Consider the following 57671-nt stretch of genomic DNA (forward strand, 5'->3'; position numbering starts at 1 on the left):
CCTGCTAAAAGAAAACCGCCTTCCTGAGTAGCTATTGTTGTCGCGAGAAAATCATGATTTTGTCCTGAAAGGTATTTTCCCCAAACCTCTTCGCCTTGTTGGTTGAGTTTTACCAAATGGAAATCATAACCGTTGTTTTGTGTGGGAGGGTTAGAGGGTTGAGAGCCTAATGTGGAACTTCCTGCTCCCATCTTCTGACTTCCAGCCTGAATGGAACTTCCCGTAACAAGATACTGATGATCAATCGTAGTAGTAACCTGGCTTAAAAAATCCTGGGTACCGGATCTGATGTCTTTCTGCCAGAAAATTTCCTGAGCAGATACATTCAGAAATACGTACATGAAAAGTACACTGAAGTAATTTTTTTTCATCATTTTATTTTTAGAATTTTAATCAAAAAGAGGCTGTTTTAATTACTCTCATAAATCAGCTTCAAATCTATGCTAAACTTAAAACCTGATGAAATGAAATACATTACAAATTTATAAATTTGTAATATATGTTATAAATTTAAAAGATCTATATATTTTAAAACCAATATGTTAACCCAAACATAAACAGAGACCTAAAAAAGTCTCTGCTATCCAATCAAATATAAACGGAATTAGTTTTTAATAATTTTTTTGGATACAATTTGTCCGTTCTTTAATACTATAGTTACAATATATACTCCGTTCGGAAGTTCTTGCATATCAATCCTGTTACCGGAAAAACCGGTTTTCACTTCCTGCCCTGCTATATTGTTCACCTGTATGGCCTCGATCGCCTCATTGGTTTTAAAGTAAAGTATTCCGTTTGTAGGGTTAGGATAAATTCCCGGCTCATTAAGCTTTATATCGGTAGTACCCAAAGCTGCAAGATCCTTAATACATCTTACCGACGCTCCCTGTCCTCGTGGGGCTCCGGAAGACGGATTTGCCGTGGTCGTTCCTACATACAGGTATTTTCCACCTGTAGTAGCAACATCTGAACTCCAGTAATACCCTCTTTGTCCAACAAATGTAAATGAGCCTGTTGACCCACTCCTATATCCTCCGGCAGGTAATTTGAGATGACTCCCATAAGCAGAAACCGGGTTATTAATTCCTTCTGATCCCACCAGAACATTCCAGTCCGATTGTGAAGGCATTCTCCATCCCTGGCCTATTGCTTTGCACGGATCTGCTCCGTTGACAGAAGTGACCACTCCTGCATTTTCTGCTGTCCATTGATCTCCTGATCCATTGGATGACCACCATGAATCCGGGCTGCTTCCGGTTATAAATGAATTGATCCCGGCCAATCCGTCCGGTGTATTTGATGACGGGACTGCCGATGTAGAGGAATTCCTCAGCTGATGCCCGTCATCCCACCTTCCCCACTGAAACAGATCTCCGTAAGAGTCTGCATCCGTCATCGAAACCGATACCTGAGAGCTTCCCAGATTCTGTTGTAACCAGACTTTGTTATCTGCACCCCTTACTGTAGTATAGGCAACTGTCTGGCCTCTGTAACTGAATGTCACACATCCTACATCTCCCGGATTATTTCCCGGATCTGTATTACTACAAGTCTGCTGGGCAGATATATTTATTACAGATAATAATGCTGTCAGCATTCCTATTTTCTTCATCATAGTATATAAATTTTTGAACATTTTTAATATTATTTTTATTTATTCTAAATTTAATTTAATTTTGCGCGAAATTAGCTGACTTTATTAATCAGGAGTTATCATTTCCAAACTTTTTGTTATCAAAGTCAGGTTGCATTTCAAATAGTACCAACCGCAATACAACAGGCTGCATGAAGAATCAATACGATAAAGACACTTTATTCCGTTCCGAAGATATCAGCATCATATTGCAGGAAAACCTATTGCCTGAGGAGGATTCAAAAGCTTATATTGCAGAGGACAGGACAAGTTTTAACATCCTTTTTCTATTGAGCCACGATATTCATTTAGTAGCTAAGGATTGTGATACAGAATTTATTTTCAAAAAAAACCAATATATTCTCCATTATTCCTCCGAAGGTAATACGGCGGAATTAAGAACCAAAAGCCGGGACGCTTTACAATATCTTCAAATCCGGATTACCTATCAGTATATATACAGTCTTATTAATCCGGGACTCAGCCATGAAAGCAAAGAGATTCTGGAAAATATGGTCAGAAATAATTTTATTTTTCTTCATAGGGAAGCCCCGCCTTATATGACTGCTGAAATGCACCTGATCGTAAAGGAAATCATAAATTCTTCTAAAAAAGGACTGCTTCAGAGGCTATTCATTGAAGCCAAAGTAATCAAACTTATCATCCTGATCATTGAACAGTTTAATGAAAAAAAAATTCCCGAAATTTCTTCAAAAACTTCTTCAGCTATTAAAAAAATTGTGGATGAAAATTATCACAGGAATATAAGGATTGAAGAAATAGCCCAAATAATCGGTATCAATCCCAACAAGGTAAGAAAGGAATTCAAATCCCGGTATAAAATAACTCTGAGTGATTATATTTCGGAAGTAAGAATGCTTAAGGCCAAAAAGCTGGTGGTCAACAAGAATATGATGATCAAGGAAATTGCCATTGAATGCGGCTATGAGTATGTACAGAACTTCACGAGGGCATTTAAGAAGAAATTCGGGGTTTCTCCGGAGCAACTAAGGAATAGATAAAAACAAAAAACCACTTATTACTAAGTGGTTCATATATGTTGTTTTGCTTTGATATTGCTTTTTCAGAATTCAGGTGAAAAAGCAATGACAATCAATTAATGATGATGTCCGTGATCGTGAATGAAAGGCCCGTTACCTTTAGGCTCGTTATAAATAACTTCAGCTCCTTTCTGCTCATAAATATATTTTCTTCTGATATCTTCCGGGTCAAAAGGTTTTACTTTTCCGAAATATTCTTTTAAGCCTTCCGTCAGCCATAATGGAATAACAAATCCGAAAAACATAAAAATACACCAGAAGCCTACCAGGAACATTGTAATGAAATAGATGGTCCAAAGGAACTGATAAAACGGCCAAAATGCTGATAACATCATTTTTCTTAAAGATTTTAGGCAAAAATAGAACTTTTTTCTTTTTTACACAAAAGATCAAAGCCCTATTTTTATAATTTATTTTAATTTTAAACTAATAATCAGAAGCCAGATTTTAGACTTACCGTTATTATGTGAATATCATAAATATTAATGGGCCAGGTCTGCAAAGAAGTCATTTCCTTTGTCATCCGTAATAATGAACGCCGGAAAATCCTTTACTTCGATCTTTCTCACCGCTTCCATTCCTAATTCCGGGAAGTCCACAACCTCTACGGACAGGATATTTTCTTTTGCCAGAATAGCAGCCGGGCCTCCGATGGATCCTAAATAAAAACCTCCATATTTATGACAAGCATCAGCCACGTCTTTGCTTCTGTTTCCTTTGGCCAGCATGATCATACTTCCACCGTGGCTTTGAAACTCGTCTACATAAACATCCATTCTTCCGGCCGTTGTAGGACCAAAGCTTCCTGAAGCCATCCCTTCCGGGGTTTTCGCAGGGCCTGCATAATAAACAGGGTGATTTTTGAAATATTCAGGCATTGGTTTTCCGCTGTCGATCAGCTCTTTGATCTTAGCGTGGGCAATATCTCTTGCAACGATCAGGGTTCCGTTTAATTTTAGCCTGGTTTTGATCGGATATTTTGAAAGCTCAGCTAAAATTTCAGGCATAGGCCTGTTCAGATTAACCTCAATGGCTTCTTCAAGATGCGGCGGTGTATCCGGTAAGAATCTTTTCGGGTTTTCTTCCAATTGCTCAAGGAAAATACCTTCTTTCGTTATTTTTCCTTTGATATTTCTGTCTGCTGAACAGGAAACACCCATTCCTACAGGACAGGAAGCTGCGTGACGGGGCAATCTGATCACCCTTACATCATGCGTCAGGTATTTGCCTCCAAACTGTGCTCCGATGGCACTTTCCTGGCAGATCTTCTGGACTTTTGCTTCCCATTCCAGGTCTCTGAAAGCCTGTCCCGCTTCATTTCCTTCCGTTGGAAGATTATCGTAGTATTTTGCCGATGCCTTTTTTACGGCCGCCAGATTCGCTTCTGCTGAAGTTCCTCCGATCACCAAAGCTAAGTGATATGGCGGGCAGGCTGAAGTCCCTAAATCTGAAATTTTCTCTTTGATAAATTCTTCAAGAGATTTTTCGTTCAGTAAAGACTTGGTCTTCTGGTATAAGAAGGTTTTGTTGGCAGAGCCGCCTCCTTTTGTCAGGAATAAAAATTCGTAATAGTCTCCTTTTTTGGCATAGATATCGATCTGTGCCGGAAGATTGGATCCGGAATTCTTCTCATCAAACATCGTCAAGGGAACTACCTGAGAATATCTTAAGTTTCTTTTCTGATAGGTATTGTAAATTCCTCGGCTTAAATATTCCCCATCGTCTGCACCTGTATATACATTCTCTCCTTTCTTACCCATTACGATCGCAGTTCCGGTGTCCTGGCAGGAAGGTAAGGCCCCTTCCGCAGCCACTGCAGCATTCTGCAATAGGTTATAGGCAACGAATCTATCATTATCGGTAGCTTCAGGATCATCAATAATTCTTCTGAGACTTTCCAGGTGAGAAGAACGTAGCATAAAGGACACATCCGCCATAGCTTCTTCGGCTAAAAGCTCCAGCCCCTTCGGGTCTATGGTTAAGATTTCCCTGTCCCCCAGTTTTTCAACTTTTACGTACTCCGAAGTAAGCTTCTTATAAGCCGTATCGTCTTTCCGGATCGGATACGGATCCTGATATCTAAATTCCATTCAATTTTTCTTTGTGCAAAAATAAAACATACGCAAAAAACATGAGTAAAATCAGTCCGTTTCATTGATATTTATAATGATTATAAATTGCGGGGTTCTGAGTTTATAAGTAATTTTATAGAAACTAAATTAATTAACCACAAAAGTCCCAAAAGCTTTTGATAATAAATTTGAAAAATACTTTATACACTTAAGTTTTTGAAGTTTAATAGTTTGAAAATAAGAAGTTTATATAAAAAAAGAATTTAAAGCTGAAGAATTTAAATAAAACTTTTGCGCCTTTTGTGGTTTAAGAATAAACTGAAATAAAAATTTCAATCACAATGAATTACAGAATAGAAAAAGACACGATGGGAGAAGTTAAGGTTCCTGCAGACAAATTCTGGGGAGCTCAGACCGAACGTTCCAGAAATAATTTTAAAATAGGACCGGAAGGCTCTATGCCGCATGAGATCATTGAGGCTTTTGCTTATTTAAAAAAGGCAGCAGCCTATACCAATACAGATCTGGGTGTCCTTTCTGCTGAAAAGAGGGATATGATCGCTAAAGTATGTGATGAGATCCTGGAAGGAAAACTGAATGACCAGTTCCCGCTGGTGATCTGGCAGACCGGCTCAGGAACGCAAACTAATATGAATATGAATGAAGTGATCTCTAATAAAGCGCATGTCAATAATGGCGGAGTCTTAGGAGACTCATCTGAAATTCATCCGAATGATGATGTGAATAAGTCCCAGTCTTCCAATGACACCTATCCTACGGCAATGCATATTGCAGCTTATAAAAAAATAGTGGAAATCACTATTCCAGCCGTGGAAAAGCTTAAAAACACATTAGCAGAAAAGGCAAATACCTTTAAAGATATTGTAAAGATCGGAAGAACGCATTTGATGGATGCGACTCCTCTAACTTTGGGACAGGAATTTTCCGGTTATGTTGCCCAATTGGAATTCGGATTGAGAGCATTAAAGAATACGCTGCCTCATTTAGCTGAACTGGCTTTGGGAGGTACCGCAGTAGGAACAGGGTTAAATACGCCATTAGGCTATGATGTGAAAGTGGCAGAGTATATTGCGAAATTCACCAGTCATCCTTTTGTAACAGCTGAAAATAAATTTGAAGCACTTGCAGCACACGATGCGATTGTGGAATCTCACGGGGCTTTAAAACAGTTGGCGGTTTCTTTATTTAAAATTGCACAGGATATCAGGTTGCTGGCTTCCGGCCCGCGTTCCGGGATCGGGGAAATTTATATTCCTGAAAATGAGCCGGGATCTTCCATCATGCCGGGAAAAGTGAATCCTACTCAAAACGAAGCATTAACAATGGTCTGTGCCCAGGTTTTAGGGAATGATACCACGATCTCTTTCGCAGGAACCCAGGGAAATTATGAGCTGAATGTCTTCAAACCCGTGATGGCTTACAATTTCTTACAGTCTGCCCAATTAATTGCTGATGCATGCGTTTCATTCAATGATCATTGTGCCATAGGAATTGAGCCTAATCATGAAAGAATTAAAGAGCTGGTAGACAAATCCCTGATGCTGGTGACGGCTCTGAACACTCATATCGGATACGAAAATGCTGCTAAAATTGCCAAAACCGCCCACAAAAACGGAACTACACTGAAAGAAGAGGCTGCTAATTTAGGACTGGTAACTCCTGAACAGTTCGATGAATGGGTGAAACCTGAGGATATGGTAGGAAGTTTGAAATGATTTTGGTGAAAAATTTTTAACCACAAAAGTTACAAAGTTTTTTATAAAACACTTTAGGATACTTAAGTTTAAAGAAAATAATTGGAAAATAATAAGTTCACATAAGAAAAGATCTTCAAAACAAATATTCATTTTACGTGTTTGTGACCTTATTTATTGATAATCATTCATAGGTTTATAGATGAGATGTTATAAAAAATCCCTGAAATTTCTTTCAGGGATTTTTTTATTTGCTAATTATTAATTACCGGAGTATTTACCTGGTCTGCAAAATACTGCTCCAGCTCTCTCAATGTTTCAGGATTGGTTTTAATATCTTTTACAAGCAGTCCTTTGTTTACTACCACTATTCTGTTGCAGACTTCTGTAGTATGTGACAGATCATGGCTGGAAATAAGGAATGTTACTCCATCCTGTTTGGATAATTCTTTAATTAAATTTTTCAGTTTAATTTGTGTGGAAGGATCCAGATTGGCAAAAGGCTCATCCAGGATAATAATCTCAGGATTTCCGATGATCGCTCCTACAATTCCCACTTTTTTCTGATTCCCTTTTGACAGATCACGGACATATTTCCCGGAATTTAAGATCTCCCCGTTAAACAGATCATGAAAAGGCTTTAGAAATTCGTCTACGGAAGCTTTGTTCTGTCCTCTCAGCTCCCCGATGAAATAGAAATATTCTTCCGGTGTGAGATATCCTATCAGAAAGGTATCATCCACAAAAGCGGAAACTTTATTTTTCCAGGCTTCGGATTCATGTACTTTTATTCCGTCAATGCTTACAGACCCGGTTGTCGCCTGAATTAAATCCAGCATCAGGCTGAAAAGGGTGGTTTTCCCGGCGCCATTGTTCCCGACAAGGCCAAAGGTTTCCCCATTTGGGATCTCCAGGTGCTCAATATTAAGAACGGTTGCGTTTCCGTAGGTTTTGGATAAATTATGGATGGTAATCATATCAGTCTTTATTTTTAAAAGCATCTAATGTGCTGTATTTTTCTACTTTATAATGTCTTACAATAATATCAAAGATCTTTTCCCTCAGTAAAAACCCTGTTAATCCCAGGATAGCGATACTGATCACCCCGCCGGTCATCCCGAAAAAGTATTTTGAAGCTCCGAAAACAGCCATTGGCAAGAGCATTTTCGGAATGATCAGCAGCATGGCTTTCATATTGAAGCTTCCTTTCTGGCCAATTCTTTTTTCTTTGGAATTCAGGTCAATCTGGGTTTTATTGAAAGCCCCTGACCAGAGGGTAAACTGGGAATTCACCCCGATATTGTATAATCCCGCTGCAAAAAAGGTAACATACATTTCCCAGCCGAAATAGGCATAGAATATGGCAACCACCATTGAAAGCGCCGTTACAATATTGATCAGCCACCATTTGGCCTTCAAATATTCTTTATAAGGGACATTAAGGGTCATCATCAGGGGATAATAAGAGCTGTCGAAGGCCGGAACCCTCTGACCGAACAAAAACTGGAATCCTCCGGTCACAAATAATCCCATAAACATCATCATATAAGGTGTTTTATAAACCGGCGAGGTAAACATAAGCAATCCATAGAAGATAAAAAAGAAACTTCCGATCAGAACATTTTTCGTCACCTTATTCCGTCTCAGCATTTTGATATCATTGTTAATGAAGGTTCCCAAAGCTCCATATTTATTCAGGAAGGTAATATTTTCTGTTTTACCGACTGCTTTTTTCACTTCCAATCCCTGATCCAGATAAAATTCCTTATGTACCTGCTTAAAGCAAAGCCACCATAATCCTGAAAACAATACTACAGGCAATAAGACCCAATAAGGTTTCCCGTAAAAGCTGTAGAAGAATGATTCGGACCAGGATAATAAAGGAATAAAATTATAATAGGAAAGAAGGCCTGTGATGGTAAAAATACTTCCTATGATAATAGCAATGATTTCTTTATCATTAAAAAGTATATTAATAAAATTATTGAGGTAGAACAGCAAAGAAATACCTATAAACCATGACAAAGTTCCCAGAAATCCATATCCGTTGTAAAGGGCTATGCAGGAAAAAGTGATGAAAAAGAACGAGTTCAGCCAGCTGAAAGGCGATAAAAAGGTCTTGATCAACATATAGTTGATGATCGTTTTCTTTGGGACACTTAAAGTCAGAAAGGGCTTGATGTTCTGTGTAGGCATCTCCTGCCAGATATATTTAAAGATAAGATCTGCTGCCCAAAGAATGATCAGGTATTTGGATACCACCTTCAAAGGATCGGCATGCATTTTATTCTGTATCAGATAAAAAGCAGCAAATGCACCTCCTATGAGACACGCCACAAAATAAAGGATCCCCATGAAACGCAATATCTTCATGGCAAGATTGACCCCTACTGAGGTACCCCGGAAAAAACTTTTTATTTCGAGTCTCAGGAATTTTAAGAACATATTTTCGTTTTCTACATTAGTAAGCAGAATACAAAAGATGTTACAGGTTTTATTTAAAAGGAAAAAGAGATCTTAAAAACTAATATCTTCTATAACTATAATCTACAAACAAATATTGGGTTTTGTTTTTTTCTTCCGGATTTGGAATAAGATATACAAAAGAGAGTTTTTTTACAGAAAAATCATCTTTGATCGTCAATATGTTACTGATCTGCCTACCATAATCATTCTCATTTTCGGGCGATTCTGTCATGATATTTGAAGCATAGCCTTCAAATTTTGTATAAAGTCTGGTATATTCCTCAATCAAATCATCATAGTTTTGAAAAGCCAGCCTTAAAAATACGCTGTGTCTTCCCAGTTCCACCTCATAATTCTTCTGTTCGATCCTGACCTCTCCATTTAAAAGCTTTGAACTGATTCTGTCATCTTTTTGAAAATCTGCAATATAAATGGTAATGGGTTCCCCGGTTTGTTCCTGTTTTCTTAAAAATTTTTCAAATTTAAGAGGCAATCCTATAATCATCTTTTCAGGTTTGCTCTCTACATTCAATCCTAAGAATAAACTATTCAGGTCACTTTTAACATCATCCTGCGCGAATAGAACAATGCTTAAAAAAGTAAAAACAAGAGTAAATGAAAATCTCCTCATAGTATTTAAATGATTAAATGCCGATAAGCTCTCTTGCCTGTGCCAGTGCCGCTTCGGTAATTTTACTTCCTGAAAGCAGTTGGGCAATTTCAATAAGCTTTTCTTCCTCACTTAGCGGAACAATGGTAGATTGTGTCTTTCCGGAAACATCCTGCTTCATCACCTTATAATTATTATTTCCTTTTGCCGCTACCTGGGCAAGATGGGAAATCACTATAAGCTGCATATCTTCAGACATTTCACGCATCAGGTTTCCAATTTCCTCGGCCACTTTTCCTGAAACCCCGGTGTCTATTTCATCTAAAATAAGGGTTGGAAGCTCATCACTTTCGGCAATGATCTTTTTTACAGCCAGCATTACTCTTGACCTTTCTCCTCCTGAAATAGCCGTTTGAATAGGCTTTAAAGGAAATCCTGAATTGGCCTGGAATAATAGCTGAATATTTTCCTTACCAAACGGACTAAATTCCGGAATATCCTGAAGCTCAATATCTACTTTGGCTTTTTCCAGTCCTAATTTTTTGAGCAGTGCTTCCATCTTTTTAATGAAAACAGGAATATTCTTTTTCCTGTTTTTCGACAGCTTTTCTGCCAATGATTGAAGTGATTTTTCTTTTTTAGAAATATTTTCCTGTATTTCCGCAATATGGGATTCTAGCTCGGAAGCCCCTTTTTGGTCTCCCGACAGCTGATCCCGGATCTCTTTCAGCTCATTAATATCGGAAACGTTGTGCTTAAGGAATAAGGCATTGATCTTATTATTAAATTCCGAAAGTATCGCCAGGTTTTCAGGATTAATTTCAATTTTTTCCGCTTCATTTTCAAGCTCAGAAATAATATCTTTAAGTTCTACAAAAGATTCTTCCAGCCTGCGATCCAGTTCCGAGAAACCATTGGAAACCTCAGAAATTTTTGAAAGTTTATTTTTAGCCTCGTTAAAGAATGATAAAATCCCGATCTCCTCCTGATGAAACCTTGACAAGATCTGTCCCAGGTTTTCAGAGATCATTTCGGCGTTCTCCTGAATGGATAACTGGTTTTGCAGATCTTCAAAATCTAAATCATCCAGTTTCAGCTCTTCAAGTTCGTTCAGCAAAAACTGCTTATAATCGCTTTCCTTAGTATTTTCAGTAAGCTGTGCCTGAAATTTTTTAAGCTGGGTTTTTAAGCTCTGAAACTCAGAAAATTCATGCTGGTATTCTTCAATGATCTGTCTGTTTTCAGAAAGGCCGTCAATAATTTTGAACTGGTATTCGGAAGTGAAGAGGTTTGAAGTTTCAAACTGGGAATGGATATCAATAAGCTGAGAGGAAAGTTCTTTCAGTATATCCAAGGTTACGGGAACATCATTGATAAAAGCCCTTGACTTTCCCGAAGGCAGGATCTCTCTCCGGATAATGGTCTGATGCTCATAATCCAGGTCGTTTTCCACAAAGAATTTCTTGAACTGGTTATTTAAGGCAAATTCTGTCTCGACAATACTTTTTTCTTCCGTATTTGAAATGGATTTTACATCTGCTCTTTCTCCTAAAATAAGCCTTAACGCACCCAAAATAATGGATTTTCCCGCACCGGTTTCCCCGGTAATGACCTGCAGCCCGTTTTGCAGGGACACTTCAAGGGTATCAATTAAGGCGAAATTTTTAATGTAAATTCTCGAAAGCATGAATCAGTTGGCAGATTACGTTAGGTCCTGCAAATATAGAACTTTAGAATTCAGGATTCAAGGTCTTATTTCCACTTGTTCCACTTGGTATCTGTATTCTTGGGAGAAAACATGATCATAAGCTGCTTCAGGTCATTCAATATGATTCCTCCATTGTTCCCTGAATTGAAAACGTTAAAGATCTCATCACTTTTATTATCCATGAAAAGATTGAAGAAATAATTCTGCTGGAATGAATTTTCATACATTTTCAGCTGCATAAGGGTATTAAAAATAACCTTTTTACCGGAAGTCTGATCCTGATTGTATAAATTATCCAAACCGGATCTGTGATAAGTATAGATGGTAGAACGCAACTGGCTCATGTTAGGATTTAATATTTCACCTATCAATATGGCCCTGCTCCGGGGTTCATTGATTTGGCCCCATCCTTCATAGTTCCTGTTCTGGGAATTTTGGGCGATCTGCTGGGCTTTGGAGAACCATTGCGAACCTCCCATAGACTGGAAGCTGTCTGCATCATATCCTAATATCAGATAGACATAAAAGCTGATCACATCAATCAGGTTTTTCCCGGAAAATTGTCTTTCATTGAATATAAGGTTTTCATTTTCAATATATTCAAACGCAAATTTGGTATCCTGAAGATTGATCAGCGGGGATTCATAGGTCGTATTGAATACCGGACGAACTGCCTGAACCACAATATTCCCCTTAAATCTATTTCCGTCTCTTTCATTAATAACGAGCGCAAAGTTAGATTTGATCTTTTCAAAGTTCTGGAGCTTTTTCCCCGTCCAGCTTGTGTTATTGATAAAATCTCTAAGACTCTTTTCCAAAGCCTTGTAAGCCTGCAGGTTACTCCCTCCTATCAATTGGGAATTGACCTGAACGGTTGCCAGTATTTCCTGGGAAAGACTGATATTATATAAGAAAAGCAGTAAAAATAAGCTTATGATCTTTTTCATTATCTGATTAAAAATTGAGAACGGAAATTTATTAAAATTATTCTTAGTATGCGACAAAAATATCTGGAATTAAGCTAAATCTGAATTAAATGAAAGCAAAAGGGTTATAATAAATCTAAAGGACTTTTGAATTTATTCTTTACCACATCCGTAATATGAGTATATATTGTAGTAGTTTTTAAATGATTATGTCCTTCGCTATATTACCATATTTTCAGCTTATGCACAAAGCTATCAATGAGTTAGCCTTATTAATTTGGCTATGTTTATATTACTGTCAAAAATAAAAATATTTACCAATAAAAAATATTTAATATATTAGTTCACAAAAAATTCTTAACAAAAGAACACTCTTATCAAAAATATTTTTATTTAGACAAAGATGATTGACGTAATGCGTAAATTAGAATGTTAGCGATTGTTTGATACCAAATTGAAACATTCCAAATGATTGAACTTAACGAAAACGAATTACAAGCTGAAAGCTGGAACGACTTGCAAAATTATTTATTTGATGTTTACGAATCGGATAAAGATAGATACAGGTCTAAATATGCTTATCGAGGAATTTCTGATAAGAATTATGGATTAGAAACAAGTATTCAAAGAATAGGTAGAATACCGTCTGAAGTGGAAAACCATCTAATCCGAAATTTTCAAAAATATTCCCCAATTAATACACTTGTTGACGACTACAACAACATTTGGAATTGGATTTCACTAGGACAACATCACGGACTACCAACAAGGTTTTTAGACTGGACTTTTTCTCCAAATGTTGCCCTTCACTTCATGACAGATGACATTAATACCTTCAAAAAAGATGGAGCTATTTGGATTGTTGATTTTGTAGAGATAAAGAACCATTTACCCAAAGATTTGCAAAACAAACTTAGAGATCAAAAGACACTATCATTTACATCCGCTGAATTAAAAAAATACATCGGAAATACAATTCGTGAAATTGAAGCCTATGAAAAAACTCATGGCGATGCATTACTTTTTTTTGAACCACCTTCTATAGATGACAGAATAGTAAATCAGTTTGCTATGTTCTCTTTTATGCTAAATCCTGATGTCGACAAAAAGGGTTGGCTAGAGACACACAAACATCTGTATAAGAGAATAATAATTCCAGCAGACCTCAAATGGGAAATACGAGATAAACTTGACCAATCCAACATCACGGAAAGAATTATTTATCCAGGACTTGATGGAATTTCCAAGTGGCTAGGTCGGTGGTATAGAGAGAAAGACGACTCAAAAAAATGGAAAATAAAATAATAGCTCATCAGCTAACACAGTATTGCCAAAACTTTTCAACCTATTTTAAAAGCTGGCCTTCCACAAAATCAAGAATATCTTTAGCCACATCATCCTTGGATTTCAGCTCAAATTCTTTTCTTTCTGTTTTGGTAAATATCTTTATTTTATTGGTATTGTTTTTGAACCCTGCTCCTTCATCACGAAGAGAATTCAGTACGATCATATCCAGATTTTTCTTTTCAAGCTTTCCTTTGGCGTTCTCTTCTTCATTCTGAGTTTCCAAAGCAAATCCTACCAGAAATTGGCGGGATTTCTTTTCTCCCATTGTCCTGAGGATATCCGGGTTTTTAACCAGTTCAATGGTTAAACTATCATCATTTTTTTTGATCTTTTCTTTAGCTACTTCTTTAGGTGCATAATCCGCAACGGCAGCACTGGCAATAGCAATATCCACATTGTCATAGAATTGGAATACCTTTTCCAGCATTTCTTTTGCAGAAGTCACTCTATACAGCTCCACCCTTTTATCATCCATGACCTGATTGCTTGGCCCCGAGATCAAAATGACTTTTGCTCCCCTTCTTGAAGCTTCTTCCGCCAGAGAAAACCCCATTTTTCCTGATGAGTGATTCCCTATAAACCTTACCGGGTCGATCGCCTCATAAGTAGGGCCCGCAGTAATTAAAATGGTCTTCCCTTCAAGAGTTTTGGTTTTACGATTAGAATTAAAAAAGTCTTCAATGGTTTTGGAGATGGTTTCAGGCTCTGCCATTCTTCCCTGCCCGATCAGTCCGCTTGCCAGCTCTCCGCTTTCAGCAGGAATAATGATGTGTCCATAATTTTCGGCTTTTTCCAGATTCTGCTTTGTAGAAGGATGCTGATACATATCGAGATCCATAGCCGGAGCTATAAAAACCGGGCATTTTGCTGACATATAGGTAGCGATCACCAGATTATCACACATTCCGTGGATCATTTTTGCCAGTGTATTGGCCGTGCAGGGAGCTACGATCATTACATCCGCCCATAAAGCAAGTTCCACATGGCTGTTCCATGTTCCGTTATCGCTGTAAAAGTCGGTATAAACAGGTTTCTTAGATAAGGTTGATAAGCTGAGCTTCGTAACGAAATGCTCTGCATCAGGAGTCATGATCACCTGAACCTCGGCCCCTTTTTTCACAAAATCCCTGATCAGAAAATGTATTTTATATGCTGCAATTCCTCCAGAAACGGCTATAAGGATCTTTTTCCCGGAAATACCCATGTGTAGTTTAGTTTTAAAAATACTAAATTAATTATTTTTTCTCATTAAACAGGTTTAGAAACAGCGAAGGCCATAAAAGAACTGACTCTTTTACGACCTTCGTTTATTTTACCGCAGAAAAAAGATTATTTTCTTTCTTCTGTTTTTCTGAAATAGATATCTTCATTCATCCACTCTTCTATCGCAATAGAAGTCGGCTTCGGAAGTTTTTCATAATGTTTAGAAATCTCGATCTGCTCTCTGTTTTCGAAAACTTCTTCCAATGTGGAATTGTGCACGGCAAATTCATCTAATTTATTATGCAATTCCGTACGGATTTCAGCATTGATCTGCTCTGCTCTCTTTCCCATGATAACAATAGCTTCATAGATGGAGCCTACTTTCTCCTCAATTTTGTCTCTATCGTAAGTAATCGTATTTACTTCTGCTTTTGTATCTTTTACACTCATTTTGAGAAATTTATTTTATTTTAAGTCCGCAAATTTACGAATTATCTTTGAATTTTGAAAGTGGCTGCCGGCGGAGGGGTCTGAAGTGCCGCACTGTCCCTCTGGATCTGCATTGCTTTCTTCTCTGCCTCTACCTGATCTCTCATCTGCTGTTCCGTTTTATTCTTCTCAGCCAGTTTATCCGCTTCTTTCTTCTGCTTTGCCGTTAAAGTCGCAATTCTTGATTCCGTTTGTTTTTTTACAACCACAAAGTCCTTCTTTTCTTTTTCAAGTTTACTTCTAAGGTCCGATGCTGTTTTAGCGTAATCTGTGCCCGGCAATTCTTTTTCAACCTGTTTTGTAAACGCTATGGCATTATCTAAACGCTCATCCTTAAGGTCATAAATGGAGTTCGTGGCAAGTTCATACTTTGATTTCAGCATAAAATCATAGATTTTCGGACGCAACTTTGTACTTGGGAAGTCTTCCAATACATTTTCCAACGCTACGTTAGCTGCTTTATAATCGCCCATTTTAAAGTACTGCTTAGCATTTTCGTATGCCTTGAATTCTAACTTATAAGAAAGCTCATCAATAAGCTGACCAATATTTTTAGATCTTTCGGAGTTCGGGTAACTATTTAAAAAGTCCTGCAATTCATTAATAGCCAGCTCTGTACTGGATTGATCAAGGTTATAATCCATCGATCCTTCGTAGTAACATAATGCCGACATGTAAGCAGCCTCTTCTTTTCTGTTGTCCTGGGGAAAACTTATCGAAAAGTTTTTAAACTGGTGCCCTGCAAGCTTATAATTCTTGTCATAATAGTTAGCGTACGCAGAATTAAAAACCACATTCGGGGCATCATCAGTGCCTGCCACAAGGTTCGGGAGCCTGTCATAGAGTGCCAGTGCGTTTTTCCACTTCTTTTTAGCAAAGTTTTCGTTAGCAACTTTTAAGATGTAGTTTTTGTCCGCACTTTTCATGGCCTTATCCTGCTGGCTTACGCATGATGAAACCACAGCAACTGCAAAAAGACCTAAAATATATTTTTTCATAAAGAATTCAACAGTTTCCGGATTTTTCCGATCTATTAATTTGCAAAAATATAACTTTTTTGTCAATAGATTTTTTTTTATGAATATTTAACGTAATTTTAGTCTGCAGCGTATCCCAGAATGGCAAAAACACTGAGCAGGAGATTCATTCTTACTTTCTTCTCTGCTTCTTTGGTATAGGTTTCCTCGTTCTTGCTTGGTACATACAATTCATAAAAGTTTTTATTGCGGATCACAAACAATGTAGATCCGATAATTGTAGTAAGAATATCTTCCGGCTTAGGGGTAAATGTAAAAACCCCGGAGGCAACCCCTTTTTTGATGACCTCATCCAATTTCTTAACAAATAGCTGGTAGAAATCAAGCAGCTCATCTTTCAGATTCTCCGTATGACGAAGTTCCTGGGTGACAAATCCGTGGAAGTAATTGTATTTAAAAAGTTGTGAAACTATATATTTAATGATCTCTTTCATCTGCATTTCGGGTTTGCCGTCTTTTATGGTGTCTGCAAATTCCGAAAAATTCTCCCTGGTCTTCAATACCCGGTATTGATACAAATAAGACATCATTTTTTCTTTGGAACCGAAATAATAAGAGATCATAGCGACATTAATGTTGGCCTTGGAACAGATATCCCTTACTGACGTTCCTTCGTAACCTTTTTTTGCGATAAGTTCTTCAGCAATATCCAGAATATGGATCTGCTTTTCCGTAAATTTTTTTCTCATGAAGTGTACTTTGAGTAAAGTTAAGAAATTTTTAACAAAATTGTAAACGTTTGTTTAAGGATTTTATATAAATGCTAAATAATAAGTACTTTTGAGGATGGAATTTTTTGATTTTCACCATCATAAGAAACACATAAGATACGGTATCTACAATTTGGAAATCGGAAGAATTCCACCTGATTTCCCTTATTCCATCGGCATTCATCCCAAGGATATTCATACCGATGATATAGAGCATCAATTCAAATGGTTAAGGTCAATGATGTTCCAGACCTGTTTTGCGATTGGTGAATGCGGACTGGACTCGTTTGTCCCTGTTGAGCAGAACATCCAGGAAGAAGTTTTTTTGCGGCAGATCAAATTATCAAATGAAATAAAAAAACCTATTATTATCCACTGTGTAAGAAGGTTTTATGAAGTTATTTCTTTCAGGAAAAAGGCTGATCAGGCAATGATCATTCATGGCTTCAATAAAAAACATAGCATCGCCGAAGACCTGCTTAAAAATAATTTTCACCTGAGTTTTGGAAAAGCTGTTTTGTATAATTTATCTTTGCAGCATACTTTAAAAACGGTTCCTTTAGATAGGGTCTTTTTGGAAACTGATAATGATGATTTTAAGATTGAAGAATTATATCATAAGGTTTCAGAAATAAAAGGCATTTCTCCGGAACGCCTTAATGAACAGATTTTAGAAAATTTAGAGACGATAAAAAATGGATAAGTACTGGCTGGAAAGAACGGAACTTCTGATCAAGGAAGATGGGATTGATCAATTAAATAAAGCCAATATTCTGGTTGTAGGTTTAGGTGGAGTGGGATCTTTTGCGGCCGAGTTCCTGGCAAGAGCCGGTGTGGGAAGTATGACGATCGTAGATGGCGATACGGTTGACATCACCAATATCAACCGACAGCTTCCAGCACTTCATTCTACAGTTGGGAAACATAAAGTGGAGGTGGTTGCCGAGAGACTTTTAGATATCAATCCTGAGCTTAATCTAATTAAAATCAACGAATTTCTTAATCCCGAAAGAATGGATGAGATCCTGGATTCCGGAAAATTTGATTATGTCCTTGACTGTATCGACAGTGTAACGCCTAAATTATGCCTGATCAAGGCTGCCAAAAGGAGGAAAATAAAGATCATCAGCTCTATGGGCGCCGGAGGAAAAACCGATCCAAGCAAAGTGATGGTAAGGGATATCAGCAAAACCCACAACTGTTTTCTGGCAAAACAGGTGAGAAAAAGACTGAAAAAAGAGAAAATCCATAAAGGTTTCAGATGTGTTTTCTCTAATGAACTTCAGAAAGAAGAAAGCCTGAAAATGACTGACGGAAGCAACTTCAAAAAATCATTTTACGGGACCATTAGTTTTATTCCCGCTCTTTTCGGCCTGTATGCTGCTGCTGAAGTCATTAATTACCTGGTGAAAAAAGACTAATGCAGAACTTTAACTATCCAAGAGCCGAAAAACTCAAAAAAAATAACGAGATCTCTTTACTTTTTGAAAAAGGTAAATGGAAAACCTGTGGAAACCTGAGGATCATCGTACTTAAAGATAATCCTGATCATCCTGTTGAAAGTATAAAATTCGGAGTTTCTGTCTCTAAAAGGTATTTTAAAAAAGCGGTTCATCGAAACCGGGTAAAAAGATTGTTGAGGGAGTCTTACCGCTTACATAAGGATCTGTTCAATGAGGCTTTTGGTACTCAAACTATTGCTATGCTGTTTTGGGTTTCTTCTGAAATGCCACAGAAATTTCAGGATGTGGAGGCTCAGTTTATCAAGCTTTGCCAGATTCAGAAAAGATCTTAATCTTTTTTCTCCCGCTGATTGAACAGATTATGCAGATTTTTATATTAGTGCATATGATGATCTGAGCCAATTTATAGGGTTTTGATCATATTCTAACAAATATTATAAATCTTGCATACTTTTTGTAACTTTAGAGAAAACAATTAAACTGAAAATTAAAATGTTAGACAATATTCCCTATTTACCTTACGTGCTGAGTGCCTTTATTGGTATCGGCTTAGCCGCAGCATCCGGTTTCAGGGTTTTCCTGCCGATGTTTGCCGTAAGCCTGGCTTCTTATATGGGCTGGATCCCTATGAATGATCACTTTCAATGGCTTGCAGGTCTTCCTACGCTTATCACGACAGGAATTGCAACCGTTGCTGAGATCTTGGCTTATTATATCCCTTATATCGATCATTTGCTGGATACGCTTTCTGTTCCAATGGCTACGGTAGCCGGCTCTGTTTTGTTTGCAAGCCAGTTTGCCGATCTGGGAACCTTTCCTCAATGGGCATTGGCTTTGATCGCAGGGGGAGGAACGGCCGCTGCCATCAGCTCTGGGTTTGCTGGGACCCGGGCAGCATCCACAGCCACCACAGGCGGGCTCGGAAATTCTGTGGTTGCAACTACAGAAACGGCGGGAGCGGGTATCATGTCTGTTTTAGCAATGGCTGCTCCGGTTATTGCGGCTATCTGCGCCATTATTTTAGTGGTCATAGTTCTTATAGTGGGACGTAAAGCGTGGCGAAAAATCAGAGGTAATAAAAGTGTCGTTGACAATACATAAACAATGATCCCGGCCGAAGGCCGGGATCATTGTTTTATAATTAGAATTTATAAATTCATATTGAATGAATATATAGAAATTTATTTATGCTTTTGAGCAAACTCAGACGGCGTTAAATATTTAGTATCTAAAACTCTATTAATTTTAAATGAAATTAATAATGTTGTTACAAAAATAGCCAATCCGCATAAGAACAGAGGTACCATTTTTTTTAGATTTAATGTCTTTTTCATACTTATATTTTTAGCAGTTTTTACAAATTCTTTCTGAACACAATTATAGTAATCATTCATATCTTGGGGAAACCTAATTATTGTTTCAACATTTTAGAAGTCACAATTAATTTTTACCACGAATATCTTTTATTTCCTGAATTTTCGCTTCAAAATATGCTTTCTTATCAGGATGTTTATCCGCCAGTATCTGAAAGGCATTCATCGCCTTGGTATACAATTTTTGTTCAAAATATAAATTCGCCAAAGTTTCCGTCATCAAATGGGAAATATCTCCTGTTTTTTCTTTCACCACATAACTGCTTTCTTCTTTCAGTTGGGATATTTTTGGATTATTTTCAATAAAAGAATCGATAGTTTTTGCTTTGCTTTCAACTTTTGTTTTTTCAGTTTCCTGAGTTCTGTCGATTTTCAGCCAGCTCTGCCAGGTATTAATAAATCCGGGAACATTGCTTTCTTCTGTAGTAAGTGAAACTGCAGCTTCTTCTGCAGGAGTTTCTTTAATTTCTTCTTTAGGTTCATTGATCGTCCATCCTGAATTAAAGAAAGAGACATTCATTATCGGTACTTCCTGCTGCTTTTTCTGCATTTCATCAATTTTCGAAACTTCCTGACCGGCTTTAAGATCTTCTGCTTCCAGTTCTTCTGATCTATCTTCAATCGGCTCAGACAGCTCTTCTATGGACGGCAGGGCCTGATCCTGAGTTTCCGGCATAATATCTGCTTTTGGCTGAGTGATTTCAGTTGGCTTATTGATCAGAGAATCCGGGATGTGGGACTCCAGGCTCATAGGTTTCCAGGAACTTTTTACTTCTTCCCTGATTTCCACCAAAGGCTCACTTTCTTCTTTTGTTATTATTTCTGATGGGTTTTCAAGCTCTAATTCCTCTTTCAACCGGGTTTGTTCACCTTTTTCTTCTTTGTTTTCGGAAGATGCGGCATGGAAAGCCTGTGTTTCTGCAAAATTGATATCATGGCTGTGAATTTCCGGTTCCTCTTCTTTCTTTTCAGGGGAAGCTTCTTTTTTAGCCTTCATTTTTTTCTCCACTTCTTCGATCAAACGCCTCATTTCTTCTTCATGCTTGTTGACATTGGATTTAGGTGCTTCTGTCTTTGTTTCTTCACCAGAGTTGGAGGATTGTATAGTCACCTCCGGCAGGAACGAGTCCAATCCATGAAAGCTCAGTTCATGATCATCACGGACAGATTTTTTTTCTTTTTCCGAGCTGATCTCTTCTTCATTAATAATTGTTTCAGGTGTAAAATCAGCTACTCTTTCAGATTTGTCCGGGTTTTCAGCAATGCTTTTTATCTCTCCGACACCTGCCTGAATATTTACTTCGGGAAGGAATTCTGCCGTTTCATGGAAGCTTAATTCCAAATCATCATTAATAACTTCGTCTTTATCTTTTTCAGAGGAAGTTTTTTCTTCTTCTATAATGACTTCAGGAGTAAATGAAGCTATATCTTCAGCATCTTTTAACTCTTTTTCCTCTGAAACCAGTTCAGGCTGCTTAACTGATTCTGATCTTTGGGTAACTATAATTCCGGATTCTAAAGTAGATTCGAGGTCAATTGTTTCCTGATGTTCATCCTCAAGGAAGTTTTCCTCACCTTCAAACAGGATCCTGTTTCTTTCTCCGTTGATATAAACGTGATTAACTTCCGGATGAGGCTGGGCTAAAAGACAGGCTGAGTCTTCAACCTGAGTCTTTTCCGATTCCGGCTTAATTTCTGTTTTTTCTTCTATTTTATTTTGAAGAGCTTCTGTTTCCTGTATAGGCTCAACAATTTCTTCTTTCTTTTCTACGATGATCTCAGGCTTCGGTTTTTGCTGAATTTTACCGTTGATCAATTGGTACAGGATCTTTTTATCGGTTGTATAGGCTGCGGTTACAGAAAGCTCTTTCTGATAATTGTCTCTATCATAAAGATGTACTCCATACAGGTGCAGCGCCCTGATATTCTGAATGTAGGGAAAGGAACTGATCTCCTCTTGCAGAAGCGTCATATCTTCTGACCGGATATTTTTAGGGTCTTTTAATAATTCTAAAACTCGGGGATTCATCTTACCAATTCGCTACAATATCGTTAAATATTTTGTTAATGATTCTTTCTGTTACAATTTTCACCTGGGATGCTTCTATATCGCTCTGGGATAAATTGCTGTTAAAAACGGCTTCATCTGAATAGGTCCTGTCAAAACTTACATCAGGATGTACCTTGTTCTCATAATGAACTTTTACGGTGATCGTAAGCTTGTTCTGGGAGTCCTGAATAACTCCTCCTACGGAGGTAGACTGTGTGTTGGAACTGATGGTGGTAGGCGATATGGAATAGTCCGTAATTTCCCCCTCAACCAGGATATCCGGGCTTTCTTTGGTTCCTTTTAATGTAGTCCTCTGGAGGAATCTGTTTTGAATATCCGTGGAAAACTGCTGGGACAGGGTAGGGTTTACCAATGCCGCATTATTGGGAAATTCATTGATCTGTATCGTCTTTTCATCTGTGAGAGATGATCCGGTAAAACTGTAGCAGGAATTCAAAAACCCAAGGCAGAGAAGTAGAAGCCCAACTATTATGGGTTGTTTTACAGACCTGTTTTTAATTTTAAAATTCATTTTTCAATCCGATTTCTTTGATTTCGTCATGTTCTATCTGCTGAATGGCATCTTCAAAAGCAAAATAATGCGTGGTATACATATAAGGCAGGGTAATCAGCAAACCTATTCCACAAAGTATGACTCCCAATTGAGACAGAAAGCTGACTACAATACTAAAAAGAAAAATAGATAATAAATTATCTCTGGTCATTATCTTAGACATATTCCAGGCTGTTTTTATATCTTTCACTCCTCCGAGAGAGATGAGTGCCGGAATATAAAACGCCTTTAATGCAATAACAAAGATGGCCACAATGACTAAAAGCATATATAAAAATAAAAATATGGAGAAAACAGGTGAAGGCTCTTCTCCCCCGCCCATAAACGGAGCTACAAAAAGCATTGGGATATATATGGCAAGTACGACTCCAATAATGATCAACTGGTAAATAATATAGGCCCCAAAATCATCAAAATTGAAAATATCAGACGGGTTTGCAGGAAGCCCTCTGTTCACATTCCGGCAGTATTTGTAGAAATTCCCAATCGCCATCATTCCGCAAAACGGAATAATAGATAATATGATGCAAAAAACAAGAGCCAATATAAAGTTTCCAAAATCTTTCTTTAAAAGCTCGTATCCTTTGTTCAGGTATTCATTAAATTTAAAATTAATCGGTTTTGCTGTTGCTTTTGTCATTTTAGTTTATTCTTCGAGGTTATATTGTTTTATTTTTCTGTATAATGTCCTTTGTGAGATTCCTAATTCGTCAGCCGCCTTATTCCTGCGTCCTTTGTGCTTTTCCAATGCTTTGATTATCAAATCTTTTTCATTATTCTGTAAAGATAATGATTCCGGCCTGTTTTCTTCCACTTCAATATCTTCAATATCCTCATAAGTATCTTCTGGATTTGAAATGATAGTCGGGGTCTGAACTTTGTTATTATCTTCAAAATATAATAAGGATCCTGAATTTACAGCCTGCTGTGGTTCAGGAGTATAGATCCTGTTGATCAGATTTTTCTCATGATTGCTCAGATCTGCAGCTCCCCTGTTCTTTATCAGCTCCGAAGTTAAGGATTTTAAATCATTAATATCGCTCCGCATATCAAAGAGTATCTTGTACATGATCTCTCTTTCGCTTCCGAAATCGGTTTGCTTCTGGGCATTCGGAGTATTGACCACCATGGGAAGGTGGGTTTCCATCGGAATGTATTCCGCAAGCTTTTCTATAGTGATATTCCTGTTTCTTTCTACTACCGTCATTTGCTCTACCAGGTTCCTCAACTGCCGGATATTTCCCGGGAAGGTATAGTTTTCTATATAATGAACAGCACCCGGATCCAGTTCCAGCTCAGGCATCCTGTATTTCTCGGCAAAATCTATCGCAAATTTCCTGAACAGCAGATGAATATCTCCTTTCCTTTCTCTTAAAGGCGGCATATCGATCTGCACAGTATTCAGACGGTAATATAAGTCTTCCCGAAATCTTCCGTCATGAATGGCCTTCATCATATTCACATTGGTGGCAGCCACAATCCTTACATTGGTTTTCTGCACCTGTGAGGAACCTACTTTCATAAATTCCCCGCTTTCCAGTACTCTTAAAAGACGTACCTGGGTCTGCAGGGGAAGCTCTCCCACCTCATCCAGGAAAATGGTTCCTCCATCGGCCACTTCAAAATATCCTTTTCTGGTAGCCGTAGCTCCTGTGAATGCTCCTTTTTCGTGCCCGAATAATTCAGAATCGATGGTTCCTTCCGGAATAGCTCCGCAGTTCACGACAATATAGGGCTGATGTTTTCTTTTGGATTCCGAATGAATGATCTTAGGGATAAATTCTTTACCTACTCCACTTTCCCCGATCACTAACACAGAAATATCTGTAGGAGCCACCTGGATCGCTTTCTCCAAAGCACGGTTCAATGCGGGAAAATTTCCGATTATTCCGAAGCGGTTTTTTATATTTTGTAACTCGTTACTCATAAGTAAAATTTAAGATTATTGGTTTAAAATATTCTACAGTTCTTCAATTTGCTTCCTGTAGACTTTGTTAAAGTGATGAGTATAGCCGTCTTTCATGCTTTTACCCTCATCATAGGTCTTTAAGGCCAGTTTTTTTAAATCCAGATAATCTTTGTTCCTGATTTTTGAAACTTTACTTTTAAAATATATATTTTCGGCATAATCATAAACTTTGCTCTGTTTTTCAAAGTTTTCCAATGCCTTGTCATAATTCCCCAGCTCAAAATAGGTAACGCCCAGCTGATAGTGATCATAAAGCCCCACATTATGCTGCGGATCTTTTAATTGTTTTTCAATGATCTCAACGGCTTTCTGCTTTTGGTTTAAAGCACTGTAACAAAGAGCTTTTGCAATATGAAGTTCATAATCCCCGTTTGCAGAATATCCCAGATATCCTTTCGGAAAATGTTTTTCCAATTCTTCAATATCCTGAATGGCTCCCTGATAATCCCTCAAAAACTGATATCTGCACCAGCCTCTATATCCTAAATGTCGTGTAGGATTTAAGGCTACCGCTTTATTCATGAGCAGCATCCAGCTGGCAAAATCTCCTCTTTTTAAATAAGGAACTGCTTTTTCGCTATAGATCTGATCAAAACCCGGGCAAAGCTCCAGACCCTTGTCAAATTCTTCCTGAGATTCCCGAAATCCCTGATAATCGGAGGCACTGTTATAGATCTCACAGGCTTTTTTACAATTTTCCCCTTCTACGGCATTACAGTTGATCTGTGCGGGAATATGATTGTAAAGTATTACCAATAAAACGCTAAGGCAGTATTTCTGAAACTTTTCCATCTACTATTTTATAGGTTAGGTATTGATAATAATCTATTTTTTTTCCTTTTATTTCTTTCGGAATCCAGCCATCCAGAGATTTTGTGAAAGTAAGAAGCTTGTTTTTTAATTCATTATCAAGAACTGTTTCCTGATAATCGTTATTGATCTGCTTTACTCTGAATAATCCTGTTTTGGCTTCACAATTCACCAGAAACCTGACGGTTATATAGCCATTTGTTTTTTTATCCGAATAGATGTCTGACTTCGCCAGTTTTTCAATGATCGCTATTTTTTCGCCTCTATACTGAAAGCCATTGGAGTCATTATAATACTGGTATCTGTACTGATCTTCGGGAATGCATCTTTTAAAATTGGCATCATCGATCTTTTCGTCAAATTTAATGTCTCCGACCTGTGCAGGATATTTCCGCACTGGTTTTTCGCTTTGGCAGGAAGCTAACGAAGAGGCCAATATTAGAATATAAAAGATTTTTCCCATTCTTATTTTTCAACTGTTTCCCCTAAAAGTGTGCCTTGGGTATTATCGAAGACAAAAACGTCCACAATGTCACCAATTTTCTGATGATCCAGCTTATCAAATACACAAACTGCATTCTGGGAGTTTCTTCCCTTCCACTGGTTTTCATTCTTTTTAGAGGTTCCTTCTATGAGAATCTGATGTACTCTTCCTACGTAAGACTTCATGCGTTTTCTGGAAAGCTCTCCTTGTAAGGCGATCACTTCTGCAAGACGTCTTTGCTTGATGTCTGCCGGAACGTTGTCTTCCATTTTTTTATGGGCCGGTGTTCCCGGTCTTTCAGAGTAGGCAAACATATAACCATAGTCATATTCCACTTCTCTCATCAGGCTTAAGGTGTCCCGATGATCTTCTTCGGTCTCATTACAGAAACCAATGATCATATCCTGCGAAAAGGCAATGTCCGGAACTATTTCTTTGGCTTTTTCGATTAAATCCAGATATTCTTCACGGGTATGCTGCCTGTTCATCGCTTCCAGCATATTATTGCTTCCACTTTGAACGGGAAGGTGAACATATTTGCAGATATTCTCATGCCTTGCTATCATTCTGAATACATCAAGGCTCATATCCTGAGGATTGGATGTTGAAAATCTTATCCGCATTTCAGGAACTGCTTTCGCAACCTGATCAAGCAGCTGAGCAAAGTTAACTGCCGTAGCTTTCTGCATTTCGGAAGCCTTTACAAAATCTTTTTTAGGGCCACCGCCATACCAAAGATAAGAATCTACATTCTGGCCTAAAAGTGTGATTTCTTTATATCCGTTATTCCAGAGGTCTTTGCATTCTTCAATAATGGAATGGGGGTCCCTGCTCCTTTCTCTTCCTCTTGTAAAAGGAACTACACAGAATGTGCACATATTATCACAGCCTCTCGTAATGGTAACAAAGGCTGTAACCCCATTTCCTCCTAAACGAACCGGATTGATGTCTGCGTAAGTCTCTTCTTTGGAAAGGATCACATTGATAGCATCTCTTCCGTCCTCCGTTTCTTTTAAAAGGTTGGGTAAATCTCTGTAAGCATCCGGACCGACAACGAGGTCCACCAACTGTTCTTCTTCCAGGAATTTGGTTTTCAGCCTTTCTGCCATACATCCCAAAACTCCAACGGTCATATTAGGTTTTTCTTTCTTGAGGTTTTTAAATTGGGAAAGACGCATTCTTACGGTCTGTTCCGCTTTTTCACGGATAGAACAGGTATTAAGAAGGATAAGGTCTGCCTCTTCTGCTTTCAGGGTGGTGTTATATCCCTGCTCATTAAGGATGGATGCAACAATTTCGGAGTCAGAAAAGTTCATCTGGCAACCGTAGCTTTCTAAAAACAATTTTTTAGAATTGCCTGCTTTTTCGGCAATGGCAAATGCTTCTCCCTGTTTTGTTTCGTCTATATATTTTTCCTGCACTTTTGTAGAAGTTAGATATTAGAAATCAGAGGTTAGTCTAATTCTAAAATAGATTAGTTTGCAAAGATACAAAATCTTGTGACAGAATGGCAGAACTATCTTTCGTAAAAGTTGATCGAGAAGATGACCGGAAACGCTATTCTTTGCCTAATCGGAATATTAGAATATAAAGCCGGCTTCCAGGCTTTCTTTAATCTTGAGAGCGTTCGCATAAAATCTATATTAAATTTTCTATCATCTATTGCAGGATAAATCCTTGGATTGGTAATATGTCCATCCTTATTGATATAAAATTCTAAATTAATATCCCCGTTAATATGATAATCTGTAAAAAGGCTCATAAAATTATCATGAAACTCTTTTTCAAATGCCTTATATCCTTCGGGATACTGAGCAGGAATCACAAAATTGCCAGCGTCATATTTTTCTTTATAGTTACTCATTATATCTTTTGAATAGAATATAAATTCAGTAATTGCTCCTATTTTCTGGTTTTTAACTTCTGCCGGCTTCCAATGTTTAAGATTTTTTATTATCTCCAGGGATAAATCATATGCACACTTATTCTTTTTTATATCTGCCGTATCACTATCTTTTATTAGCTTAACAGCGCCTTCTTTTGTAATTAAAATCCTTGGCTGATAAATTTCCCTGCTATCACACTCTTTAAATTTATTATTAGTGAGATAGTCATGAGCATCTTTATAGAAGTTAATCATTCCTCCATCGTAAAAATCCTGATTTTTAGGATACTCATCCAAGGTTTGTGACGGCATTAGAGAAATTGCTATTGAACAAAATAAAATTAGGATTTTCTTAATCATGGTCAAAATGGTCTGTTGTAAAATTAATTTTAATTACTTTTTTGGAAACAACAGGCTTTCCTTCTTTTATTGCCGGTTTCCATTTTTTCTTTATCCTGCTGATCGCAAACCGCATATCATCTATAAACATTTCACTGTTTTTCACTTTAGGCAAAACATCCAGTTTACTGATCTTACCATCGGCACCTATATCAAAAACGAATACAAATTGACCATTAACTGCATACTTGCCCAGATCAATATAGGCATGGATCATTTTTAACAGTTCCTTGGAAAATGCCGAATCCCCTCCCGAGAACTCTGCGTTTTGGGTAAAGACCACGTTTTGATCATGAGATTCCTGAGCTACTCCTTTAAAACCAAATAACAATAATAAAATGATAAAATATTTTCCCATCACTACAAATCTGCAGATAAGGATGAGAAATTCATCTTCAGTTTCATCTCTGATTTTACCGGCTGACCATTGCACATGGCGGGAGTCCAGCTCTTTTTAATTCTTCTTACTACATACTGCATATCGTCAAAAAAAACTTCACTGTTCAATACTTCCGGAGAACCTTCAATATCTGTTACCTTACCTGTGGCATCAATGGTCAGGGTGAAGGTAAACTCACCGTTCAGCGTATAAAAGTCCGAATTAAGGTAAGTGTACATATATTTTGTAAGGATCGCCTTATAAGACGCAGCCCCGCCTTCAAAACCTGCCGGTTTAAAATCGTTACAGTTTTTTACAGCGACCTGTAAAAAGGGCTCCTGTATATTTATTTTCAGAAGGTTTTTATTATTCTCTATAATAAACGAGTCATCCCTGTCTTCCAGATCCTGAGCAAACGAAAAATTGGCTATAAAAAGGCCGATGAATAATGCTATTGTTTTCATAAGTCCGTTTATTTATGGGTTATGATACAAAATTACATATTTACCAAAAGAAAACTTCACACAAATGTGTGAAGTTTTCTTTTATAATGATCAGACTTTTAAATTATCTTGATGCCTGAGACGACGCAAACGGATCCCTGGCCATGAAAGCACTTCTCCTGTATGAAACCGGCAGATCTCTGAAAAATTTTTAATCAAAAATTACAATACTTCGATCTGATTTTTTAATAAGTCTTCAAATTCTTCTCTTTTACGGATCAGGTGAGCTTTTCCGTCCACAAATAATACTTCGGCAGGCTTTAATCTTGAGTTAAAGTTGGAGCTCATTTCAAAACCGTAGGCTCCGGCGTTATGGAATGCCAGGATATCTCCTTCTCTTACTTCATTCAGCTTTCTGTCCCATGCAAAAGTATCTGTTTCACAAATATTCCCTACTACCGTATAAATTCTTTCTGCTCCTTTCGGATTAGACAGGTTTTCAATGGCATGGTACGAATCATAGAACATCGGACGGATCAGATGGTTGAATCCTGAATTAACTCCTACAAAAACGGTAGCCGTAGTCTGCTTGATCACATTCGCTTTTACTAAAAGATAGCCACATTTTCCTACCAGGAATTTTCCCGGTTCGAACCACAGTTCGAACTTTCTGCCTGTTGATTTGGCAAATTCGGACAGAACTTTTTCCACTTTCTTACCCAGCATTTTCACATCGGTTTCCATCTCACTATCCTGGTAAGGGATCTTGAAACCGCTTCCCATATCAAGGTATTTCAGATTCGGGAAATGCTCGGAAAGTTCCAACATGATCTCTAATGACTGTAAGAAGACTCCAGGGTCTTTGATCTCACTTCCGGTATGCATGTGAAGTCCTTCAACATTAAGGTTGGTACTCTTCATTACTCTTTCAATGTGACGAAGCTGATGAATGGAAATTCCAAATTTACTGTCAATATGCCCTGTGGAAATTTTATAGTTTCCGCCTGCAAAAATGTGCGGATTGATTCTCACAAAAATAGGATAGGAATTCCCGAATTTGTTCCCAAACTGCTCAAGGATAGAAATGTTATCAATATTGATATGTACCTCGTGCTGCATGGCTTCTTCTATTTCCGCCAGATCAACACAGTTGGGAGTAAATAATATTTTTTCTTTAGGAAATCCTGCTTTCAGGCCAAGTTTAACTTCACTAATTGATACACAATCCAAAGAAGCACCCAGATTCTTGACATATTTCAGGATGTTGATATTAGTCAAAGCCTTTGCGGCATAAAAGAACTTGGTGTGTTTTAAAAAAGAAGATGTAAGTTTCTCGTATTGAGTTTTAATAGATTCTGCGTCGTAAACATACACCGGCGTGCCATATTCTCTGGCAATCTGTAACAAATCTTTTGAATTCATAATTAATAGGTAAACTTCTTTTTTGTTATTAAGAAAGTACAAAGGTAATGAATCGTGAACTTATTTCAGTAACGGATGCTTCAAAGGCTCGGTTCATCCGGAAAATCACATCCTACGTTTATATCAATCCAGTTTGGTTATCTTAAGGTCGGTAAAATGTCCCAGGGTACCGGGGCCAACCCAAAGCCCGATGCTTCCACACAGATTCCCGCCCTGTTTCAGATCATTAACAATTAATACAGGCTGGCAAGCACCATTGACATACAGTTTTGCGGTTTCATCTTTTACCTCTATTTTCACCCTGATCCATTCTGCGGGCACCATATCTGCATATGCTTCATATTTTTCCGGTGTTTCTTTCCGCAGTTTTTCCCATGGATAACCCGGCCAGGAAATATATTGGGTAGAATGATTTCTACGCACCTGATCATTGGCACGTCCGTTAGTGGGACGCAAATAAAATACTTCCATTTTAGAAATATCTTCATCGGAAGCCACTCTGAAAGCAATACCTACAAATCCACGTGCCGTTTCACTGGCATTTGCAAGGGCCTGCCCTGAAATGGTTGCTTCAATGATACCGTTATGAAAATCAATATTTTTTAACAGGGCTAGTGTCTTCTCATTATCAGCCGGTTCCGGGATTTGTATAGCCAAAGCATTTTTTCCTTTATACTTAACTTCGGAAACGGTTACCTGATAAGGAACCACCTCTGCAGATCTCAACGGGATTTTTTGTGCTTTAGGTAATATAAACATAAGTACGCTCAATACTAAAGTCCCTAATAATTTTTTATTTACCATAGTTCCGTAATTTTATCGAATATCTAAAAAAATAAAGCTTTGATTTTCTTCTTTTTACGAGCGTTTTACATTTAAGTCTGTTAAATTTTTATTTTTGAGCTTAATTGTTTATCCTAAAAACTTCTGTGGTTAAAAAAAGCCAATACTTAATTATTTCGGCAATGGCAATGCCTCGAAATCACCCCGGAGCAGAGCTAGCTGCAATTCGTTATTGAGATCGGAAGATGACAGAGGAAGGTCTATCTTTAACTTTGAAAGCTTACTTAATGTCTGAATCTGGGTAAAAAGCTCATAAAACCCATAAGAAATGACTTTCCCATTCTCTATAATAAGGAATAACTTTTCTCCTAATTTCCTGCCCTGACCCAACCAAAGCTCATTTCTTTTCCTGAAGTCCACTTTCTTTTTAAAGGCTTCAATATCTTTAAACTCTTCCTTGGAAGTGATAAACTTGACCGCCTTTGAGCCCTGTGTAAAAGACCTGAACCTTAAAATCGGTTTTTCTGCTTTATTGAGCTTGTTCTTTTCAACAATATATTTATTATTCCTGTAATAAAGCCCGAAAGGTAACGCTTCCCTTTTCTTTACGTTCCTGGAATTCAGCATCAGTCTGGCAATAATATCTGTGCCCGTAAGTTCAAAATTGATCTGCTCGGTATTTTTTTGGATCTCTTCCCACTTTTTAGATTTGGAGTTGAAGACTTTTTTAGAAAATTTATTGATGTCCTGCACATGGTCTGAAAACACAATTTTCCCGCCTTCGTTCTGAAAGTAGACAAATCCTTTTTCGTTCGGCAGATCCTGAGTCAGTTCTTTGATCTTATTGATATACGTTTTGGCGTTGGTTTCTTCGTGCTGCTTTTGAATAATTTCGTTTTCTATGTCTTTTGAAATCAGCAATTTAAACAATTCAAGAGTCGCCCGTGCATCTCCTTCTGCCCTATGATGATTAGTCAAAGGAATTCCTAAAGATCTTACCAGTTTTCCCAGAGAATAGCTTACCTCATCCGGGATCAACTTCTGAGCTAGCGGAATGGTATCTAAAGTACTGATTTTGAAATCATAACCAAGTCGTTTAAACGACTGGCGTAACATCCTGTAATCAAAATCTATATTATGTCCGACTAAAGTAGTATTTTCGGTAATTTCGATAATCCTGCGGGCTATTTCATGGAATTTCGGAGCAGTTTTAACCATTTTAGGGGTAATACTGGTCAATTTCTGCACAAAAGGAGTAATATCGCTTTCCGGATTTACCAGTGAGATGAACTGATCGACAATTTTTTGCCCATCATACCGGTAAACAGCAATATCTATAATGCATTCTTTTCTATAACCTGCACCATTACTTTCTATATCTATTATTGAATACATTTAATTCTTCTTCCGTTATACAACTAATTTCTTGTAGTTAATTTTAATAATCCCGGCCATCAACAGCCCGAAGTACAGGGATAATGTGCTAAATACATAACCCATGCCATACGTCCATAATGGCTGTAGCTGGTTTTGCTGAATATCTTTTACATTGGAAATAAAAACTGCAAAAAGAATGTAAAGGCAGATCAAAGAGATCAGTCCTCCAAACAGCTGATACAGCCATTTCTTATTAACCAGCAGGGGCAACACCGCTAAAATAACAAAAATTATATCAAAAAAACTAAACCGGTTGTTCGCACTATCCATGATGAAGTTCAGAACAGCTAATCCTATAAAATAAAAAGAGGGTATTTTTTTCATGACTATTATTTTTAAGCCTCTGTTTAAAATCCGTTATCTCCTTCTTCCTCCCAGCCCGAACATTCCCAGAATGGCTTTGGCCCCTTCCCGCATCAAGGTATTGGTAAAGGTTCTCCCCGCTCTGCTTTTCAATACCTGCTCAAACATTCCCGGTTCTTCTTTTACGGGCCTGGTTTTCTGTGTAGGTGCCGAGTTTTGAACCGCCTGTTCCATTCTGTCCACTAACATATCGTAGGCAGATTCTTTATCCACTGCTTCTTCATACTTGGCTACCAATTCGGATCTGCCAGTCAATTCCGAAACTTCAGCATCATTCAGCACATCCATTCTGGATTCCGGAGAGATCAGGTATGTATGGACCAAAGGGGTAGGAATACCTTTTTCATCCAATGCAGTTACAAATGCTTCCCCGATTCCTAAATTCTGGATCAGCTCGGGAGCATCATAAAATTCTGTAGTAGGATAATTCTCTACTGCTTTGGTAATTTCTTTTTTATCTTTTGCCGTAAAGCCTCTTAAGGCGTGCTGTATTTTTAATCCTAATTGTGAAAGCACATTTTCAGGCACATCTCCCGGAATCTGGGTGATAAAATAGATCCCCACTCCTTTTGAACGGATAAGCTTTACCATGGTTTCAATCTGTGAAAGCAATGCTTTGGACGACTCATCAAAGATCAGGTGTGCCTCATCGATGAAAAGCACCAGTTTAGGTTTTCCGCTGTCTCCTTCTTCCGGAAACGTCATATAAATTTCTGCAAAAAGGGAAAGCATGAAGGTGGAGAACAGCTGAGGCTTATTCTGAATATCAGCAACCCTTAAAATATTTACTACCCCTTTCCCGTCCCTTGTCTGGAGCAAATCCTGAACATCGAAACTTAATTCGCCAAAGAAACCGGCCGCTCCCTGCTGCTCCAAAGCAACGATTGACCTTAAAATAGCTCCCAGTGAAGCAGGCGCAATTGAACCATAGTTCGCGGAAAGTTCGGCTTTACCCTGCGGATTGTCCGTAACATACTGCAATACTTTTTTCAGGTCGTTAAGATCGATCAGGGGCAGCCCTTTATCATCACAATATTTGAAAACAATAGACATGATGCTCTGCTGAGTGTCATTCAGTTCTAATATCTTACTCAACAGAACAGGACCGAACTCTGTAACGGTTGCTCTTAATTTGACTCCCTTGCCTCCGGAGATGCTCATTAATTCTACAGGAAAAGCCTGCGGATTATATGGCAGCTGTGTTTTTGCATATCTTTCCTCAATAATGGGATTCATGGCTCCTGCCTCCGCAATTCCTGAAAAGTCTCCTTTGATATCCAAAACCAGTGACGGTACCCCCGCATGGGAAAGCTGTTCTGCAAAAACCTGTAATGTCTTGGTTTTTCCTGTACCGGTAGCTCCGGCAATAAGGCCGTGACGGTTGATTGTTTTCAGAGGAATAGTTACATTCACTTCCGGTATTACTTCTCCTTCCAGCATCCCTTTTCCTAGTATAATATGTTCACCCTTCGGCGTGTATCTTGAATTAAGCTCTTCAATGAATTGTGTTTTGTCTGCCATTTGATTTTTTTAACCTATAAATATAAAAGTTTTTGCAAAATATTTAATCATTAAAATAATATTCTTAAACAAGTTAAGTTATTAATACTACTAAACACCACCGTATCAATACCCAGATCACCGACCAACATGAGTGAACAGGAAATAAACAACAGCAGGGCAAAAGCAAAACAGAAGAATTTTTCCTGCATAATTATTTAAAACATGATAAAAAACAGCTTCCGTATCCCACATTCTGTCAAATTGCCTTTTTTATTTGATAGCAAGCCGTTTACCGTATAATGGATTGAATAAAATTTGTGAAATTGACAGAAACTATCAGCCAGATTTAACAATTCATTTACATTTCACCTAATACTTCGTATCTTTATCTAAAATTTTAAAACAGAGCCAATGAAAGTTGAACAAATATATACAGGATGTCTCGCTCAGGGCGCCTATTATATTGTATCTGAAAATGAAGCTGTCATTATAGATCCTCTAAGGGAAGTTAAGCCTTATCTGGATCGTCTGGAAAAAGACAATGTAACTTTAAAATATATTTTTGAAACTCATTTTCATGCAGATTTTGTCTCAGGACATTTGGATTTAAGTAAAAAAACCGGTGCATCCATTGTCTATGGGCCGACTGCACAACCTGAATTTGAAGCCGTCATTGCTGAGGATCACCAGATTTTTGAGATCGGGAAGGTAAAGATCAAAGTACTACATACTCCCGGTCATACTATGGAAAGTACTACTTATCTTCTGATAGATGAAAAGGGTACAGAAACTGCAATTTTCACTGGAGATACTCTGTTCCTTGGGGATGTCGGAAGACCCGATCTGGCCCAGAAAGCAACTAATCTTACCCAGGAAGATCTTGCCGGAATTTTATACGACAGTCTTCAAAGTAAAATTATACCTCTTGATGACAGCATTACGGTGTATCCTGCCCATGGTGCAGGTTCTGCCTGTGGAAAAAATATGCAGAAAGAAACGGTAGATACACTGGGAAATCAAAAAAGAACCAATTATGCCCTCAATCAGCCAGACAAGGAGTCTTTCATAAGAGAAGTCCTTGACGGATTAACGGCACCTCCCAAATACTTCGGGATGAATGTTGCGATGAACAAAGGCGGCTATGAAAGCATTGATGTGGTAATGGACAAAGGCCTGAACCCTATTTCCGCAAAGGATTTCGAGGTGTTTGCAGAAGAAACGGGAGCTTTGGTCCTGGATACCAGAAGCCCTGTAGAATTTCATAAAGGATTTATCCCGAATTCTATTAATATAGGTTTGAAGGGTGATTTTGCCCCTTGGGTGGGTACTCTGATCGTAGATGTTAAACATCCTATATTACTGGTTTCTGACGAGGGCACTGAAGAAGAAGTGATTACACGCCTGAGCCGGGTTGGATTCGATAATGTATTAGGATATTTGGACGGTAGCTTTGAAGCATGGAAAAATTCAGGCAAAGAAACTGACGAAATCAAAAGGATCTCTCCAACTGAATTTGCCGAACAGTTTGATGAGAGCTCCAAAGTTATTGATGTAAGAAAGTTAACGGAATATTCTGCTGAGCATATTGACAATGCATACAACAAGCCATTGGATACGATCAGTGATTGGGTAGCTTCTGTTGATGACTCTGAGCATTTCTTTTTACACTGTGCCGGAGGATACAGAAGCATGATCGCCGCAAGCATCCTTAATTCACACGGAATCAGAAACTTTACTGAAATAGAAGGGGGATTCAACGGGATCAAAAAGACCGAAAAGTTTCCGACAACGGATTTTGTCTGCCAGTCGAAAACGTTATAAGAATATCTGAACCATTAAGATTGAATAAGGTGTTAAGAGTATTAAGATAGTTAGTCTGCTTTTCAACTTACAAATCAGAGTGATTGATCTTAAATAAACTTAAATTCTTAAACCATATCTTAATGGTTTAAATTGTAAATATAATTATGTCACAAAAATTTCAGGAAATCATTAATTCCGAAAGACCTGTTTTAATTGATTTTTTTGCTACCTGGTGCCAGCCGTGCAAAGTCCAGTCTTCGGTTTTAAACAGTGTGAAGGAAAACTTAGGAGAAGGCGCCCGGATCGTCAAGGTAGATGTAGACCAATATCCTGCTATTGCTGCTCAATATGGAGTTCGCGGAGTTCCTACACTGGCGGTCTTCAAAAACGGAGAACTGCTTTGGAAAGAAAGCGGCGTTCACGATGTGAATACTTTGACCCACCTTTTAAAACAATACATGTAAACTGTGATCTATTCACAGTTTTTTTATTTCTCTTTTTGAATTATTACTGTTGAACCATACAAATCGGAGACTATCTCCTTTCAGTGAGTGGATTTCGGCGAAGCTAACCTAAAAAGCGGTAAGATGCTTCCAGCATGACAAACTTTATGTTTATAGTAAGAATAACAAAAATTAAATTATACTGAGAAGAAACTGCCTAAAATTCATTTATTATTGAAAACCGGTCTCTGTCATTCAGGAACTGAAAATGATCCCTGAAATCTTTCAGTTCGGTCATATCCAATTCGGCAGTTATCATATTTCCGTTCTTTTGTGAAATTTCTGTTCCATCAGCAAAGAAGCAATGAGAACTTTCCTTGTAGAACAAATTGTTTCCATCTGTTCCTATCCTGTTTAATCCAAAAACAAAGGATAGATTTTCAATAGCCCTGGCTTTTAAGAGATGCTCCCAGGCCCCTACTCTTTTTTCCGGCCAGTTCGCCACGTACAAAATGGCATCATAATCATCATTATTCCTCGCAAAAACCGGAAAACGAAGATCATAGCAGACCTGTAACAAAAACCTGATCCCTTTATATTCTATAATCACTCTTTCTTTTCCGGGAGTATATACTTTATCTTCTCCCGAAAAGGAAAACAAATGTCTTTTATCATAAAAGACCATACTAGAGTCCGGCTGTACAAAATACATCCGGTTGTAGAATTTACCTCCTTCTTCTACGGGAGCGCTTCCACAAAATGCCGCATTTTTTTCTTTTGATATTCTTTTTAAAAATTCAATGGACTCCTGATTTCTATCGGAAACTTCGGCAGCATCCATACAGAAACCTGTAGAAAACATTTCTGGCAGCAGAAAAACATCCGCCTCCTGATCTTTAAGCTGATCTTCGATCTGTTGAAAATTCTCTATTTTATTTTTCCAGATAATATCTAAATTCAGGCCGGTAATTTTCATAAATCTTATTCAAAATCTTCCATAAAAATACGGTTTTTAATTGATTTCGGTTTCATTTTTGCTGCTCATTACTTTCGGATAATAACAGTAAAAATTTAAAATTTATGAAGAAATTAGTTTTTATGTTTATGGTGCTCTTTTGCGGAACCATAGCCAGTGCACAGGCCTGGACAGGAAAGGGGGATCAGAAAGTTCAGCTGGGGCTCAATGCCTGGGGATACGGAACAGGAGTTACGGGAACCTATGATTATGGATTAAATAAGCTTATATCTGTGGGTGCCGGAGCAAACGCCTATTTCGACGGGTATAAGGATAATGATAAGGACAACAGGGTTTTTGTTTTCGGAAGACTGAATTTCCATTTGCAGGAAGCTCTACAACTGCCTGAGAAATGGGACCTCTATCCGGGGGTGGATCTGGGAGTGCTGGGAAAGGATTTCGGGATTGGTGCCCACATTGGTGCCCGTTACTTTTTTACTGATAAAGTAGGTGTTTTTGCCGAAGTAGGGAATAACGGCAGCATTGGCGTATCATTCAATTTATAAAATAAACCTTAATATATGACAAAGCTTCTCTTTTCGGGAGGCTTTTTATTTGGCATAGTTTTGATAATTGTTACCTTTGCAAATTAAAATCTAAATTTTATTAATGGAATTAGCAATCAAGATCTTTCAATTTATATTAAGCATCTCAATCTTAGTACTTCTTCATGAGCTGGGGCACTTTTTACCCGCCAGATGGTTCAGGACAAGAGCAGAAAAATTCTTCCTGTTTTTTGATCCGTGGTTTTCTCTGTTTTCCATGAAGAAAATCAATGGGAAATGGCAGTATAAGTTTTTCTCAAAGAACCTTCCTGATACAGAAGTAATAGAAGTAAACGGAAAAAAGAAAGAAGTTGCGATCGATATATCAAAACTACCGGATACCGACTGGAGAAAACATCCCGAGCAGACCAAATACGGGATCGGATGGCTTCCTTTGGGAGGCTATGTGAAAATTGCCGGAATGGTGGATGAAAGTATGGATACCGAACAACTGAAAAAACCTGCCCAGCCTTGGGAATTCAGATCTAAACCGGCATGGCAAAGGCTGATCATCATGCTTGGAGGCGTTACCGTAAATTTCCTTCTGGCATGGCTTATTTATGGATGCCTGTCTTATTTTAACGGAGAAACTTCGTTTGATACCACAAAGGTGAATGCTCCTATGCATTATACCCATATTGCAAAAGCAATGGGCTTCCAGGATGGGGATAAAATCCTGAAGGTAGACGGAAAGGTTCAAAACAATCTGGATAAATTGTCTTTAGATGTCCTGCTAAGCGACCAGATTACCGTTTTAAGAAACGGAAAAGAGGTGACTTTCAATACAAATGATGACGGAAAAGCGCTGGCATTTAAAGATGAAAACCCGAGAGAATTCCTTACCCCAAGGTATTTCCCGATTATCGATACCATTGTCAATCCTAAAACTGCTGAAGCCGGATTAAAAGTAGGAGACCGTGTTGTTTCTGTCAACGGGCAGAAGATCAATTATTATGATGAGTTTCAGGGTATCGTAGTTAAAAATCCGGGGAAAACCCTTCAAGTAGAAGTGGCAAGAGGTGAATCTGTACTTCCGCTAAGCCTTTCTGTTTCAAAAGAAGGAACTCTTGGTATTGCCTCCTACAAGCAGTTGAAAAAATATGCCAAGACACAGCATTTCACAATAGGACAAGCTATTGGGAGAGGGTTTACAAGAAGTATTGAAAGTTTAACATATCAGGTGAAGCAGTTCAAGCTGATCTTTAATAAAAAGGTTCAGGGATATAAGAAAGTAGGCGGCCCGATCGCTATTGTGAAAAATATGCCTGTAGATAAAGCAAAAGACGGCAGTGTTTCCATCAACTGGACTGCATTCTGGAGCTTTACTGCCATGTTCTCTGTATGGCTGGCATTTTTGAACCTCATCCCTATACCAGGGCTTGATGGTGGGCATGTTCTCTTTACTTTATGGGAGATGATCACCGGAAAACCGGTTCCGCAGAAGGTTTTGGAAAATGCTCAGATGATCGGGGTTATCTTCCTGCTAGGCTTGATGTTACTGATTTTCGGAAATGATCTTGTAAAAATAGTTATGGGAAGTATGTAAGTTTTTTCAAACTTTTTAAAGAAAAAATTTGCCCGGTATAAATATTCGTCCTATATTTGCACCACTAAAAACAAAGGACATTCCTCCTTAGCTCAGTCGGTTAGAGCATCTGACTGTTAATCAGAGGGTCGCTGGTTCGAGCCCAGCAGGAGGAGCCATACTGACAAGTCGCCAATTTGGCGACTTTTTTCGTTTATAACCTTTTGATAAACAAAGAAATACCCGCTTACAAACGGGTTCGAGAAGTCCAAAATAAAATTATGGGATTTTTTAGGCATTTCTCGAACCGCCATCCTAAATCACAAATAATCAACGAGTTACAATAGTGAGTGAAAATTAGGTATTCCAGCAATATTTCACTTAATTATTTTGCTTTATTACTGCCCTGCTCTTTCTTTAAATGAAAATAAAGAATCGCCCTTATACAGCTTTAGATTCCCCATTCGAGATAGATATGATTTTCGGCAATTGTTTGTTAGTCTATAAAAATGATTTTTTTTATTTTGATTTATTTTTTTGAAATTCTATAATTTTAAACATATCTAATAAATGATTTTCTTGCTCATTTTCCAGCTTAGATTTATAAAATCCTTTGATATGCATTATTAATTTTTCATCTAACTTAGGATTAATCTCATTCTTATTTTCAAGATATTGTAAACACTTATTGTAAATATCATCTTTCGGATTAGTCCAAGAACTCTCAAAGTATTCAATGATAAATTCTCGTTTTGTTTCGTATGGTACATAGTTTATCGCATGTTCAATAATATAAACTCCATTAAGATGATCTTTCCAATCAGCACTTTTAAAAAGATCTATAGCAAATTCATCTTTCATCTGCTGTGTAGCATCATTAAATGCATTGATCGTTAATTCGTGACCATTAGAAATATTTTTCCACTCACTATTCTGTAATAATTTTTTGTAGAAAGATGTTTTTTCTTTAGTAGACACATATTGTAAACATTCTTGAATAATCCACCCATCAATGCTTGTTAAATTATCATTTAAAATTCTTTTAGCAAATTTCTTTTTTACTTCTACATCTGAATAGTAGCGAAGAGATTTTAAAACAATCATAAAATTCCAAATATCATCACGAGGCTCCTCTGATATATCTATAAATAATTCCTTCCAATTTTTATCTTCTAAAATATTGTTTGAAACAGTTCTTTGCTTTTCTTTTTGATTTGTTTGAGAAAGACAATACGAGAACAATCCACCATCCTTACTATTGCTAATACTATTATCTAATACAGAATTTATAAAACGGTATTTTACATCATGATTACTTGTATGACGTAATACTTTGATAATGAATGAGGGCTCAAATTCGGATAAATTATCTTTATTCAGTATCTCTTCAATTATGTCATTACTGATATAATCATTTTTATCAATCCAATAGAAATACATATCCCAAAATAATTCATTAAAAATCCTCTTTTCCCATAACAGTTTCCCAAGTTCGATTATGTCAGCATTATCAAGAGGATATCTTTTGTGTAAGGAAATTAGTTTATTTAAGTAAATGGTATTTCTGTTATTCTTATGAATTAATCTGTTTACAAATTTCAGTGCTTCTTCTTGATCTTTGATTAGGTTTTTCTGAGATAACATTCTGGATAAAAATAATGAAGCATCATAATCATCACCTTTTTCAGTAATAACATCCAAGAGTTCAAGTTTAATTTGAGTTCCAAACTTTTTCCACCCATCAATACTTGCTTTGCTTAGGCTTTCTGCTAAAATGTCATGATTAAATTGAAGCTGTCCCTCTTCACTTTTGTTGATGTAAAATTTCAATCTGTCCAATATTTCATCATCCGCATTCCATCGGCAAAAAACATTACTAATATCAATAATATTCTTTTCATTATAATGATCTGCGATTTTTAAAAATGTTTCATAAGAAATGGACATTTTATGTTCCATATTAATGCTTGCACAATAATGAATAGATTTAGCCAATCCCTTATATGATTCTTTCTCCTGTTTGGCAATAAATCTAAGATCACTTTCAATAATTCTCTGAAAAACCTGTTGAGGCTCTGCAAGGTTTAAAGTAGTTTTGTTAAACTCTTTCTGATCTATACGAGCCAAGATGAAAAGCAACAAGAAAAGTGAAGGCTTATGGTCATTATCCTTTTGCAATAATCTTTCCCAAGCAGGTTTCCAAGCCTGATGTTTTTCAATGATTTTTTCAATAATTTCCCTGTTATCATCTGAAGATAGGTGTAATTGAAAATCATTATTTTGATGTTCTGTGTAAGGTTTTTCTTGTGTGTTTCTATCTCCGATGACAATGCGGATTTGATCAATTTCAAGGGTTTCTTCAAGAATTTTTATCCCTAAAGCAGATTTCTCCTTATCATTAAACATTCGATACCAGTCTTCAATAATAATTAGAAAACGTTGATTATGATTTTTCTTAATTTCATTTTTAATAACAGAAAGTCCTTGCTCTTCAAATTCCCTAATTTTCAACCGTTCCAGCCATAGTACATTCAATTGTTCTTTATGAAGATCTATAGCAAGCCTTCTTAGTACAGTACTTTTTCCAGAGCCACCTGAACCATGAACAATAGCAGTAACCTTCTCATGATTCTCTTCTGTAAAGCTCCCAACAATAATATTTTTTAAATCACTGTATCCTTTTCTTATAATGTCATAACCCTGTGTAATTCCGTACCATTGGCAGTTATTCTGTTTAGCAACATAAAATTCCGGTTCTGTAAAGTGCTTGCCTGTTTTTATGGTTTCTATAAACTCTTCATCAATAATTGTAGCCCCAGCAATTTCCAATCTTTCTTCTGAAACGGAAGAATCATTTTCTTTCTGAGAATATACATCCTCTATAAATTCCTTTTTTTGTTTTATTCTTAGCTCCAAAAATTCCTTCGTAAAACATCTGAAAAACGCTCTGTATCCTCCAAAATAAAAACTATAAATTTCTATTGCCTGCTCATTATTATTTTTAGGTAAGCCGTTTTCAATATGTCTGTTTATAGATTTTTCGGTGTAAACAAGATGTTCGAGTTCTATGAGTTTAGTTTCATACGAATTTGAAAATTTCTCTCCTGCCAGATAAGACCTTAGCTGGGTGTAGTTAATTAGTTCATGAACTTTATTCTTCTGTTTGGATGAAGCTCTATCATAGCACACCTTCAATAATTCCAGCTTATCCCGCATATCTTTCGCTATAGATTTTGCACTTTCTTTAGTGCTTGTAATAAGCTCATTGAGTTTGTCTAATTTTTCTTGTTTTTGTCGTGCTAATTCATCTTTCCGCATGGATTATCTGTGTTTTTAAGGTGTAGAACTTTATAAAATTACGATTTTTCTTATTATCTAAAAAATCCCCTTAATGATTGGGATTTTTTACTTTTTCTTTGAAAGTTTATTCTTGTTTTTTACTTAACTCAGGATTAGTTCTATGGAAAAACGAAATAGGATTATAGTCACCAATGTCATCACTATCACGATCTATTCCAATAAGGTCATCATCACAATTAATTGTTGACAGTAATCCATCTTCTGTTATTTTATAAGGAATAGAAAAGAATCTTCCTGTTAAAGTATGTAATCAAGCAATGATCATTTCTATTTCAAAACTATTTTTAGGATTATCTATAAAATCAAAATCTATATGAACCTTCTGCATAAACAGCTTATCTGCAACTGCCTGCATCAGTTCAAAATGAAAGTCATTACTTTCATCTATAGATTCAAATGCCTTGGCATCAGCTTTTTTTAAAAAATCAACATATTCAGGATTCTTTTTTAAATTTTCCAATGATCTTCCTTTGGACTCATCATCAGGATCATTATTTAAATCCTGTTCTGTAAATTTTCTATCACTTGGATCTTTTCCCGTATCCATTGAAGAAAATTCAATACCGTTTATATTGTGAATGGTTATTCCGTTTTGGTTAATCCTTTCGTTATAATTAATTTTTCTAAGACTCCATAAATTATCTCCGTGTAAAGCATTATAATGATATGCAGAAGTTTGTTCTATTTTTCTCCAAAGTGATTTGGAATTTCCAACCTCATTTTGTTCTCATTCATCGGCTTCTCATTGTTCACTCATACGGTTTCTGATATGGCGTTTAATCTTATCTAAAGAGATATATTCTCAGTTTTGGTACAATAGATGGTCTTTTTGTTCCATATCCAAAGTATCCGAATCAGAAGCAACTTGTATCCATGCAGGAAACTGACCTTTGTATTTTCTGATAACCGTATCGAAAAAATCCTGATGCTCCTGCATAAATTCCAGAAAGTCTTTTCATTCTTGTGGTGTAAGCATTTGTGCTTCATTACTAAGAATTTTATCAGCGATCTCCCTGATATGCTCCTCTTTGAATTTACTGTGTGACGCTAGATGGTTAATCAGTTTTTTACCGAAGTCACTTTGCAAACCCTCATAAGGTTGGGTAACAGCACATTGCTTGATTTCAGTATCTAAATTGACTGTATTAGGCGTTTTTGACATGGTCGGAATATATCAAAATAAAATAGATGATGGAGATAATTGTAATCATTTTTTTGTATTTGTCAAGAAAATGAAGTGTATTTATCACAATATCTTATTCTTTTTTATTCTCCTTATAGCATTTTTTCAAAGAGATAGTAACATAAAAAGAGTATCCTAAATAGGATTAAATCAATTTTCCCAAAAAAAATTGCAAAAAATTTTTGAAATCTCTTTACTCATCCTATTTCGCAAAACAGAATTTCCAAAGTCACTCAAAATTTCCTCAGATTATCTTCAAAATTTCCTCAAATTTTCAAGCTAAAATGTTGATAATCAATTAGTTATTTTGTGTATTTAATTTATTATTCTTTCCTTTGAACCAACAAAAACGAATAAAAATTCTAAAAAATCAAAAATTTAAAACCCTATCAATATGAAGCAAAAATCTCAAAATGTGCAACCCAAAACGGTTCAGGAATTTAACTCTATCATGAACCAACGACATGTCAGCTTCAACAAACTGTTGAAGGAAAATTTCACTAAAAAGCCTAATCACATAAAAAAATGAAATACGGTTTACTTCTTTATAAAGTCCATCAAAAAGGAGATGCGAAAGTCTAACTCTAAAATTTGAAAAAATTTATGAAAAAATCCAACAGAAAAGGGGTTGAAGAGCTTCAAGGAGGCGTATTGCATTCTTAAACAACACCTATCGGAACTGAGTGAAGCACAGTAGCTCATCCGAGCAGAACATTTTCAGGGGCAGGCACTGTCTGCCCCATTTTAACAACAGAATTCAATTATTTTAAAAATATAAAAAAATGAAAGCAACTATCATACTTACAGAAGGAACATTACACGGCGACCCTTTTATTTATCCCACAAAGGATCAAAAAGCACGGTTTATGTTCTCTTACGAATTTGAAAATGGTCATTACGTGATTTCAATACATAGCCATCCTAGCTATAATGGGCGAAATGATGCTTCAAATATTGCCCATTGGCTTCCTTATTACAAATCTCCCATCAACAGAAAAATCTGTTTTACCGCAGGGAAAGAACCAAAAACACTTCAAAAAGCAAAAGACTTCAGCATGTACTGGGCAGAATTAACATGGACTTATATAAGAACCGGAGTAACCATTGACGACCAACTTTTAAGCAGAAACTAAAATAACAATAAAAATTTATAAAAAATGAAAAAGCTAAAATTTATCATTACAACAAGTGCCTATCAGCAGATTGTAAAAACGCTCGGTTCAAAAATTCCTGAGCAAGGTGGGATTTTAATCGGCAAAGATGGAGTAATAACCGATTTTGTTCACGATGAATTCGCAGAAACCAGCAGTTCTACCTACAGTTTGAATATTAATTTTTTAAACCCAATTATTAAAAAATTCAAGGAAGATGACAAAGAACTCTTAGGGATTATTCACAGCCATCCTTACGGTTGTAGAAAGTTATCTCGTCAAGATCAAGAATATTTTGCTGGAGTGCTTAATAAAGCTAAAGATGTGGATTATCTCTTTACTCCGATTGTTTTCTCTGCCAAGCAGGAAGAGTTTCACTTTTTCCCTTATGTGTTTTACAAAGACGGTAAAATCGAAGAAGTGGAACTGGAAATTGTGCCTAACGATTATGATGAGTTTATCAATAAAGATGAGAAAGATCAAAAAACTGAGAAACCTGACCCGAATGTTGTTGAAGAGCGAAAACAATTGTTGGTTGCCATCCATCAGAATATAAGCGCAAACTCCTCTGCTGAAAATGAACGGTTGCTTATTTCCAGACTTGTGATTATTCTACTGTTGATTTGGAATTTAATCGTCTTGATGCTGGGATTAAGTGCTATTGTGCTTACCGCCATCTATTTTATCATCACTAAAAACCTTATAACATTTTAAATTATGGACTATTCAAGAATTGAATCTAGTGTGGATATGGGGCTCGTAAGAGCCTCCCATATCGTAATCGTAGGAGCTGGAGGAAGTTATTCTCTCGCAACTTCATTAGCAAGAACAGGAATCGGCAAATTAACGGTACTCGATTTTGATGTCGTTGAAGAAACGAACATTGTAAGACAAGGTTACAAACAATTGGACATTGGAACATTTAAGGTTGATGCTTTGGGAGAAGAGGTACAAAGCATAAATCCTGAAGTGGAATACTCTGGAATTACCAAGAATTTTTTGGAAATGAACGAGGAATTGGACTCTATTTTTAAAGATGCAGATCTGTTATTATTTCTTACCGATTCATTCAAAGCTCAATCATTCGGCAACATTATAGCATTGAAATACAACAAACCAGCCATCTGGAGCGGTTGGTATGAAGGAAGCAGAACCGCAGAATTATTCTTTCAAGTTCCTGATTACACTACAGCTTGCTTCCGATGTGCCTGCTCCTCCAGATATATTGCCAATGAAAAAGAAGAAGTAAAAGCCAGCTCCAACTCGAACAATGCCTTTCATTCAATGCTTTTGGATAGTTTAATTGGCATGATGAGCCTTGCAATTTTACACCGAAGTAAAAACGGTTTTGTGTCTCCCATTGATTTAGGATTAAGAAAATGCAATGAATTTGAAAAATTCTGGAAAGGTATGCTGGATAAAAACGATCAGGTTTTCTATAACTTTTTTCAATTCAAAGCTCATCCTTTTGGCGGAAACAGCCTCTTCGACAAAGCCTATGAACATTTAGGTGGTAATGCCCAAAATTTCATTTCCTACTGGCAAAAAGCTGATGCTGAATTAAAAATTAATGGATATGACTACGACTGTCCCGACTGCAACGGTGCTTTGCATCACAAAATACATACTCACGATGACAACCAATAACAATGAACAAGAAAAACCAAAAACAAGAACCAGGAGGGCTACAAGCTCCTCCGGTTCTTCAACCACAGATAATCCTGAAACGACAACTCCTAACGATCAATCTCCTCAAACCTCTATAATTATGAATCCAACTTTTAAACTCATTTTTTCAACGATAGGAAGTTTAATTATTTCCATTCTGAAGTTTATTCTCACAATTATTTACTCGGTCTTTAAACTCGTGAATACTATTTGTGAATTTTTTATTTCCGCTCTTGAAGAAATCCTAAACCGTTTACAGTCATGATACGAAAATTTTTACTCAAACAAATCAAAAAACAGATCAGCACTACGCCTGTTGGAAAACAGGTCGTAGAAACGATTTGGGGTAAAGACCATTCGCTAAGTGCTTCGTTTGGAAAGCCGTCTACATTGATGTCGCCTCATGAGAATGGCTTCTGTATTGACGGAAGAAATTTTCTTAGCATAGAAAAAAGCCGTGAAAATTATCTCGTTGTAGCACCTTCTGGCAAAGGTAAAACACAGGTTTCCGTATTTCCGTTTCTGCTAAATGCCAAAGGGAATTTCTCTATAATCGTGAATGATCCGTCAGGAGAACTAAGCCAAACTATACCTTACTTAGAATCTGTTGGTTACCAATGTCATATTCTTGACTTCGGTAAAAAGAAAGGTGTAAACTTCAATCCTTTGGATATATGCAGTAACCGTACCCAAATAATGAAAGTTGCCAAAACTCTGATGAGTTCAACAGCGAACGATAAAGAAGATTTCTTTACACTGGCAGGCGAAGATTGTATTGCTTTATTTATACAGTATATCAAAGAATCCGAACCGTACGAATTTCAAAATCTTGGCAACGTATATTATTTACTTTTAGAATATCAGGCTAATCCTCATGTGATTGAAAATCTGGTCGCTACTAAAGGCAGTGAGGACGTATTCAGAAAATTTCGAGCATTAGCTGGAAATTCTCAAAACACTCTTAAATCAATAGTAGCAACTGCTTTGGCTTCTCTTTCGTTTGTGGGTTCAGATCCGACTCTATCAGATATCACCTCTCGAACCAATATCAGTTTTGAGGAATTCCGAAGACAACCTCATGCTTTATTCGTCCACGTCCCGATTGGAGACATAAAGCACTACTCAAGTATGGTAGCCCTTTTTTTTCAGGGGTTCTACAAATTTTCCTTTTCCTATTTACCATCAAAAATGGAACGTGATATTTTCTGTATTCTCGACGAATTCGACACTATGGGAGCTATTGGTGATTATTCTACCATTATCTCCAATGCTCGTAAGTTTAAAATTCCACAACAAATTATTCTGCAATCCGAAGCATTATTAAGCAAGTATGGAGAAAATGCCAAGAATATTCTTAACAACTGTAACGTAAAATGCTACTATGGGGGACTTGGACACGAGGCTACCAATCTTGAAGGAATACTCGGAAACTTTGAATATACGGACAAAACAACGGGATATGTACGCCAACGAGCTTTGATGACCGCTTCAGAAATACGTGAGATGAAGGATGAGATTTTGGTCATTCCGTCAGGTGAAAAACCTTTAAAGATTAAAATAACTCCTGCACACAAGCAACCTGAACTCGTCAGAAAATTAAATCTACGTTCCCAAAATCCTCAGCCTGTAGAGAACTTTACCGTAAGTTATATCAATTTAACGCCTTTCCGATAAAAAACACAACCTAAAAAATCATCATGAATAGGACAGAACATACCCATAAGATTCTTTTAGCATATATCAGCAGTCAATCTTCCGAAATATTCAAAAGGAAAATGGAATTACAATATCCTGAGATTGACAGCCTACAGATACAGGTTCTAACGGATCATCTGAAGCAATTTTGTTGCTCTTCGAAAAATGAAGAAATCTTGCTGTTGTTTCCTTATATCCTTAACAATATTCGGTTGACAAACCCTGAGCTCAAACTAGACGGAATGGTAAAAACGCTTTGGGAAAGAGGTTTTAATGATTCCGTAGAATCTAAAGAACAACTGGAACAGATGTATAAGGTATGGCTCAGTTTTGAAAAAGAAGTGCTGAATCTGGAAGTGGTGAAAAATAAATTACAGGAAAAAAGTATTGAACCTAAACAATAATAATAAAATTTACAACGATGACACCACCTGAATTACAACCCATATTAAGGGATTATATCACTCTAATATGCAAAGAACAAGGATTGACCTCAACCAAATACAATGACAATCAGTGGGAAATAATGACCGAAAATATAGGAGAATTTGTTTGGCTATGTGACGAAGATATTAACATACTGTTATTCTTCTATGTTTGGTATAACCATCGGGATATTTATCAAGCTGAGGTGATTTGGGAAAATATTCTCAAAGATGGTAAAATTCCCAAAGAACAATTTGACAGAATGTGCCAAAGCTGGGCATCACTTGAGAATAACATCATCCAATTCACAAAAGAAAATCAAAAAACATTAGAAACATTAAAAAATAAACAGCAGGACAACGACTTAGACCACGAACGATAATTTTTTAACCCCAAATAAATCCACAAAATGAAACTCATTACAAAAGAACTAGAAAAACGCTTTGCTGAGGTTGGTGACCAATCACAAAGTTCAAATCCTTTAATTATTGCAAAATTTTTTAACCCGTGCGGAAGTCAAACGTGGTATGCAACAGAATTTTATAAAGAAAACGAAATTTGCTTCGGTTACTCGACTGGAGTCGGATTTGATGAGTGGGGGTCATTTTCAATTAATGAATTACAGGAAGTTAAGTTATTGCTTCCGGGATTGAAAATAGAAAGAGACCGATTTTTCAAGGAAATCCGATTCAAAGAATTAATTAAGGAACAAGACCTTGAAATATAAAGCCTAAAACATCCAACAATACTTTATTCTCTTTGATAATAACCTACAACAATGCAACCCGAAAACTTTCCATATAAAAGTCTTCACGATTACTTGGATATTATTTTCAAGGATATAACTCCAACTGAAATTGACATAATCAAAGCAAAAAAAACTTATTGGCGTAATTATAATACCCTACTCAAAAAAAACCAACGAATCAAGCATAAGGAGGTTACTATTCCGCTCACTAAAGAACAATTGGAACTGCTCTCTAGAAAAATAGAAAACAACTATTCAGTAAGCCAATATGTTAAAAGTGTAATTCTTCAGCATATCAATAATGAATCAGCTTCATTATCAAAAAAACAAGACCTGACCGGTATTGAACAGCAACTATTCTTAGTGACAGATTATCTCGAAAGCCTGCTTTACCAAAGACGTTTTGTCGACAACACTCAAATCGGAAAACTGGAACAGCATATTCTGTACCTGCAACAATTATTGGAAACACAATTTTAAAAACCAAAAAAATGATTATCAAAAGTAAATCTTATAAAACCACAAAAAGTTTCAGCACCGTACTGAACTATATCTTCCGTGAAAACGAGAGAAACAACGGCTTTGAGTTCACTAAATTCATTAAAGGAAAAAACCTTTTCCCAGAAGAATTAAGCAGTCAATTCCGCTCCAATGAACAATTTAGGCTCAATAGACGCAAGAATAATGTAGTGCTGTATATGGATATTCTCTCGTTTCATCCAAGAGATGCAGAGCGATTAACCAACGACAAACTCCACCAGATTGCACTCAAGTATCTTTCACTCCGAGCTCCAAAGTCTATTGCCGTAGCCACTGTTCACAGAAATGAAAAATACCATACACATTTACACCTTGTTTTTAGTGGTATCGAGTATAAAACCGGAAAATCCATCCGAATGTCTAAAGAAGATTTTCAAAATAAAGTGAAATTGGAAATGGAAAACTATCAGAAGCTAGTGTTTCCAGAACTATTACTCTCTCAAATTCAGCACGAAAAATCATTTATTCCCAAAAAGGAACAGAAAAAGGATTCCGAAATAATAATGGAGTACGAAGGAGAAATTTCTGAAAAACAGAAAATCCTGAAACTGCTTGAAGAAGTTTTTACAACGGCAACCTCAGAAAAAGATTTTTACCAAAAATTAGAAGCTAAAGAAATTAAACGCTATTCCCGAAACGGAAAAATTACGGGTATCGAAGGCAACCGAAAATTCAGGTTTTCACGCCTCGGTTACACCCCCGAATTGTTACAATCATTGGAGCAAGATCCAACCCAAAACCAGCGTCTGGAATGGCTCCAAAATATCAGAGAAAAAAGCCAGGAAAAAGAACGAAAATGGTAAAAATAACAACTCCCAAAATCAGGCGAAAAATCGACAATAAATCCGAAGGGGGCTTGGGGGAATTCCCCCAACAGGAGGGCAATATGAGGGGAAGCAACGAAGTGCTGACCGTCATATTGCAATCCTGCACACGGAGTCCGTGAGCCTATAATTTTACAGAATTACCCGTAGATTTTACCCCATTTTTCCATAAGCTAAAGTTCTCTTAAAGTTTGAAAAGTTACTTTTTTGTTGCCATAAATTGTGTTAAGTTTCATGAAATATCAACCCCAAAATACTGCCCCAAATCAAGCCGAAAAACAGCCCGTTTTTTCGGACAAAATGATGGGCAATATTAGGATTAAATTGAAACAATTGGCTGAGATAGAATTTCTGATTCATGCAGAAAAAAAGTCTCCAAAAAAGAAGAAATAAAAAAATACTAAGATGAAAAATGTAGTGCTTTATAGCAGGGTTTCCACGGACGAACAGGCAGAAAAAGGCTTCTCACTCCGCCATCAGCAAGAAATGCTAATAAATTACTCTGCCCAAAGAGGGTACAGAATTCTTAATCATTTCCAAGAAGATTTTTCTGCAAAGAATTTTTCTTCTCGCCCTGAATTTCAGAAACTCTTGCGTTACGTTCAGTCCAACCAAAAGAAAGTAGACGAGATTATTTTTACCAAATGGGACAGGTTTTCAAGAAATATTGAAGCAGCGTATCGAATGATTCGGGAATTCAAAGAAATGGGCATCGAAGTTAATTCAATTGAACAGCCTCTCGATCTTTCCCAACCCGACAGTAAAGTGATGCTGGCGGTTTACCTCGTAATTCCCGAAGTGGAGAACGATAAAAATTCGCTCCGCACCATCGATGGTTTACGTAGAGCTATGAAAGAAGGTTGCTTTACAGGAATTGCACCCAAAGGATATCTGAACCATAGAAACGCAGACGGAAAATCTACGCTCACTCGCGACCCGACAGTCGCTCCACTCATCGAAGCATCATTTGCAGATTATGCAAGTGGTGTGTACTCGGCAGAAGAAGTACGACAGAAATATCTTAAGCAGGGACTGAAGATTTCCCGAAACGGATTTTTAGCATTGTTAAAAAATCCGACCTATATGGGAAAAATCCACATCAAAGCCTACAAAAAAGATGAACCTATGACGGTTGAGGGACTTCATCCTGCTTTGGTAAGTCCTGAAATTTTTGAACGGGTTCAACTCATTATGCAGGGGAAATACACACCGCAGTTCAGAACTTTAACCGAAATTGACGAAGCTCTACCATTACGGGGATTTCTTACCTGTCCTGAATGCGGAAAAACACTCACAGGAAGCGGTAGCAAAGGTCGGGGTGGTAAGAATACTTTTTTCTACTATCATTGTACGAGATATTGCAAGACGAGACACAAGGCAAGAGAAGTCAACGCCTTATTTGAAGAACTGTTATCCGAGATGAGAATAGAAGATGACCAGCAATCGGTCTACAAATCTATTTTAGCTGAACGTTTCTCTGACAGATATGAAGATAAGCAGACCATTGTAAACTCGCTTCATCGGGAACAGGATAATTTATATAAACGTTTGGAAATGGCGGAAGATGCTTTCTTCGAGCAAAAAATCGACCCTTCTGCGTTCAGTTCCATGAAAGCGAGAATTGACTCGCGATTGGCTGAAATCAAATCGGAGCTGAAAGAAGTTAGCCATAGAGAACGGTTCTTTGAGAAACATCTTACCGAAGGGATTGGCTTTTTGAAAGGTATTGATGCCACTTACAGAGAAGGTTCTACAGAGATCAAAAAGAAAATTATTCAGACTTTATTTTGCGACAAACTCCTCTACCACGGACGATACTTTTCCACGCCTGCCCTTGAAGACACTATTGAAATGATATTGTTTAGGGATAGAAGGTTGAGGTTGTTGAGGATTATGGAAGTGCAGAAGGTTAAAGAGCAAGTTCTCATATAATAAAAATCCCTGCCTTGGTGGACAGGGATTAAATTTATACACATATATTTGTAATTGTATGACTGATACAATATACTACAGCCGCACTAAACATAATAATAGTCATTTGATCAGGTATACCGGTATAAGCTGCTATAAGTTGTCCTATAATCAACTTTACTGCCTCTTTCCACGTGTCTCCAGTGGTATTAACCAAATCAGTATCAGGATTTTTTTTCAAAATATCACATAGTGTAATTTTAAAATCTCTTGCGATATCATTTATAGAAGCCATAATCTCTTCCAAATTAAGCCCTTTGTAACGCTCATCTGGAAATTCAGATTCAGCATTACCTTCATAAAAACTCTCTACACATTCTACAATAAAATCATCTGGAGATGCATCATATTGTTCAACTGAATTAAATCTCTCTTCTAAGTGATTTAAAGCTATGGTATACTGTTTTTGCTGGGATGTATTTAATGCATCTTTGATTGCAGTAATAAGAAATGTTGTTTGTTCTTGATTCATGGTGTATTATTTTGTTTTTTTATACTGGTAAAAGAATGGTATATAGTACTGATATTTTCATCATAAAAAATTATTTCTTTGATTAATCCCTTTTTCTTGGAATCAGTAGCATCAAAAACTAATTCAAATAAGATATTTTTATTGTATTCAAATTCTATTGTATCAGCATCATTAATACCTTCTGTTATTGCGATGTCTTTAGTATCTTCTTTTTTTTCAATATAAACAGCTTGTGCCCTCCATAAATATTTTGCAAATCCTTTTTTCAATATTATTTCTTTATGCTCGAATTGAGGTTGTTCTAATATATCTCTTTTTAAATCATTAACCTCACTTAAAAATATATCCCATTCATAGGGAATGTATGTGAGATTAATTTTTTCATAAAAATCCCGTAAAAACTCATCCATTTTGTTAGCGAATTTTTGAACATTTTCTAGAATATCAATATAAGAGATTCGAATTTTATGATACAGAGGGATAATTAACGAATCTACCTTTGCTATTTTATTATCCTCTAATTTGATTTGATGAGATTTGTTTAATTTTTCATCATGAGAAGACCAACTTGTAGATATTAATTTAATGAGTTTGGAATTGACCTGTGAATATTTGGTATCAAAACTCATTCTGGCAAAAGGGCAAAGTTGATCATCATGAACAAAAAACTTTGTCATTCTAGAAGATACTAATTTCAAACGGTCACTAAAAGCTATATCTGAAACCCCATCTTCAAAAGAAAATCCATTAATAGTAACAGCATGAAAACTCTTAGTTTGTGAAATAAAAGAACCTTTCTGTGGTTTTTTATATTTATCATACAAAGATATTCCACAAATAATTGGAATTCCTGCTCTCAAATAAGCATAAATTTGTGCTTTAAGATGTCTATCTCCTATAGGACGTAAAATAAGAGGTTTTAATCTTATTTTAGAAACAGCAACTGCCATTTGTTCAGCTGTTAATCCTTCATTTGGAAAGCCATTTTGATAAGATGTCTCCGACAAAGCCAAATTTGTTACTTCAGATGGTGAAGGAATTCTATGCTGATATTTTTTTCCAGTTATATTAAATGCTGACCATAAAGCAATCGAAGCGCATGCAGCAACAGCTTCATCCTGCTCCTGAAAAGCCATACTTTTAACTGTCAGTGGAATTCCATAAAGATTAGCAGAATATTCTCGTGTAGCAGAATATTTTCGGTTTCTTTTAGAATCTTCATTATAATGTGCGAGGCATGTTCTTCCAACGATGAAATCATCATTTTTGGAAGGTTTGAGAACAATAAAACCTATATAAGACTGTTGTATATTCTCTTTTGCTTTTTTTGTCAAACGCTTATAAAACAGTTTTTTTAATAAATCGTCCGTTAAAAAAAACTTTTCTTTCTTTTTAAAGAAATGAATTCTTTTACAAAATCTATGATAAGGATAATGGCATCTTGCATAAAAACTTGTATAATCCTCAAGATAATCTTTATCTACATAATTATCCTCAATTAAAAAAACATCTGCATCTAAATATTCTAAAATAGTTTGGAAAGCTTGAAATTTCTGCTGATTATCAGTTAGAACTTTGAGTAATTTGTCTTTATTTTCGCTGTAAAGATATACAGTGTTCGATTTAAACCCCAATTTAAGCATATGGACATGATAGAATTATCTAACAATCTCAAAAGGTTTCTTCATAATTTCATCAGGAACTCTTTCGACATAAATATCTTCTCTTGCTCTTATGTTTTCTGATTTATCTTCTGCCGCTTTAAGGACAGTCAGTAACTCTTCTTTTGTATAGGTAGCCATGACTCCTTTTACTTCTTTTGAAGACAAACCTAAAAAACTTTTCTTTTTAACTTGGGCTGTGGGCTTGTTCATATTAATAATATAATGATTGATTTAAAGTCCGCAAAGATACAATTTTATTTGTAGATTTCTGATTAAAACATTTAACTTTCAGAATATTACATATATCCGAGTAGAAAAACAATCTTTTTTTGTTATTTGATTTTAAAATGCAAAATTTGATAATACAAAGAAACATGACAAGAGCGCATCTTGTCTACACAAGACTTATTGAACTGCAATAGTGCATGAATAAAATATGAAGTCTGTTCGCCATACAAAGAATTGAAGTAAAAAAAAACACTTTTTACAAATTCACCTGCCTAAGTTAAGAAAAAAAACTATACCTACAAAAAAACAATCTATTATCCAAATAGTTCCGAGTGGCTTCATATCTGAGATAAGATACAGAAATCATCTTCTATGGTATAGATCAACAAAACATCAGGGAAAAGATGCAATTCACAATATCCTTTGTAATTACCTTGTAGCTGATGAGCGTTCCAAATCGGGCGAAGATCTCACGTAACCAATTCGTCCAGACATTCCTTAAGTTTCTTGAGAACTTTAGGGACATACTGATATTTTTTTAACTGCTTTTTGAAAGTGGAAGTCGTTTTTAATTGGAATGACATTATCCAAACAGATCATCAATTAAATCTTTACCATTAGTATAGGATTTTCCTGATTTCATAGCCTCCTGAACTTCCATATTCATTTCTTCCACTTTTTGAAGCTGTTTGAAATATTCATACTCAGCAGGTGTTACAATCACAGCTTCAAGTTTATTATTAAGCAATACATATTTCGGTCATCTGTTTAATGAATCAATAACTGATTTGGTTTTATACCTAAGATCGGTCATAGAGATGATTTGTTCCTGAAGCATTAAAATCAAAATAGTAAAATAAATTATGATGTTATTTATAGGTATATTTTGATGAATTGCAAGAGATTCAATAAAAACAAATCAAAAAACCCTTGCTATTAATAACAAGGGGTTAAAATCAAAGAAAAAAAATGGATTACATTCTTATTTTTTACTTTCTTCAACAGATACTTTTCTAAATTCTTTCATTAGTTTAGAAAGCTCCAAAGCAGATTTTCTTGCTCTTGTTCCAGCCGCTTTGTTTCCTTTTTCTGATTGCAATTGAGCTTCATTAGAGAAAGTTTCAAATTCTGCGTTGATCTTTTCGATAAGTTCTTTCATTGTGTTATTGAATTATAAATTAAAATAGAATTGCAAATATAAAAGATAATGTGAATTTCGCTGTGAATTGCAATACAATTTTGAACATTTCAAATAAAATTTTCTTTCACGAAATTTTATTATATTTGAAATAAAACAAACTCAAATGAATGTAAAACCCTTTATTGCATGGACTTTTGTCGGCTCTCTTGTGCTACTGTTATTGTGTTTTTTGTTATCAAAATTTGTAGACTGCTCAACGCCTATTTCAGGTATATGGCAAGAATTTAATTCTAAAAAAAGTAGTTTCTGCTCTTTTGTTGATGCAGTTAAAATGTTAGCTTATGGTGGATTTATTATCGGTGCCATATTTACTTTGATTAATTATTTTGGATTTGGTGATAAGGATGCTCATTACTAACATACAAGCATTTATATTTCTTGTAGATCCAAAGAATTTTAAAGTATGAATCTGCCACTAGAAATAGAAGACAAATATGCAAAGGAAGTTCTTTGTAATACATCGTTACACGACCTCCCGCAAGAAGAATGGAAGCTGGTTGAAGGGTTTGAGAATTATGCGATTTCCAATTATGGAAGACTTAAAAGTCTGGAGCGCTGGACTTTTTTACCAAACAAAACCAAAGGGAAGAAAGAGCCGGAACTCATCATGAAACTTATTTTGGTGACACAGTTTAACCACTATCTTCAACGCAATTTTTATCAGATACATTGTAGTTTATCATCTGAAGGGAAAAAATATCGAAAATCCATTGCCCGTCTTGTTTATTATCATTTTATTGAAAAATTTGATTTCGATGACCGCAATATTTTAATTTCCTGTAAGGATGATAACACTTTTCATGTTCACTATACAAATTTGGAGAAAATCACCGCCAGCGAAAAGAGTCTAAAAACATTTCGTTTGAACAGAGCAAGAAACAGAGATTTTATATAT

General features: G+C 36.6%; 60 protein-coding genes, 1 tRNA gene and 1 pseudogene (1 of these 62 running past the window's edge). 24 read left to right on the forward strand and 38 right to left on the reverse strand.

Features of this window, described 5'->3' with window-relative positions:
• Positions 1-371 (reverse strand): annotated as a pseudogene (locus tag HNP38_RS11355) (T9SS C-terminal target domain-containing protein); the annotation flags it as partial.
• 233 nt (positions 372-604) lie between these two features.
• The gene (locus tag HNP38_RS11360) at positions 605-1615 is read right to left on the reverse strand and encodes a T9SS type A sorting domain-containing protein (protein WP_184189564.1); all 1011 of its coding nucleotides are present in this window, start codon (positions 1613-1615) and stop codon (positions 605-607) included.
• A gap of 170 nt (positions 1616-1785) precedes the next feature.
• On the opposite strand from HNP38_RS11360, the gene HNP38_RS11365 reads away from it, so the two are divergent.
• Complete coding sequence (locus HNP38_RS11365; protein WP_184189566.1) at positions 1786-2655, forward strand: helix-turn-helix transcriptional regulator; 870 nt, start codon at positions 1786-1788, stop codon at positions 2653-2655.
• Between the two features lie 95 nt (positions 2656-2750).
• On the opposite strand, the gene HNP38_RS11370 is transcribed toward HNP38_RS11365, so the two are convergent.
• A complete protein-coding gene (locus HNP38_RS11370) occupies positions 2751-3029 on the reverse strand; it encodes a hypothetical protein (RefSeq protein WP_184189568.1) in 279 nt (92 codons plus the stop codon).
• Between the two features lie 147 nt (positions 3030-3176).
• Positions 3177-4784 carry a fumarate hydratase gene (locus HNP38_RS11375; RefSeq protein WP_184189570.1) on the reverse strand — a complete coding sequence of 536 codons (1608 nt, stop codon included), beginning with the start codon at positions 4782-4784 and terminating at the stop codon, positions 3177-3179.
• Between the two features lie 323 nt (positions 4785-5107).
• On the opposite strand from HNP38_RS11375, the gene fumC reads away from it, so the two are divergent.
• Entirely contained in the window at positions 5108-6502 is a 1395-nt protein-coding gene (fumC, locus tag HNP38_RS11380; RefSeq protein ID WP_184189572.1) for a class II fumarate hydratase, read from the forward strand.
• A gap of 233 nt (positions 6503-6735) precedes the next feature.
• On the opposite strand, the gene HNP38_RS11385 is transcribed toward fumC, so the two are convergent.
• The 5 genes from HNP38_RS11385 to HNP38_RS11405 all read right to left on the reverse strand — a co-directional run bounded on the left by HNP38_RS11385 (position 6736) and on the right by HNP38_RS11405 (position 12212).
• Entirely contained in the window at positions 6736-7458 is a 723-nt protein-coding gene (locus HNP38_RS11385; protein WP_184189574.1) for an ABC transporter ATP-binding protein, read from the reverse strand.
• A 1-nt stretch (position 7459) separates the two neighbouring features.
• On the reverse strand, positions 7460-8926 hold the full coding sequence (locus tag HNP38_RS11390) for a DUF5687 family protein (protein WP_184189576.1): 1467 nt from the start codon (positions 8924-8926) through the stop codon (positions 7460-7462).
• Between the two features lie 79 nt (positions 8927-9005).
• Complete coding sequence (locus HNP38_RS11395; RefSeq protein ID WP_184189577.1) at positions 9006-9578, reverse strand: hypothetical protein; 573 nt, start codon at positions 9576-9578, stop codon at positions 9006-9008.
• Between the two features lie 13 nt (positions 9579-9591).
• Complete coding sequence (locus HNP38_RS11400) at positions 9592-11244, reverse strand: DNA repair protein RecN (protein ID WP_184189579.1); 1653 nt, start codon at positions 11242-11244, stop codon at positions 9592-9594.
• A 65-nt stretch (positions 11245-11309) separates the two neighbouring features.
• Positions 11310-12212 carry a DUF4835 family protein gene (locus HNP38_RS11405; protein WP_184189581.1) on the reverse strand — a complete coding sequence of 301 codons (903 nt, stop codon included), beginning with the start codon at positions 12210-12212 and terminating at the stop codon, positions 11310-11312.
• A gap of 447 nt (positions 12213-12659) precedes the next feature.
• Here HNP38_RS11405 and HNP38_RS11410 point away from each other — a divergent pair, with 447 nt between their 5' ends.
• A complete protein-coding gene (locus HNP38_RS11410) occupies positions 12660-13496 on the forward strand; it encodes an FRG domain-containing protein (RefSeq protein WP_184189583.1) in 837 nt (278 codons plus the stop codon).
• Positions 13497-13536: 40 nt separating this feature from the next.
• On the opposite strand, the gene coaBC is transcribed toward HNP38_RS11410, so the two are convergent.
• The 4 genes from coaBC to HNP38_RS11430 form a co-directional block, all read right to left on the reverse strand.
• Positions 13537-14742 carry a bifunctional phosphopantothenoylcysteine decarboxylase/phosphopantothenate--cysteine ligase CoaBC gene (coaBC, locus tag HNP38_RS11415; RefSeq protein WP_184189585.1) on the reverse strand — a complete coding sequence of 402 codons (1206 nt, stop codon included), beginning with the start codon at positions 14740-14742 and terminating at the stop codon, positions 13537-13539.
• A gap of 125 nt (positions 14743-14867) precedes the next feature.
• Positions 14868-15191, reverse strand: coding sequence for a DNA-directed RNA polymerase subunit omega (locus HNP38_RS11420; RefSeq protein WP_184189587.1), 324 nt, complete (start codon positions 15189-15191; stop codon positions 14868-14870).
• Positions 15192-15232: 41 nt separating this feature from the next.
• Positions 15233-16228: an outer membrane protein assembly factor BamD gene (locus HNP38_RS11425; RefSeq protein WP_184189589.1), complete on the reverse strand. Its 996-nt coding sequence runs from the start codon at positions 16226-16228 to the stop codon at positions 15233-15235.
• A gap of 98 nt (positions 16229-16326) precedes the next feature.
• Entirely contained in the window at positions 16327-16956 is a 630-nt protein-coding gene (locus tag HNP38_RS11430) for a TetR/AcrR family transcriptional regulator (RefSeq protein WP_184189591.1), read from the reverse strand.
• A 97-nt stretch (positions 16957-17053) separates the two neighbouring features.
• On the opposite strand from HNP38_RS11430, the gene HNP38_RS11435 reads away from it, so the two are divergent.
• The 4 genes from HNP38_RS11435 (at position 17054) to HNP38_RS11450 (ending at position 19541) form a co-directional block, all read left to right on the forward strand.
• Entirely contained in the window at positions 17054-17680 is a 627-nt protein-coding gene (locus HNP38_RS11435; protein WP_184189593.1) for a TatD family hydrolase, read from the forward strand.
• Positions 17673-18398 (forward strand): ThiF family adenylyltransferase, encoded by a 726-nt coding sequence (locus HNP38_RS11440; RefSeq protein WP_184189595.1) that lies wholly within the window; start codon positions 17673-17675, stop codon positions 18396-18398. The genes HNP38_RS11435 and HNP38_RS11440 overlap by 8 nt, the downstream gene beginning before the upstream one ends.
• Positions 18398-18772 (forward strand): ribonuclease P protein component, encoded by a 375-nt coding sequence (rnpA, locus tag HNP38_RS11445; protein ID WP_184189597.1) that lies wholly within the window; start codon positions 18398-18400, stop codon positions 18770-18772. The genes HNP38_RS11440 and rnpA overlap by 1 nt, the downstream gene beginning before the upstream one ends.
• 160 nt (positions 18773-18932) lie before the next feature.
• Complete coding sequence (locus HNP38_RS11450) at positions 18933-19541, forward strand: DUF4126 domain-containing protein (RefSeq protein WP_184189599.1); 609 nt, start codon at positions 18933-18935, stop codon at positions 19539-19541.
• 80 nt (positions 19542-19621) lie between these two features.
• On the opposite strand, the gene HNP38_RS11455 is transcribed toward HNP38_RS11450, so the two are convergent.
• From HNP38_RS11455 to HNP38_RS11530, 16 genes are all read right to left on the reverse strand, one after another.
• A complete protein-coding gene (locus HNP38_RS11455) occupies positions 19622-19774 on the reverse strand; it encodes a hypothetical protein (RefSeq protein WP_184189601.1) in 153 nt (50 codons plus the stop codon).
• Positions 19775-19880: 106 nt separating this feature from the next.
• The gene (locus tag HNP38_RS11460; RefSeq protein ID WP_184189603.1) at positions 19881-21842 is read right to left on the reverse strand and encodes a hypothetical protein; all 1962 of its coding nucleotides are present in this window, start codon (positions 21840-21842) and stop codon (positions 19881-19883) included.
• Between the two features lies 1 nt (position 21843).
• Positions 21844-22395: an LptE family protein gene (locus HNP38_RS11465; RefSeq protein WP_184189605.1), complete on the reverse strand. Its 552-nt coding sequence runs from the start codon at positions 22393-22395 to the stop codon at positions 21844-21846.
• A complete protein-coding gene (locus tag HNP38_RS11470) occupies positions 22385-23077 on the reverse strand; it encodes a hypothetical protein (RefSeq protein WP_184189607.1) in 693 nt (230 codons plus the stop codon). The genes HNP38_RS11465 and HNP38_RS11470 overlap by 11 nt, the downstream gene beginning before the upstream one ends.
• Positions 23078-23083: 6 nt before the next feature.
• Positions 23084-24364: a sigma-54 interaction domain-containing protein gene (locus HNP38_RS11475; RefSeq protein WP_184189609.1), complete on the reverse strand. Its 1281-nt coding sequence runs from the start codon at positions 24362-24364 to the stop codon at positions 23084-23086.
• A 33-nt stretch (positions 24365-24397) separates the two neighbouring features.
• Positions 24398-25198 (reverse strand): tetratricopeptide repeat protein, encoded by an 801-nt coding sequence (locus HNP38_RS11480; RefSeq protein WP_184189611.1) that lies wholly within the window; start codon positions 25196-25198, stop codon positions 24398-24400.
• The gene (locus HNP38_RS11485) at positions 25170-25679 is read right to left on the reverse strand and encodes a hypothetical protein (protein ID WP_184189613.1); all 510 of its coding nucleotides are present in this window, start codon (positions 25677-25679) and stop codon (positions 25170-25172) included. Before HNP38_RS11485 ends, HNP38_RS11480 begins: the two co-directional genes overlap by 29 nt.
• Positions 25680-25681: 2 nt before the next feature.
• Positions 25682-27121, reverse strand: a complete 1440-nt coding sequence (miaB, locus tag HNP38_RS11490) for a tRNA (N6-isopentenyl adenosine(37)-C2)-methylthiotransferase MiaB (protein WP_184189615.1) — start codon at positions 27119-27121, stop codon at positions 25682-25684.
• A 95-nt stretch (positions 27122-27216) separates the two neighbouring features.
• Entirely contained in the window at positions 27217-27945 is a 729-nt protein-coding gene (locus tag HNP38_RS11495) for a hypothetical protein (protein WP_184189617.1), read from the reverse strand.
• Positions 27938-28342, reverse strand: coding sequence for a hypothetical protein (locus tag HNP38_RS11500; protein WP_184189619.1), 405 nt, complete (start codon positions 28340-28342; stop codon positions 27938-27940). The genes HNP38_RS11495 and HNP38_RS11500 overlap by 8 nt, the downstream gene beginning before the upstream one ends.
• Before the next feature lie 2 nt (positions 28343-28344).
• Positions 28345-28827 carry an energy transducer TonB gene (locus HNP38_RS11505; protein WP_184189621.1) on the reverse strand — a complete coding sequence of 161 codons (483 nt, stop codon included), beginning with the start codon at positions 28825-28827 and terminating at the stop codon, positions 28345-28347.
• A gap of 201 nt (positions 28828-29028) precedes the next feature.
• Positions 29029-30228 carry a diaminopimelate decarboxylase gene (gene lysA / locus HNP38_RS11510; protein WP_184189623.1) on the reverse strand — a complete coding sequence of 400 codons (1200 nt, stop codon included), beginning with the start codon at positions 30226-30228 and terminating at the stop codon, positions 29029-29031.
• Between the two features lie 123 nt (positions 30229-30351).
• Positions 30352-31032 carry a hypothetical protein gene (locus HNP38_RS11515; RefSeq protein ID WP_184189625.1) on the reverse strand — a complete coding sequence of 227 codons (681 nt, stop codon included), beginning with the start codon at positions 31030-31032 and terminating at the stop codon, positions 30352-30354.
• A gap of 150 nt (positions 31033-31182) precedes the next feature.
• Positions 31183-32406, reverse strand: coding sequence for a PolC-type DNA polymerase III (locus HNP38_RS11520; RefSeq protein WP_184189627.1), 1224 nt, complete (start codon positions 32404-32406; stop codon positions 31183-31185).
• 15 nt (positions 32407-32421) lie between these two features.
• On the reverse strand, positions 32422-32772 hold the full coding sequence (locus HNP38_RS11525) for a hypothetical protein (RefSeq protein ID WP_184189629.1): 351 nt from the start codon (positions 32770-32772) through the stop codon (positions 32422-32424).
• A 33-nt stretch (positions 32773-32805) separates the two neighbouring features.
• A complete protein-coding gene (locus tag HNP38_RS11530) occupies positions 32806-34332 on the reverse strand; it encodes a helicase HerA-like domain-containing protein (RefSeq protein WP_184189631.1) in 1527 nt (508 codons plus the stop codon).
• A 393-nt stretch (positions 34333-34725) separates the two neighbouring features.
• On the opposite strand from HNP38_RS11530, the gene HNP38_RS11535 reads away from it, so the two are divergent.
• Both HNP38_RS11535 and HNP38_RS11540 read left to right on the forward strand, forming a co-directional pair.
• Complete coding sequence (locus tag HNP38_RS11535) at positions 34726-36135, forward strand: MBL fold metallo-hydrolase (RefSeq protein WP_184189632.1); 1410 nt, start codon at positions 34726-34728, stop codon at positions 36133-36135.
• Between the two features lie 146 nt (positions 36136-36281).
• Complete coding sequence (locus HNP38_RS11540) at positions 36282-36581, forward strand: thioredoxin family protein (protein WP_184189633.1); 300 nt, start codon at positions 36282-36284, stop codon at positions 36579-36581.
• Between the two features lie 196 nt (positions 36582-36777).
• Here HNP38_RS11540 and HNP38_RS11545 read toward each other — a convergent pair whose 3' ends face one another.
• The gene (locus tag HNP38_RS11545; RefSeq protein WP_184189634.1) at positions 36778-37536 is read right to left on the reverse strand and encodes a nitrilase-related carbon-nitrogen hydrolase; all 759 of its coding nucleotides are present in this window, start codon (positions 37534-37536) and stop codon (positions 36778-36780) included.
• A 104-nt stretch (positions 37537-37640) separates the two neighbouring features.
• On the opposite strand from HNP38_RS11545, the gene HNP38_RS11550 reads away from it, so the two are divergent.
• The 3 genes from HNP38_RS11550 (at position 37641) to HNP38_RS11560 (ending at position 39824) form a co-directional block, all read left to right on the forward strand.
• Positions 37641-38081 carry a DUF6646 family protein gene (locus HNP38_RS11550; RefSeq protein ID WP_184189635.1) on the forward strand — a complete coding sequence of 147 codons (441 nt, stop codon included), beginning with the start codon at positions 37641-37643 and terminating at the stop codon, positions 38079-38081.
• Between the two features lie 103 nt (positions 38082-38184).
• Positions 38185-39666 carry an RIP metalloprotease RseP gene (rseP, locus tag HNP38_RS11555; protein ID WP_184189636.1) on the forward strand — a complete coding sequence of 494 codons (1482 nt, stop codon included), beginning with the start codon at positions 38185-38187 and terminating at the stop codon, positions 39664-39666.
• 81 nt (positions 39667-39747) lie between these two features.
• Positions 39748-39824, forward strand: a tRNA-Asn gene (locus HNP38_RS11560).
• Between the two features lie 340 nt (positions 39825-40164).
• Here the strand turns inward: HNP38_RS11560 and HNP38_RS11565 are convergent.
• Both HNP38_RS11565 and HNP38_RS11570 read right to left on the reverse strand, forming a co-directional pair.
• The gene (locus tag HNP38_RS11565; RefSeq protein ID WP_184189638.1) at positions 40165-42963 is read right to left on the reverse strand and encodes an ATP-binding protein; all 2799 of its coding nucleotides are present in this window, start codon (positions 42961-42963) and stop codon (positions 40165-40167) included.
• 292 nt (positions 42964-43255) lie between these two features.
• Positions 43256-43552: a hypothetical protein gene (locus HNP38_RS11570; protein WP_184189640.1), complete on the reverse strand. Its 297-nt coding sequence runs from the start codon at positions 43550-43552 to the stop codon at positions 43256-43258.
• A 1418-nt stretch (positions 43553-44970) separates the two neighbouring features.
• Here HNP38_RS11570 and HNP38_RS11575 point away from each other — a divergent pair.
• From HNP38_RS11575 to HNP38_RS11620, 10 genes are all read left to right on the forward strand, one after another.
• Positions 44971-45321 (forward strand): hypothetical protein, encoded by a 351-nt coding sequence (locus tag HNP38_RS11575; RefSeq protein ID WP_184189642.1) that lies wholly within the window; start codon positions 44971-44973, stop codon positions 45319-45321.
• 24 nt (positions 45322-45345) lie between these two features.
• Positions 45346-46053: a Mov34/MPN/PAD-1 family protein gene (locus tag HNP38_RS11580; protein WP_184189651.1), complete on the forward strand. Its 708-nt coding sequence runs from the start codon at positions 45346-45348 to the stop codon at positions 46051-46053.
• Between the two features lie 3 nt (positions 46054-46056).
• Positions 46057-46986: a ThiF family adenylyltransferase gene (locus tag HNP38_RS11585; protein WP_184189653.1), complete on the forward strand. Its 930-nt coding sequence runs from the start codon at positions 46057-46059 to the stop codon at positions 46984-46986.
• Between the two features lie 282 nt (positions 46987-47268).
• Positions 47269-48681: a type IV secretory system conjugative DNA transfer family protein gene (locus HNP38_RS11590; RefSeq protein ID WP_184189655.1), complete on the forward strand. Its 1413-nt coding sequence runs from the start codon at positions 47269-47271 to the stop codon at positions 48679-48681.
• A gap of 23 nt (positions 48682-48704) precedes the next feature.
• On the forward strand, positions 48705-49106 hold the full coding sequence (locus tag HNP38_RS11595; RefSeq protein ID WP_184189657.1) for a hypothetical protein: 402 nt from the start codon (positions 48705-48707) through the stop codon (positions 49104-49106).
• Between the two features lie 17 nt (positions 49107-49123).
• The gene (locus HNP38_RS11600) at positions 49124-49510 is read left to right on the forward strand and encodes a hypothetical protein (RefSeq protein WP_184189659.1); all 387 of its coding nucleotides are present in this window, start codon (positions 49124-49126) and stop codon (positions 49508-49510) included.
• A 27-nt stretch (positions 49511-49537) separates the two neighbouring features.
• Positions 49538-49855, forward strand: coding sequence for a DUF2958 domain-containing protein (locus HNP38_RS11605; protein WP_184189662.1), 318 nt, complete (start codon positions 49538-49540; stop codon positions 49853-49855).
• 51 nt (positions 49856-49906) lie between these two features.
• A complete protein-coding gene (locus tag HNP38_RS11610) occupies positions 49907-50356 on the forward strand; it encodes a hypothetical protein (RefSeq protein ID WP_184189664.1) in 450 nt (149 codons plus the stop codon).
• Positions 50357-50367: 11 nt separating this feature from the next.
• Complete coding sequence (locus tag HNP38_RS11615) at positions 50368-51219, forward strand: relaxase/mobilization nuclease domain-containing protein (protein WP_184189667.1); 852 nt, start codon at positions 50368-50370, stop codon at positions 51217-51219.
• Between the two features lie 426 nt (positions 51220-51645).
• Positions 51646-53172, forward strand: a complete 1527-nt coding sequence (locus HNP38_RS11620; protein ID WP_184189669.1) for a recombinase family protein — start codon at positions 51646-51648, stop codon at positions 53170-53172.
• Between the two features lie 34 nt (positions 53173-53206).
• Here HNP38_RS11620 and HNP38_RS11625 read toward each other — a convergent pair whose 3' ends face one another.
• From HNP38_RS11625 to HNP38_RS11650, 6 genes are all read right to left on the reverse strand, one after another.
• Positions 53207-53683: a hypothetical protein gene (locus tag HNP38_RS11625; RefSeq protein ID WP_184189672.1), complete on the reverse strand. Its 477-nt coding sequence runs from the start codon at positions 53681-53683 to the stop codon at positions 53207-53209.
• Positions 53680-55326, reverse strand: coding sequence for a hypothetical protein (locus HNP38_RS11630; protein WP_184189674.1), 1647 nt, complete (start codon positions 55324-55326; stop codon positions 53680-53682). Before HNP38_RS11630 ends, HNP38_RS11625 begins: the two co-directional genes overlap by 4 nt.
• A gap of 15 nt (positions 55327-55341) precedes the next feature.
• A complete protein-coding gene (locus tag HNP38_RS11635; protein ID WP_184189676.1) occupies positions 55342-55557 on the reverse strand; it encodes a hypothetical protein in 216 nt (71 codons plus the stop codon).
• Positions 55558-55913: 356 nt separating this feature from the next.
• Positions 55914-56033: a type II toxin-antitoxin system YafQ family toxin gene (locus HNP38_RS11640; protein ID WP_184190283.1), complete on the reverse strand. Its 120-nt coding sequence runs from the start codon at positions 56031-56033 to the stop codon at positions 55914-55916.
• A gap of 125 nt (positions 56034-56158) precedes the next feature.
• On the reverse strand, positions 56159-56299 hold the full coding sequence (locus HNP38_RS11645; RefSeq protein ID WP_184189678.1) for a hypothetical protein: 141 nt from the start codon (positions 56297-56299) through the stop codon (positions 56159-56161).
• A 258-nt stretch (positions 56300-56557) separates the two neighbouring features.
• Complete coding sequence (locus HNP38_RS11650; RefSeq protein ID WP_169321684.1) at positions 56558-56734, reverse strand: histone H1; 177 nt, start codon at positions 56732-56734, stop codon at positions 56558-56560.
• Between the two features lie 145 nt (positions 56735-56879).
• On the opposite strand from HNP38_RS11650, the gene HNP38_RS11655 reads away from it, so the two are divergent.
• Positions 56880-57134, forward strand: coding sequence for a hypothetical protein (locus HNP38_RS11655; protein WP_184189680.1), 255 nt, complete (start codon positions 56880-56882; stop codon positions 57132-57134).
• 45 nt (positions 57135-57179) lie between these two features.
• On the forward strand, positions 57180-57671 hold the 5' portion of the coding sequence (locus tag HNP38_RS11660) for an NUMOD4 domain-containing protein (protein WP_184189682.1). The gene runs 699 nt beyond the window's last position; the window shows 492 of its 1191 coding nt (coding positions 1-492); its start codon is at positions 57180-57182; its stop codon lies beyond the right edge, outside the window.

The organism is Chryseobacterium defluvii (assembly GCF_014204415.1).
Taxonomy (GTDB): Bacteria; Bacteroidota; Bacteroidia; order Flavobacteriales; family Weeksellaceae; genus Chryseobacterium; species Chryseobacterium defluvii_A.

Coding starts and splice junctions, on each gene's coding strand:
- HNP38_RS11360 (WP_184189564.1), bottom strand. CDS start 1,615: ATGATGAAGAAAATAGGAATGCTGACAGCATTATTATCTGTAATAAAT.
- HNP38_RS11365 (WP_184189566.1), top strand. CDS start 1,786: ATGAAGAATCAATACGATAAAGACACTTTATTCCGTTCCGAAGATATC.
- HNP38_RS11370 (WP_184189568.1), bottom strand. CDS start 3,029: ATGATGTTATCAGCATTTTGGCCGTTTTATCAGTTCCTTTGGACCATC.
- HNP38_RS11375 (WP_184189570.1), bottom strand. CDS start 4,784: ATGGAATTTAGATATCAGGATCCGTATCCGATCCGGAAAGACGATACG.
- fumC (WP_184189572.1), top strand. CDS start 5,108: ATGAATTACAGAATAGAAAAAGACACGATGGGAGAAGTTAAGGTTCCT.
- HNP38_RS11385 (WP_184189574.1), bottom strand. CDS start 7,458: ATGATTACCATCCATAATTTATCCAAAACCTACGGAAACGCAACCGTT.
- HNP38_RS11390 (WP_184189576.1), bottom strand. CDS start 8,926: ATGTTCTTAAAATTCCTGAGACTCGAAATAAAAAGTTTTTTCCGGGGT.
- HNP38_RS11395 (WP_184189577.1), bottom strand. CDS start 9,578: ATGAGGAGATTTTCATTTACTCTTGTTTTTACTTTTTTAAGCATTGTT.
- HNP38_RS11400 (WP_184189579.1), bottom strand. CDS start 11,244: ATGCTTTCGAGAATTTACATTAAAAATTTCGCCTTAATTGATACCCTT.
- HNP38_RS11405 (WP_184189581.1), bottom strand. CDS start 12,212: ATGAAAAAGATCATAAGCTTATTTTTACTGCTTTTCTTATATAATATC.
- HNP38_RS11410 (WP_184189583.1), top strand. CDS start 12,660: ATGATTGAACTTAACGAAAACGAATTACAAGCTGAAAGCTGGAACGAC.
- coaBC (WP_184189585.1), bottom strand. CDS start 14,742: ATGGGTATTTCCGGGAAAAAGATCCTTATAGCCGTTTCTGGAGGAATT.
- HNP38_RS11420 (WP_184189587.1), bottom strand. CDS start 15,191: ATGAGTGTAAAAGATACAAAAGCAGAAGTAAATACGATTACTTACGAT.
- HNP38_RS11425 (WP_184189589.1), bottom strand. CDS start 16,228: ATGAAAAAATATATTTTAGGTCTTTTTGCAGTTGCTGTGGTTTCATCA.
- HNP38_RS11430 (WP_184189591.1), bottom strand. CDS start 16,956: ATGAGAAAAAAATTTACGGAAAAGCAGATCCATATTCTGGATATTGCT.
- HNP38_RS11435 (WP_184189593.1), top strand. CDS start 17,054: ATGGAATTTTTTGATTTTCACCATCATAAGAAACACATAAGATACGGT.
- HNP38_RS11440 (WP_184189595.1), top strand. CDS start 17,673: ATGGATAAGTACTGGCTGGAAAGAACGGAACTTCTGATCAAGGAAGAT.
- rnpA (WP_184189597.1), top strand. CDS start 18,398: ATGCAGAACTTTAACTATCCAAGAGCCGAAAAACTCAAAAAAAATAAC.
- HNP38_RS11450 (WP_184189599.1), top strand. CDS start 18,933: ATGTTAGACAATATTCCCTATTTACCTTACGTGCTGAGTGCCTTTATT.
- HNP38_RS11455 (WP_184189601.1), bottom strand. CDS start 19,774: ATGAAAAAGACATTAAATCTAAAAAAAATGGTACCTCTGTTCTTATGC.
- HNP38_RS11460 (WP_184189603.1), bottom strand. CDS start 21,842: ATGAATCCCCGAGTTTTAGAATTATTAAAAGACCCTAAAAATATCCGG.
- HNP38_RS11465 (WP_184189605.1), bottom strand. CDS start 22,395: ATGAATTTTAAAATTAAAAACAGGTCTGTAAAACAACCCATAATAGTT.
- HNP38_RS11470 (WP_184189607.1), bottom strand. CDS start 23,077: ATGACAAAAGCAACAGCAAAACCGATTAATTTTAAATTTAATGAATAC.
- HNP38_RS11475 (WP_184189609.1), bottom strand. CDS start 24,364: ATGAGTAACGAGTTACAAAATATAAAAAACCGCTTCGGAATAATCGGA.
- HNP38_RS11480 (WP_184189611.1), bottom strand. CDS start 25,198: ATGGAAAAGTTTCAGAAATACTGCCTTAGCGTTTTATTGGTAATACTT.
- HNP38_RS11485 (WP_184189613.1), bottom strand. CDS start 25,679: ATGGGAAAAATCTTTTATATTCTAATATTGGCCTCTTCGTTAGCTTCC.
- HNP38_RS11495 (WP_184189617.1), bottom strand. CDS start 27,945: ATGATTAAGAAAATCCTAATTTTATTTTGTTCAATAGCAATTTCTCTA.
- HNP38_RS11500 (WP_184189619.1), bottom strand. CDS start 28,342: ATGGGAAAATATTTTATCATTTTATTATTGTTATTTGGTTTTAAAGGA.
- HNP38_RS11505 (WP_184189621.1), bottom strand. CDS start 28,827: ATGAAAACAATAGCATTATTCATCGGCCTTTTTATAGCCAATTTTTCG.
- lysA (WP_184189623.1), bottom strand. CDS start 30,228: ATGAATTCAAAAGATTTGTTACAGATTGCCAGAGAATATGGCACGCCG.
- HNP38_RS11515 (WP_184189625.1), bottom strand. CDS start 31,032: ATGGTAAATAAAAAATTATTAGGGACTTTAGTATTGAGCGTACTTATG.
- HNP38_RS11520 (WP_184189627.1), bottom strand. CDS start 32,406: ATGTATTCAATAATAGATATAGAAAGTAATGGTGCAGGTTATAGAAAA.
- HNP38_RS11525 (WP_184189629.1), bottom strand. CDS start 32,772: ATGAAAAAAATACCCTCTTTTTATTTTATAGGATTAGCTGTTCTGAAC.
- HNP38_RS11530 (WP_184189631.1), bottom strand. CDS start 34,332: ATGGCAGACAAAACACAATTCATTGAAGAGCTTAATTCAAGATACACG.
- HNP38_RS11535 (WP_184189632.1), top strand. CDS start 34,726: ATGAAAGTTGAACAAATATATACAGGATGTCTCGCTCAGGGCGCCTAT.
- HNP38_RS11540 (WP_184189633.1), top strand. CDS start 36,282: ATGTCACAAAAATTTCAGGAAATCATTAATTCCGAAAGACCTGTTTTA.
- HNP38_RS11545 (WP_184189634.1), bottom strand. CDS start 37,536: ATGAAAATTACCGGCCTGAATTTAGATATTATCTGGAAAAATAAAATA.
- HNP38_RS11550 (WP_184189635.1), top strand. CDS start 37,641: ATGAAGAAATTAGTTTTTATGTTTATGGTGCTCTTTTGCGGAACCATA.
- rseP (WP_184189636.1), top strand. CDS start 38,185: ATGGAATTAGCAATCAAGATCTTTCAATTTATATTAAGCATCTCAATC.
- HNP38_RS11565 (WP_184189638.1), bottom strand. CDS start 42,963: ATGCGGAAAGATGAATTAGCACGACAAAAACAAGAAAAATTAGACAAA.
- HNP38_RS11570 (WP_184189640.1), bottom strand. CDS start 43,552: ATGGATACGGGAAAAGATCCAAGTGATAGAAAATTTACAGAACAGGAT.
- HNP38_RS11575 (WP_184189642.1), top strand. CDS start 44,971: ATGAAAGCAACTATCATACTTACAGAAGGAACATTACACGGCGACCCT.
- HNP38_RS11580 (WP_184189651.1), top strand. CDS start 45,346: ATGAAAAAGCTAAAATTTATCATTACAACAAGTGCCTATCAGCAGATT.
- HNP38_RS11585 (WP_184189653.1), top strand. CDS start 46,057: ATGGACTATTCAAGAATTGAATCTAGTGTGGATATGGGGCTCGTAAGA.
- HNP38_RS11590 (WP_184189655.1), top strand. CDS start 47,269: ATGATACGAAAATTTTTACTCAAACAAATCAAAAAACAGATCAGCACT.
- HNP38_RS11595 (WP_184189657.1), top strand. CDS start 48,705: ATGAATAGGACAGAACATACCCATAAGATTCTTTTAGCATATATCAGC.
- HNP38_RS11600 (WP_184189659.1), top strand. CDS start 49,124: ATGACACCACCTGAATTACAACCCATATTAAGGGATTATATCACTCTA.
- HNP38_RS11605 (WP_184189662.1), top strand. CDS start 49,538: ATGAAACTCATTACAAAAGAACTAGAAAAACGCTTTGCTGAGGTTGGT.
- HNP38_RS11610 (WP_184189664.1), top strand. CDS start 49,907: ATGCAACCCGAAAACTTTCCATATAAAAGTCTTCACGATTACTTGGAT.
- HNP38_RS11615 (WP_184189667.1), top strand. CDS start 50,368: ATGATTATCAAAAGTAAATCTTATAAAACCACAAAAAGTTTCAGCACC.
- HNP38_RS11620 (WP_184189669.1), top strand. CDS start 51,646: ATGAAAAATGTAGTGCTTTATAGCAGGGTTTCCACGGACGAACAGGCA.
- HNP38_RS11625 (WP_184189672.1), bottom strand. CDS start 53,683: ATGAATCAAGAACAAACAACATTTCTTATTACTGCAATCAAAGATGCA.
- HNP38_RS11630 (WP_184189674.1), bottom strand. CDS start 55,326: ATGCTTAAATTGGGGTTTAAATCGAACACTGTATATCTTTACAGCGAA.
- HNP38_RS11635 (WP_184189676.1), bottom strand. CDS start 55,557: ATGAACAAGCCCACAGCCCAAGTTAAAAAGAAAAGTTTTTTAGGTTTG.
- HNP38_RS11650 (WP_169321684.1), bottom strand. CDS start 56,734: ATGAAAGAACTTATCGAAAAGATCAACGCAGAATTTGAAACTTTCTCT.
- HNP38_RS11655 (WP_184189680.1), top strand. CDS start 56,880: ATGAATGTAAAACCCTTTATTGCATGGACTTTTGTCGGCTCTCTTGTG.